Raw genomic sequence first — 56,593 nt, 5'->3', positions numbered from 1 at the left:
GGTGATCCGCGACAGCGGCTGCGTCTCGACCTCGCCGAACACCGAGAAGTCCTGCGCCGGGATCTCGGGGATGCCCGAGCCCTGCGCGGGAGCCGGCGCCGCGGCGGCCGGCGCCGAGGCACCGTCCCCACCGCGGACGAACGAGAGCAGGTCGTCCTTCGTGATCCGGCCCTTCGGCCCGCTCGCGCTGACCTGCGCGAGGTCGATCCCGAACTCCCGCGCCAGCTTGCGCACGCTCGGACCCGCGTGGGCGGGCAGCTCCGACGCCGCCGGGGTGGCGGTGACGGGGGCGGAGCTCCCGTTCGACGAGCCGTTCGAGCTGCCGTTCGACGACGGCGCCGACCGCTCGGTGTCCGGCTCCTGCGCGGTGGCCTCGGCGTCGGCCTGGGCCGCGGCGCCGGACGGGGTCGGGGCGTCCCCGCCGTCCTCGGTCGGCTCGCCCTCCCCGGCGTCGAGCACGACGACGGGGGTGCCCTCGCTGACGGAGTCGCCGACGGAGACGAGGACCTCGGCGACCCGACCGGCGTGCGAGGACGGCACGTCCATCGTCGCCTTGTCGGACTCGAGGGTGAGCAGCGGGTCGTCGACGGCGATGGTGTCACCGGGCGAGACGTGGACCTCGATGATCGGGACGTCGGAGAAGTCGCCGATGTTGGGGACGGTGACCTGGGTGGCGGCGGGGGCCGACATCGTGATGCCTCTCTGGCCGTACGGGCGGGGTCAGGCGTGCGCCGGGGCGGGGCGCTCGGGGTCGATCTCGTAGCGCGCGATCGCGTCCGCGACCACCGAGGCCTCGATCTTCCCGTCGCGGGCCAGCGCGGAGAGGGCCGCCACCGTGACGAAGCGCCGGTCGACCTCGAAGAAGTCACGCAGCGCCCTGCGGTAGTCCGAGCGACCGAACCCGTCGGTGCCCAGCACCTCGTAGCGGCGCCCGACGACGAACGCCCGGATCTGGTCGGGGAAGGCCCGCATGTAGTCGGTCGCGGCGACGACCGGGCCCTCGGGCCGGGTCTCGAGCTGCTGCTCGACCCAGGACTTCCGCGGTGTCTCGGTGGGGTGGAGCAGGTTCCAGCGCTCGACGTCGATCCCGTCGCGGCGCAGCTCGGTGAAGCTCGGCGCACTCCACACGTCGGCGACGACGCCCCAGTCCGACTCCAGCATCTCGGCCGCGGCCAGCACCTCGTTGAGGATCGTCCCCGAGCCCAGCAGCTGCACCCGCGGCTTCTGCGCGGCCTTCGACCGGGACCGCTTCGCCGGGACCGGCGCCCCCTCCTGCAGCAGGTAGAGCCCCTTGATGATCCCCTCGCGGGTCGCCGCCTCCGCGGCGTCGTCGCCGAGGCCCGGCAGCGCCGGGTGGTGGTAGTTCTCGTTCATCAGGGTCAGGTAGTAGAAGACGTCCTCCTGCTCGGCGTACATCCGCCGCAGGCCGTCCTGCACGATCACCGCGACCTCGTGGGCGAAGGTCGGGTCGTAGGACACGCAGTTCGGGATCACCGACGAGAACAGGTGCGAGTGCCCGTCCTCGTGCTGCAGACCCTCACCGTTCAGCGTGGTCCGCCCCGCCGTGCCGCCGAGCAGGAACCCGCGGGCCCGCAGATCCCCGGCCGCCCACGCGAGGTCACCGACGCGCTGGAACCCGAACATCGAGTAGTAGATGTAGAACGGGATCATCGGGACGTCGCTGGTCGAGTACGCCGTCGCCGCCGCGATCCAGGACGACATCGCGCCCAGCTCGTTGATGCCCTCCTGGAGCAGCTGGCCGTTCTCGGCCTCCTTGTAGCTCATCAGCTGCCCCTCGTCCTCGGGCGTGTAGAGCTGACCGACCCGGGAGAAGATCCCGAACTGCCGGAACATGCCCTCCATGCCGAAGGTGCGGGACTCGTCGGGAACGATCGGGACGACCCGGTTGCCGATCTTCTTGTCCCGCAGCAGCGTGTTGAGCACCCGGACGAACGCCATCGTCGTGGAAATCTTCCGGTCGCCGGAGTCGGCGAGCTGCGCCCCGAAGGCCGAGAGCTCCGGGACCTCCAGCGCCTCCGACCGCGCCCGCCGCGCCGGCAGCGACCCGCCGAGCGCCTCGCGGTGCTCGCGCAGGTACACGGCCTCCTCGGAGTCCGGCGCGAAGCTCAGGTAGGGCAGCGAGTCGATCTCCTCGTCGGAGATCGGCAGGTCGAACCGGTCGCGGAAGATCGTGAGCTGCTCGCCCGCCATCTTCTTCTGCTGGTGGGAGATGTTCTGGCCCTCGCCGGCCTCGCCCATCCCGTAGCCCTTGACCGTCTTGGCCAGGATCACCGTCGGGCGCTCGGTCTGCGTGGTCGCCGCCGAGTAGGCCGCGTAGATCTTCGACGGGTCGTGCCCGCCGCGGGTCAGGCCCCAGATCTCCTCGTCCGACCAGTCGGCGACCAGCTCCGCGGTCTCCGGGTAGCGCCCGAAGAAGTGCTCGCGGACGTAGGCGCCGTCCTTGGACTTGAACGTCTGGTAGTCGCCGTCGACGCACTCCTCCATGAGCTGGTGGAGACGGCCCGTGGTGTCGCGCTTGAGCAGCTCGTCCCAGCGGCTGCCCCAGATCACCTTGATGACGTTCCAGCCTGCGCCCCGGAACAGACCCTCCAGCTCCTGGATGATCTTGCCGTTGCCGCGCACCGGCCCGTCGAGGCGCTGCAGGTTGCAGTTCACGACGAAGACCAGGTTGTCCAGGCGCTCGCGCCCGGCCAGCGAGATCGCGCCCAGCGACTCCGGCTCGTCCATCTCGCCGTCGCCCAGGAACGCCCACACGTGCCGGTTCGCGGTCTCCGCGAGCCCGCGGCCCTCCAGGTACTTCAGGAACCGCGCCTGGTAGATCGCCATCAGCGGGCCGAGCCCCATCGACACCGTGGGGAACTGCCAGAACTCCGGCATCAACCACGGGTGCGGGTACGACGACAGGCCGTTGCCCCCGGTCTCCTGCCGGAAGGCGTCCATCTGCTCCTCGGTCAGCCGACCCTCGAGGAACGCACGCGCGTAGATGCCGGGCGAGGAGTGCCCCTGCATCATCACCAGGTCGCCGCCGTGGGACTCCGAGGGCGCGTGCCAGAAGTGCTGGAAGCCGGTGTCGTAGAGCGTCGCCGCCGACTGGAAGCTCGCGATGTGTCCGCCGAGCTCCGAGGACTCCTTGTTCGCGCGCAGCACCGTCGCGACCGCGTTCCAGCGGATCGCCGAGCGGATGCGGTGCTCCACCGCCCGGTCACCCGGGTGCGGCGGCTCGTCGGAGACCGGGATCGTGTTCACGTACGGCGTCGTCGCCGAGTACGGGACCGGCGCGCCGGCCCGCCGGGCCTGGCCGATCAGCTCGTCGAGCAGGTCGTGGGCGCGCTGCGGGCCCTCCACCGCCAGGACCGACTCGAGGGCCTCGCGCCACTCGTCGGTGCCCTCGGGGTCGGGGTCACGCTGGCTGTCGTCGAGCATGCGGAGCAGTCCTCGTTGATCGCTGTGGGCCGGAGCACCCACCCTGCCGTGCGGGGAGTCACGACGGAAGGTGGAGGGCGTTTCGCCTGAGCCATCGTTGAGCTTTCCCCTGTTACCGGCCGGTTGGAGGGCACGGATCGGACCGGGGTGTGGGCTGGATCTACTGGATCGAGCGAGTAGCCCACCCGGGTCGGCGGGGCATGGCCCTCCTCCCCCGGACGTGCCACCTTCTCCCCGGGTGTGTCGGTGGACCGGAGGGGTGGGCGATGACCAAGTACGTGTACGACTTCGCCGAGGGCGACAGGGACCAGCGCGACCTGCTCGGCGGCAAGGGGGCGAACCTCGCCGAGATGACCAACCTCGGCCTGCCGGTCCCCCCGGGCTTCGTCATCACCACCGACGCCTGCCGGGCCTACCTCGCGGGCGGCGCCGAGCCCGAGGGCATGGCCGCCGAGGTGACCGAACATTTGACCGCGCTCGAGGCGACGATGGGCAAGCACCTCGGCCAGGCCGACGACCCGCTGCTCGTCTCGGTGCGCTCCGGCGCGAAGTTCTCGATGCCCGGGATGATGGAGACCGTCCTCAACGTCGGGCTCAACGACGCCTCGGTGCACGGCCTCGCCACCCAGGCCGGCGACGACCGCTTCGCCTGGGACTCCTACCGCCGCCTCGTGCAGATGTTCGGCGCCACGGTCCTCGGGATCGACGCCGAGCACTTCCACGACGCGCTCGAGGCGGCGAAGGCGGCCAAGGGCTCGAAGAACGACCTCGACCTCGACGCCGGCGACCTCGCCACCCTGGTCGAGACCTACAAGGGCCTCGTCCGCGAGCACGCCGGGCGGGACTTCCCGCAGGACCCGCGCGAGCAGCTCGACCTCGCGGTGCGCGCCGTGTTCGACTCGTGGAACTCCGAGCGCGCCCACATCTACCGCCGCCAGGAGCGCATCCCGGCCGACCTCGGCACCGCCGTCTCGGTGTGCTCGATGGTGTTCGGCAACCTCGGGATGGACTCCGGCACCGGCGTCGCCTTCACGCGCGACCCGTCGTCGGGGGCCCGCGGGGTGTACGGCGACTACCTGCAGAACGCCCAGGGCGAGGACGTCGTCGCGGGCATCCGCAACACGCTGCCGCTGACCGACCTCGAGGGCCTGGACAAGAGCTCCTACGACGAGCTCATGGGCATCATGACGACGCTCGAGCAGCACTACCGCGACCTCTGCGACATCGAGTTCACCATCGAGCGCGGCAAGCTGTGGATGCTGCAGACGCGCGTCGGCAAACGCACCGCCGCCGCCGCGTTCACCATCGCGACCCAGCTGGTCGACGAGGGCCTGATCGACCTCGACGAGGCGCTGCTCCGGGTCACCGGCCACCAGCTCGCGCAGCTGATGTTCCCCCGCTTCGACCCGGACGCGGAGAAGGAGCTCCTGACGACGGGGATGAACGCCTCCCCCGGCGCGGCCGGTGGGAAGGCGGTCTTCGACTCGGAGACCGCGATCGCGTGGGCGAAGCGCGGCGAGAAGGTCATCCTCGTGCGCCGCGAGACCAATCCCGACGACCTGGGCGGCATGATCGCCGCGGAGGGCGTCCTGACGAGCCGCGGCGGGCGGACCTCGCACGCGGCGGTCGTCGCGCGCGGCATGGGCAAGACCGCGGTGTGCGGCGCCGAGGAGCTCGAGGTCGACGTCCGCGCGAAGAAGTTCACGACGGCGCGCGGCGTCGAGGTGGTCGAAGGGGACGTCATCGCCATCGACGGCACCTCGGGCGAGGTCTACCGCGGCGAGATCCCGGTGTCGGCGAGCCCCGTGGTGTCCTACCTCGAGACCGGGGAGATCGATCCCGACGACGAGCTCGTCGTCGCCGTCGACCGGATCATGGGCCACGCCGACGCGCGCCGGCGGATGAAGGTCCGAGCGAACGCCGACACGGGCGAGGACGCGGCCCTGGCTCGCCGGTTCGGCGCCGAGGGCATCGGGCTGTGCCGCACCGAGCACATGTTCCTCGGCGAGCGCCGCTCGCTGGTCGAGGACCTCGTCCTGGCGGAGACCGCCGAGGAGCGCGAGAAGGCGCTCGCGGCGCTGCTGCCGATGCAGATCGAGGACTTCACCGCGCTCTACCGGGCGATGGCGGGCCTGCCGGTGACGATCCGCCTCCTCGACCCGCCGCTGCACGAGTTCCTGCCCGACCTCACCGAGCTGTCGGTCGAGGTCGCGGTGGCCCGCGAGCGCGGCGAGCTCACCGACAAGCAGGAGGCGCTGCTGGAGAACGTGCGCCGCCTGCACGAGCAGAACCCGATGCTCGGCCTGCGCGGGGTCCGGCTCGGCATCCAGGTGCCGGGGCTGTTCGCGATGCAGATCCGGGCGATCACCCGGGCCGCCGCGACCCTGGCCGCGGAGGGCGTGTCGGTCCTGCCCGAGATCATGGTGCCGCTGGTCGGCACCGTGCAGGAGCTGCAGGCCGTCGCGGCGGAGATCGCGGAGGTCGTCCAGGAGCCGGAGTCGCTGGTCGACGGGAAGCCGGTGGAGCACCAGGTCGGCACGATGATCGAGCTGCCCCGCGCCGCCCTGGTGGCCGCGCAGATCGCGGAGGTCGCGCAGTTCTTCTCGTTCGGCACCAACGACCTCACGCAGACGACGTGGGGGTTCTCCCGCGACGACGTCGAGAGCTCGTTCTTCTCCGCCTACCTCGACCACGGCATCTTCGGCGTCTCGCCGTTCGAGTCGCTGGACACCGTCGGGGTGGGCGAGCTCGTCGAGATCGCGTCGTGGCGCGGTCGAGAGGTGCGCCAGGACCTCAAGCTCGGCATCTGCGGCGAGCACGGCGGCGACCCGGACTCGGTGCACTTCTTCCACCGCTCGGGCCTGGACTACGTGTCCTGCTCGCCGTTCCGGGTGCCGGTCGCCCGGCTGGAGGCCGGTCGCGCGGCGGTGCAGCACGGGTAGCTGGGCGCCCCTGGGTGCAAGCAATGCGTCACTGCTTGCACCCAGTGCCAGCAACGCCACATCGTCGGCGGGCCGTCAGCGGCCCGCCGGCGCACCTGTCGCGGTCTGCCGACAGGACCGCGCCACCTCGTCGTCGTGATTCAGAACGACGAGGTGGCCGGCGGTGGTGGGCAGCCCGCGACGAGGTGAGCCTGCGCCGGCGGACGTGGGCCCGGGCCGGAGACCGTCGCCACAGGGCTCGCGCCGCCTGTTGACCCGGCGTCGAGGAGCCGGTGAGGATCATCGTCGATGCGCAGGCCGGGGAGGACCGAGATGGGCGTGCTGGTGGGCCGCCGCTATCTCGATCTGATGCTCCTCTGCAGCTGCGCCTGTCGGCCCTTCTGATCGATCCGGTCCGCCGCCCGGGTCCGTGCCCGTGGCGTGCGTCCTCGCGCGCCCCGCGACGTCCGTCGCCGCGCGCTCCGCCGATCCGAAGGACTCTCCCCGTGACCCGTCAGCTCCACCTCGGTGGCTTCCAGATCGCCTCCCACGTCCCGCACTCGCACGCCGCGTGGCGCCACCCGGCGTCCGACCTCGACGTCTTCGCTCCCGACTACTGGCACCGCGTCGGGCGCACGCTGGAGCGCGGGCTCTTCGACTTCGTGTTCTTCGCCGACCTGCTCGCCGTGCCCACCAACTTCGGCGGTGACGAGGCCGAGGCGCTCCGGCGCGGGACGCAGGCCAGCGCGACGATCGACCCGTCGCTCGTCGTCGCGAGCATCGCCGCCGTGACCCGGAACCTCGGCGTCGCCGTCACGAAGAGCACGACCTACTTCCACCCCTTCGAGGTCGCCCGCGTCTTCGCGAGTCTCGACCACCTCAGCCGGGGTCGGGCGGGCTGGAACATCGTCACCTCGCTCTCCAGCGCCGAGGCCCGCAACTTCGGGCTGGACAAGGCCCTCGACCACGACCTGCGCTACGACCGCGCGCAGGAGTTCGTCGAGGCCGCCGTCGCACTGTGGGAGAGCTGGGAGCCCGACGCGCTCGTCGGCGACAAGACGTCCGGCTTCTTCGCCGACCCCGACAAGGTGCACCGGGTCGACCACGACGGTGCCTTCTACCGGACCCGCGGACCGTTGCCGACCCCGCGCTCGCCGCAGGGACGGCCGGTGCTGTTCCAGGCCGGCTCGTCACCCAAGGGCAAGGCCTTCGCCGCCCGCTGGGCCGACGCGATCTTCGAGATCGACCCGACGCCGGAGGGTCGTCGGGCCTACTACGACGACGTCAAGGGCCTCGCCTCGAACGCGGGGCGCAACCCCGACCACGTGAACGTCCTGCCCTCGTTCATCCCCTTCGTCGGGGAGACCAACTCGATCGCGCGGGAGAAGCAGGCGTTCCACAACGAGCTCGCCGACCCCGTGTCGGGACTGATCACGCTCTCCGTGCACACCGACCACGACTTCTCGGCCTACGACCTCGACGCCCCGGTCGAGCAGGTCGAGGTCCCCGGTTCGCAGGGGCTCTTCGACGTCGCCCGCCGTCTGTCCGAGCGCGACAGCCTGACCCTGCGCGACATCGGCCGGCTCTACGCGCAGGGCATCCTGCTGCCGCAGTTCGTCGGTACGGCGAGCGAGGTCGCCGACCAGATCGAGGTGTCGTTCACCGGCGGCGAGGCGGACGGCTTCATCCTCTCGGCCGCCCAGCTCCCGGGGACGTTCGACGACTTCGTCGACCAGGTGGTCCCCGAACTGCAGCGCCGCAAGCTCTACCGCGAGGAGTACGCGGGCACGACGTTGCGCTCCCACCTGGGCCTCGACGACTGACCCACCGCTGGGTGCAAGCAATGCGTCGTTGCTTGCACCCAGTGACAGCAACGCCACATCGTCACGACCGGCGCGACACCGCCACGCCGACCAGGCACAGCGCGCCGCCGACGAACGCCAGCGGCGCCGGGACCTCGGCGAGCAGCAACCACGACAGGGCGACGACGAGGGCCGGCACGGCGTAGGTGGTCGACGCCAGCCGACCGGCGCTCGTCCGGGACAGCGCGTACCCCCAGGCCAGGAAGGCGACCGCGGTGGGGAACAGCCCCAGGTAGACCACGGTGAGGGCCGTCCCCGACGGTGCGACGGCGAGGTCGGTCACGAGCGACGGCGCCCACGGCAGCAGCACGGCCGTGCCGGCGAGGGAGCCCAGCCACGTCATCGTCAGCGCGTCGGTCCCCGCCAGCAGTCGCTTCTGCACCACGGCCGCCCCGGCATAGAGCACCGCCGCCGCGAGCCCGAGCAGGACGCCGACGCCGTCGGCCCGGCCTCCCGAGGTCGCCACGGCGATGAGCACCACCCCGCCGAACGCGATCGCGAGCCCCACCAGCAGTCGCCGCGGGAACCCCTCGCCGAGGAACGTCCCGGCGAGGAGCGCGATCAGCACCGGCGCCAGGTTGACCAGCAGCGCCGTGGTCCCCGCGTCGAGGTGGGTCTCGGCGGCGTTGAGGGCGAGGTTGTAGGCACCGAACCAGGCGACGCCCCACGCGGCCACCGCTGCCAGCCGTCGTCCGCGCGGCAGCGCGGGCACGCCGCGGACCAGCACGACGACGGTGAGGGCGACGCTCGCGACGAGCATGCGCCCGACGGCGAGCGCACCCGGCTCGAGGTGGTGCCCGGCGCTGCGCACGCCGACGAACGCGGACGCCCACAGCAGCACGGTGACGCCCGCGGCGAGCGCGGGGAGGAGGTCGTCCCGACGACGGGTCGGGGCGTCGGGTGCGGGAGAGGTGAGCACGACTCCGAGCCTCCGCCGCTCGATCCGGGAGCACCAGCGAAGAATCCTGCACGACGATTCAGTGTGACTGTACGGTTCGAGGATGCTCGACACCCAGCGGCTGCGCGTGTTCCGCTCCGTCGTGGCCAGCGGCACCGTCGCCGCCGCGGCCGACAACCTCGGCTACACCCCGTCCGCGGTGAGCCAGCACATCACCGCACTGGCCCGCGAGACCGGGCTGAACCTGTTCGAGCGGGTCGGGCGCGGTCTGCGCCCGACGGCGGCCGGGCTCGCGCTCGCCGACCAGGCCGACGGAGTGCTCGCCCGGCTCGGGGAGGCCGAGGCCGCGGTCGCCGACCTGCGCGCCGGGCGGACCGGCACCGTCTCCGTCGGCTACTTCGCCTCCGCGGGCGCGGCCTGGCTCCCGCACGTGGTGTCCCGGCTGACCCGGGAGTTCCCCCACGTCCGCCTCGACCTCTCGCTGCTGGAGTGGATTCCCGACGATCCGGCGCAGCGGCCCGACGTCCAGGTCGCGGTCGCGCGGCCGGGCTGGGCCCCGCGGGCCGGCTTCACCACCCACCACCTGCTCGACGACCCGTACGTCGCGGTGGTGCCGCGGACCCACCGCCTCGCGGGCGCGGCGGAGGTCGAGCTGGCCGACCTGGCCGGCGAGCAGTGGGTGGACAACGACGCCGCCCGCGGCGCATGCCGGGAGGTGCTGCTCGAAGCGTGCACGGCGGCCGGGTTCGCGCCGACGTTCCACGTCGAGGCGGCCGACTACCCCACCGCGATCGCGTTCGTGGCCGCCGGCATCGGTCTGACCGTGCTGCCCGTGCTCGGGACGCGAGGTCTCCCGCCGGAGCTCTGCACCGTCCGGGTGGTGCGCCCGACCCCCGTGCGGACCATCATGGCCGTCGTCCGGGACGCCGCCGCGCACACACCGCCGGTGATCGCCGCCCTGGAGACGCTGGAGGGGGTGTCGGCGACGTGCGCGTGACCACCGACGACGGGGTGGGCCTGGCGGTCTACGACACGCACGACGAGGCGCCGCCGATCCTGTTCCTCCACGAGTTCGGCGGCGACCACCGCTCCTGGGCGCCCCAGTTCGGTCACCTCGCCGGCCGGTACCGCTGCGTCACCTACGACGCGCGCGGCTACCCGCACTCCGACGTCCCGACCGACCCGTCCGCGTACTCCCAGGAGCGGGCGGTCGCGGACGCGGTGGCCGTGCTGGACGCCCTCGGGATCGAGCGGGCGCTCGTCGTCGGGAACTCGATGGGCGGGTTCGCGACGCTGCACCTGGGCCTGACCCACCCCGACCGCTGTACCGGCCTCGTCGTCGCCGGCTGCGGCTACGGGGCGGCCCCCGATCGTGCCGAGGCCTTCCGCGCCGACGCGCTCGCCCTCGCCGAGGCCTACGAGACGCGCGGCAGCGCCGCGGTCGCCACCGAGTACGGCAACCGCCCGGCGCGGCTGTCGCTGCGGGAGCGCGACGAGCACGCCCACGACGAGCACCTGCGCATCCTCGCCGAGCACGACCCGGTGGGCGCGGCCCTGACGATGCGTGGGGTCCAGGCGTCGCGGCCCTCGCTCTACGACCTCACCGAGCGGCTGGTCTCGATGACCGTGCCCACGCTGCTCGTGGTGGGTGACCGCGACGACGAGGCGATCGACGCGACCCTCATGCTGCGCCGCACGCTCCCGGTGGCCGACCTGGCGGTCCTCCCCCGCGCCGGCCACCTGACGAACCTGGAGTACCCGGAGATCTTCACGCGGCTCGTCGAGCTGCACGCGGCGCGCGCGCTCTGATCACACCCCTGCGACCACGCCGTGGACGACGACGTGCCATCTCAGATCACTCCGTCTGCGCGCAGGGAGCTCAGGTCGGCGTCGTCGATCCCGAGCAGATCGGTCAGCACCTCGTCGGTGTGCTGCCCGAGCGGCGGTCCGAGGTGGTCGACCCGGCCGGGGGTCGCGGTCATCACGGGCACCGGGCCCTGCACCGTCATCCGGCCCAGTTCGGGGTCTTCGACGCTGCGGTAGACGTTGCGCGCCTTCAGCTGCGGGTCGGCGAGCAGCTGCTCGGCGTCGTAGACCGGGGCGGCGGCGACATGGGCCTCCTCGAAGACGGCCATGGCCTCGTCGAGGGTGTGCTGCGCGACCCAGTCCGCGATCACCGTGTCGATCTCGGCGGCGTTCTCCAGCCGTCGCTGGGCCTCGGCGAAGCGCGGGTCGGTGGTCAGGTCCTCCCGACCCACGGCCCGCAGGGCCCGCATCGCGATCGACGGCGCGCTGCCGGACATGGCCAGCCACCGGTCGTCGGAGGTCCGGTAGGTGTTGCGGGGCGCCGAGATGTCCCAGCGGTTCCCGCTGCGGGTCGGGATCGCGCCGAGCTGGTCGTAGGTCAGCACCGGCTGCTCGAGCAGCCGTGCGAGGGGCTCGACGAGGTTGAGGTCGATCAGCTGCCCGCCGCCGCCGTGCACGTCGCGGTGGTACAGCGCCGCCAGCACGGCGTAGGTGGCGTTGAGCGCGGCGACGCCGTCCCCGAGCATGAACGACGGGAGCGTGGGTGGCCCGTCCGGGTGGCCCGTCATGTGGGCGAACCCGCTCATCGCCTCGCCGAGGGTGCCGAAGCCCGGGTGGTCGGACTTCGGGCCGCCGGCGCCGAACCCGGTGATGTGGACCATCACGAGACCGGGGTTCTCGGTGGACATCGACGCGTAGTCGATCCCCCACCGCGTCATGGTCGACGGACGCAGGTTCATGACGAGGACGTCGGCACCGCGGGCGAGCCGGCGCAGGATGTCGCGGCCCCGCTCCTCCCGGAGGTTCAGCGTCACGGACTTCTTGTTCCGGCTGATGCTCTTCCACATCAGCCCGACGCCGTCCTTCTGCGCCCCCCACTGGCGCACCGCGTCGCCACCCGCGGGCTGCTCGATCTTGATCACCTCGGCCCCGAGCTCGCCCAGCCAGGTCGCGACGAGCGGGCCCGCGGCGAGGGAGGCGGCGTCGATGACGCGCAGACCCTCCAGGGAGTGTGGGGTCGTCGGGGTGGACACGTCGTTCTCCTCCTGGTTCCGGAGACGATCTCCTCGGCCGGGGCGTGCGGACCGGCGCGCGCCGCCTGCTCCACCATCGCACCGTTGATCACGTCAATCCGGTGTGCCGCTCGGGCCCGGCGAGCCGACCACCCCGCTGATGACCGCCCTGGCGAGCGCGGGTGGACGCGCGTCGGGCTGAGCGTCAGCCCGACGACCGCACGCCGGCGGCCGCCGCGTGGAACCGTTCCAGTTCCGAGCGCGTGTCCGGACCGCACGGCTGGTAGACGATCTCGGTGACGCCGCGGGCGCCGAGGGCGTCGAGGTGGCGCCGGACCTCGCCGGGGGTCCCGGTGAGCGTCGCGTCGCGCACCATCACGTGGCCACCCGCGTCCCACGCGGCCTGATCCGCCTCGTTGAGCTCCACGCAGTGCCCGGCGTGCACCGCGAGGTGCCGTTCGTCGGCCGGGGTCCGCTCCACGACGTCCATCCACGCCGCGCCGCCCGGGAGCTCGCGGACCGCCTCGGCGCCCGCGAACTCGTAGGCGCCGTGGTACGCGAGCGCCCAGCCCGGTCCGGCGGCCACCCGCGCGTGCGCGGAGTCCTGGGGCTCGTCGTCGTCGAGCACCGTGCCCCACGCCAGGTAGGGCACCCACGAGTACTCGGTCATGAAGTCGGGCTGCTGCAACGTCACGAACAGGCCGTCACCGAGCTCGTTGGCCACCTTGTTGCCCTTCGGCCCGAGGGCGCCGACGAGGACCGGCACGTCGACCGGGCGGGCCGGGGCGTGCCCGTCGGGGTGCAGCATCCGCATGCGGGCGCCCTCCCACTCGATCACCTCGCCGCGCAGCAGCGCGCGGTAGGCCCGGATGTAGGCGTCCATGAACGACCAGGTGATGGCGCGGTGCCCCATGGCGCGCCGCCCGGTGAAGCCGGTGCCGAACGCGACGGCGACCCGGCCCGGCGCGAGCGCGGCCAGGGTCGCGGTGGCGGCGGCGTTGACCATCGGGTGGCGCAGGCTGGGGACGAGGACACCCGGTCCGAGCCCGATCCGCTCGGTGCGCTGCGCGGCCAGCGCCAGGGTCATCCACACGTCGGGGCTCTGCTGGGGCGTGTCGTAGATCCAGGCGCGGTCGTAGCCGATCTCCTCGGCCACGGCGATGTCGTCCGGCGTGCTCAGGGCGGTCGGGAAGGCGCAGGACACCTGCATGGGACTCCTCCTCGTCGTCGAGGTCGGGTCCGGCGACGGGTGGGCCGCGCCGCCGTCGCCCGAGCGTGCCACGGTGCGGGGGCGCGGACGAGGGGTCAGGTCCAGACGACGTTGCGGCGGACGACCTTCGCGGGGCAGCCGGCGAGCACGGTGCCGGGCTCGGTGAACACCCCCGCGACCACCGCGCCCGAGGCGACCGACGTGTCGTCGGGAAGGACCGATCCCTTGAGCACGGTCGCGCGGGAGCCGATCCAGACGTGGTTGCCGATCGAGATCGGCGCGCCCGTCGCCCGGACGTCCCCGTCGACGATCACCTCGTGGAAGTCCTCGTCGAGCAGCTGCACGTCCCACGAGATCGCACAGTCGGTGCCGATGGCGATCCCGTTCATGGCGACGATGCGGGTGTTCGGCGAAAAGTAGGTCCGGGCGCCGATCACGAGTCGGGCCCCCTCCCCCACCGTCCACGCCGCACCGACCCCGACCTGCACGTTGCCGCGCAGCTCGAGGTCGCCGTCGAGCCGCAGCAGGCCCCCTTCGTCGCCGCGGGCGAAGCCGAACGGGTGCGTGCCGAGGCGGAGCCGGGCGTCCGGCGTGGCGAGGCGGATGTGGTCGCGGTGGCGGACCCGGAAGTGACGGGACGCCGTCATCCGACTCGGATGGCCGAGCGCGAGCGTGCGCCACGGGGACACCCGGAACTCGCCGACGACCTTCTCCGCCCAGCTCATGACTCGATCGTCGGTCGAGACTGGTGAGGTGTTACACAGCGTGACGATTCGCGAGGTTCGTCCGGATCGCTCCGAGCCCGAAGCCCGGGTAGCCCGCCGCAGCCTCGTCGTCGCAGGTGGCGCGGTAGCGCGCGTAGCCGCCTGCGTACGGCAGGAACACCCGCGCCTTGCCCGGCACGTTCGCCCCCAGGTACCAGGAGCTGGCGGCCTGCGGCAGCAACGTCGCGTCCGCGGCGCGCGCCACCTCGGCCGCCCACGCCGCCTCGGCCTCCGGCGTCGGCTCGGCGACCTCGCCGGTCGTCCGCAGCCGTTCGAGCAGGTCGGCGATCCAGTCGACGTGCTGCTCGATCGCGGTCGGCATGTTGGTCAGCACCGACGGGCTCCCGGGCCCGGTGATCGTGAACAGGTCGGGGAAGCCCGCGACGCCGAGCCCGAGGTGGGTGTGCGGGCCGTCGTGCCACGTCTCGCGGAGCGACACCCCGTCGCGCCCGACGATGTCGAACGAGAGCAACGGGCCGGTGAGGGCGTCGAACCCGGTGGCGAAGACCAGCACGTCGAGCGGGTGCTCGGCGCCGGACTCCAGCCGCAGACCGCTCGCCGTCACGGCCGCGATCGGATCGGCCTTCACGTCGACCAGCGAGACGTTCGGCCGGTTGTAGGTCTCGAAGTAGTGCGTGTCGATCGGCGGCCGCTTGGTGGCGAACGGGTGGTCCCGGGGTGTCAGGAGCTCGGCCGTCGCCGGGTCGTGCACCGTCTCCCGGATCTTCGCGCGGATGAACTCGCTGGTGTCGGCGTTGACCTCCGGATCGGTGAGGACGTCCTTCACCGCGGCCCGGAACCGCAGCCCGCCGCGCTCCCACGCCTGCTCGTACAGCGCGCGCCGCCGGTCGGCGGGCAGGTCCAGCACGTCGACGTCGGACAGGACGAACGGGTGGCCGTTCGTCGACCCCTGCTGGACCCGGCGGATCGCCGGGTAGTCGGCCTTCGTCGCGGCCATCTCCTCCTCGGACAGCGGTGCGTTGCGGGCCGGGATGGAGTAGTTCGCGGTCCGCTGGAACACCGTGAGGTGCCCGGCGGCCGCGGCCAGGACCGGGATCGCCTGGATGCCGGTGGATCCGGTGCCCACGACCCCGACCCGCCGGCCGCGCACGTCCACCCCGTCGTGCGGCCAGTGCCCGGTGTGGTGCCACTCCCCCGCGAAGTCCTCGAGCCCCGGGATGTCGGGCACGTTCGCCGTCGACAGGCAGCCGACCGCCGTGACGAGCCACCGGCATCGTCGGGACGACCCGTCCGCGGCGGTCACGGTCCATCCCTCGCCGTCCCGCTCCGCGCGCTCCACCCGGACCCCGAAGGCGATGTCGCGGCGCAGGTCGTAGCGATCGGCGACGTGCTCGAGGTAGCCGCGGATCTCCTCCTGCCCGGGGTAGCGCTCCGACCAGCGCCACTCCTGCTCGAGCTCGGGGTCGAACGAGTAGCAGTAGTAGTAGCTCTCTGAGTCGCAGCGGGCGCCCGGGTAGCGGTTCCAGTACCAGGTCCCGCCGACGCCGTCGGCCTGCTCGAGCACCTGGACCGAGAAGCCCCGCGAACGCAGCCGGTGCAGCGCGTAGAGGCCGGAGAACCCGGCGCCGATCACGATCACATCGGTGTGCCCGCCATCACCCATGTCCTCGAGGGTGCCCGAGGAACGCGTCCCCGGCATGCTGTCGGCCGTGCGCCTGTCCCACCGCGTCGCCGCCGGGGTCGACTCGCCGATGGCGGCCGCCTACGACGCGGTGGGCGCCGCGGGTGGCCGTCGTCCCCTGCTCGACCTCGCCCGCGCCGCGCCCGCCTACCCGCCCGCCGCGGAGGTCGTCGAGCACGCGGCGGGCGTCGCGGCCGACGCCCGCTACGCCGCCCAGGCCGGGCTGCCGCACCTGCGCGAGGCGTTCGCCGAGGCCCTGCGCGCCGAGCACGGCGGCGACGTCGGCGCCGAGGACATGGTCGTGACGGCGGGTTGCAACCAGGCGTTCTGTCTGGCCGCCGACGCCCTGTGCGCTCCGGGCGACGAGGTGATCACCCCGCGCCCGACCTACTTCAACCACACGATGTGGCTGCACATGCGCGGGGTCGAGCCGGTGATCGTCGAGCCCGACGCGGACCTCGTCCCCCGCGCCGCCGACGCCGAGGCGCTCGTCTCCCCGCGGACCCGCGCGATCGTGCTCGTGACGCCCGGCAACCCGAGCGGCGTCGAGATCCCCGCCGACGAGCTCGCGGCCTTCGCCGACCTCGCCCGCCGGCACGACCTCGCGCTCGTCCTCGACGAGACCTACCGCGCCTTCCGCGCCGGACCGGCGCACTCGCTCTACTCCGACCCGGGGTGGCGCGACACCGTCGTCGGCCTGCACAGCTTCTCCAAGGACCTCGCGCTCGCCGGCTACCGCGTCGGGATGCTCGTCGCGGGCGGGGCGCTGCGCCGGCAGGCCCTCAAGCTCTTCGACTGCGTGGCCATCGGCGCCCCGCGGATCGGGCAGGAGGCCGCGTGGGCCGGTCTGGTGAAGGCGCAGGGCTGGCGGGCGGAGCGCGCGGCCGAGGTCGCGGCCCGGCGGGCGGCGTTCGCCGAGGCGATGCGGACCCGACCCGGCGGCTTCGAGGTCGTCGCGCTCGGCGGGTTCTTCGCCTGGGTCCGGCACCCGCGCCCGACGATGCCCACCCCGGCCGTCGTGCGGGCCCTCCTGGCCGAGCAGGACGTGCTGGTCATGTCGGGCACCGACTTCCAGGCGGTCGACGACGGCACGATGCGGGTCAGCGTCGGGAACCTCACGGACGTCGACGACCTGGTGGCGCGGCTGCGGGAGTTCGGCACGTGAGCCTCGCGGCGAACGTCTCCATCCGCTATTCCGACGTCCCGGTGCTCGAGCGCCCGGCCCGCGCCCGCGCGGACGGCTTCGACGTCGTCGAGTCCTGGTGGCCCTTCGCCGCCGCCGATCCGGACGACGCGGAGGTCGACGCCTTCTGCGCCTCGATCACCGACGCCGGCGTGCGGCTGGTCGCGATGAACCTCTACGGCGGTGACATGGCGGCGGGCGAGCGCGGGGTGGTGGGCACCCGGCCGGCCGAGTTCGCCGACTCGCTGGCGATCGGCCTGGAGATCGGTCGGCGGCTCGGCTGCCGGATGCACAACACGCTCGTCGGGCGGGGGCCGGTGTCGGAGCCCGCCGTCGAACGGCTGGCGGACGCCTGCGCGACCGCCGCGGCGCAGGGGTCGACGCTGCTGATCGAGCCGCTGTCGGCGGTCGACGACTACCCGGTCCGGACGACGGTGGACGCGTTCGCCCTGGTCTCCCGCCTCGGCGCGGGCTCGGGCGTGCTGGCCGACCTGTACCACCTGGCGGTCAACGGCGAGGACGTCGACGCGGCGATCGCGGCCCGCGGCGCGGAGTTCACGCACGTGCAGATCGCCGACGCGCCCGGTCGTGGGGAACCTGGGACCGGGTCGTTGCCGCTCGCGCGCTGGCTGCGGGCGCTCCGGGCGGTGGGCTACGCGGGGTGGGTGGCGTTGGAGAACGTGCCGTAGCCCCGTCTCACGTGAAGCCGCCCTCGAGCACGATCCGCAGCAGCACCACGACCAGGCCGACGGCGAAGGCGCCCACCGCACCGAGCACGGCGCCCCACCAGCGGCGCAGCGCCCGCCACCCGCCGACCGCGCCGAGCACGATCAGCGCGATCCAGCTCAGATCGATCGTGATGTGCGCCGACTCCTCCGGGCCCAGCGGGCCCATGAACCCGGTCGCGGCGACGACGGCGACCACCACCAGTGGCGCGACCGCGGGCAGCAGGTACTGCGCCGCGTGCCCGGTCAGGGCGAGCAGGCGCCGACCCGAGGGCAGGGCGTGCTCGGCGTGGACCGCCTTGAGCGTCGTCGCGAAGAGATGGGCGGCGAACGTGGCGAGCAGCGGGCCGAGCGTCAGCTCGAGGACGTCACCGAAGTCGGTCAGCCCCCGGTCGATGGCGACCGCGAGCACGGTCATCATCACGACCGTGCTGTTGACCGCCGGCTCCACGTCGAGCGCGACCCGCCGCTCCGTCGTCGTCATGCACCGACGCTAGCCAGCGCGGGGGCTCACTCCCAGCGGTGAAAGCCCTGCCCGCTCTTGCGGCCCAGCTCCCCGCGCTCCACCTTGTCGCGCAGCAGCTGCGGGGGCGCGAACCGGTCGCCGAGCTCGGTCGCGAGGTGCTCGGCGATGGCGAGCCGGACGTCGAGACCCACCACGTCGGTGAGCTTCAGCGGCCCCATCGGCCAGCGGTAGCCCAGCTCCATGCCGGTGTCGATGTCCTCGGCGGTCGCCACGCCCTCCTCCACCATGCGGATCGCCTCGAGCCCGACGACGAGTCCGAGTCGGGAGGTCGCGAAGCCCGGGGAGTCGTCGACGACGATCGGGGTCTTGCCGAGGTCGCCCACCCATGTCCGGGCCTGCTCGACGACGCCGTCGGCCGTCTGCGGGGTGCGGATCAACTCGACGAGCTTCTGCGCGGGCACGGGGTTGAAGAAGTGCATCCCGATGACGCGGTCGGCGGGCAGCTCGGCGCCGATCGCGGCGACCGAGAGCGACGACGTGTTCGACGCCAGGACGGCATCCGGGCACCGCTGCGCGACCTCGCCGAGGATCCGCTGCTTGAGGTCGATCTTCTCGGGGACCGCCTCGACGACGAGGCCGGCGTCCTCCGGCAGCTCCCCCGCGCCGACGACGAAGCGCGCCCGGTCGAGCAGCTCGTCCACGGTGGTCCCCTCGGGCAGCTTCCCGCGGTCCGCCGCCCCCTGCAGGCTCGTCCCGACGGCGGATCGCGCGGCCTCCGCCCGCTCCGCGTCGCTCTCCACCACGGCCACCCGCGCCGCCCCTGCCGTCAGGAGCACGTGGGCGATGCCGGCGCCCATCGTGCCGCCGCCGATCACACCGACGCTCTCGGGAATCGTCATGGCGAGCACCCTGGCGCAGATTGCTCCGGACGTCAGGACGGAGGATGCCGTTCGCTGTTCGAACATGCGTTCGAACAGCGGATGTTCGTGCAGGTCGAGCGTCTCTAGACTGATCGCGACCCCGACAACCTCGTCCTGCTCTGCCGCTACCACCACCACCTCGTCCACCACGGCGGCTGGGAGATCCACATGATCGACGGCCGCCCGTGGTTCACCCCACCCCGCTGGATCGACGCCGAACGACAACCCGTCCCCGACGGCGGCAGCCCACCCGGCACCGTCGCCGCGTGACCGTCAGCGGGGCCCGACGAGCAGATCCCGCAGCACGGCCGGGCGGTCCGTGATGACGCGGTCGACCCCGAGGTCGAGCATCCGCCGCATCTGCGCCCCCTCGTTGACGGTGTAGACGCCCGGCGACATCCCGCGCTCGCGCACCGCGGCCACGAGGTCGGCCGTCATCGCCCGGTGGTCGACGGTGACGAGGCGGGCGTAGGTCGCGATGTCGTCGAGCAGTGCCGCGTCCGGGGCGGCGGCGAGGAGCTGCCCCACGGTGACCCCGGGGGCGTCGAGATCCCGCACCGCGGTCGCGTCGAAGGACATCACGACGGCCGGCCGCCCGGCCAGCGCCGCCACCACCTCGCCGCCGATCCCCGGGTAGTGCCAGGGGTCTTTGAGCTCGAGGAACAGGTCGAGGTCACCGGCGACCCCGAGGAGCTCGCCGAGCGTCGGGATGCGCTCCCCCGCCCCGGCGTCCAAGGTCCGGAGATCGGCCAGGCTGAGGGCGCCCAGGGGCTGGTCGGCGAGCGCCGCCCCGGCGTCCGTGGTGCGCCGCGGCGTGGCGTCGTGATGGATGACGAGCGCGCCGTCGGCGGTGCGCTGCACGTCGACCTCGACGCCGTCGGCGCGCTGCCGGCGGGCCTCCGCGACGGCGGCGAGCGTGTTCTCGGGGGCGTCGGCGGACGCTCCCCGGTGGGCGACGACCTCGGGCATGCTCACATCCGATCAGAGCGGTGTGACCGGGAGACGAACGGCTTGCGTCGGGACCCCCCGTCGGGCACCATCGGTAACCGAACGAACATTCGGGAGGGCTTGTGGACCGAGACGAGCAGCAGCTGGCCGAGGCGTTCGACGCCACCGTGGCCGCCGAGGGCCGGATCGAGCCGCGCGACTGGATGCCCGAGGGCTACCGGAAGACCCTGATCCGGCAGATCGCGCAGCACGCGCACTCCGAGATCATCGGCATGCAGCCCGAGGGCAACTGGATCCTGCGCGCCCCGAGCCTGCGGCGGAAGGCGATCCTGCTCGCCAAGGTGCAGGACGAGGCCGGTCACGGTCTGTACCTGTACTCGGCCACCGAGACCCTCGGCGTCGACCGCACCGAGCTCACCGAGAAGCTGATCGACTCGAGGCAGAAGTACTCGTCGATCTTCAACTACCCCACGCTGACCTACGCCGACATCGGGGTCATCGGCTGGCTGGTCGACGGTGCCGCGATCTGCAACCAGGTCCCACTGTGCCGCTCCAGCTACGGCCCCTATGCACGGGCCATGGTGCGCATCTGCAAGGAGGAGTCCTTCCACCAGCGGCAGGGCTTCGAGCTGCTCATGACGCTGATGAACGGCACGGATGCCCAGCGCGAGATGGTGCAGGACGCCGTGAACCGCTGGTGGTGGCCGTCGCTGATGATGTTCGGCCCGGCCGACGGCGACTCCCCCAACACCCAGCAGTCGATGGCCTGGCGGATCAAGCGCCACACCAACGACGAGCTGCGCCAGCGGTACGTCGACATGACCGTCCCGCAGGCCGCGGCCCTCGGCGTCACGCTGCCCGACCCCGACCTGCGCTGGAACGACGAGCGCCAGGCGCACGACTTCGGTGCCATCGACTGGGACGAGTTCACCGCCGTGGTCAAGGGCGCCGGCCCCTGCAACGCCCAGCGCCTGGCCCACCGCCGCGCCGCCCACGAGGGCGGGCAGTGGGTCCGCGACGCGGCCTCCGCGTACGCCGCGAAGCAGGAGACCCGTCGTCAGGAAGGGAAGGTGGCCGTCGCATGAGCATGGCCGACGACGTCACCGCGCACCCCGAGGGCGAGCCGCAGATCCGGGAGGGCGTGACGCCCGACCGCACCTGGCCGCTCTACGAGGTGTTCGTCCGCGGCAAGCGCGGGCTGAACCACGTGCACGTCGGGTCGCTGCACGCCCCCGACGACCACATGGCCCTGCACAACGCCCGCAACCTCTACACGCGCCGCAACGAGGGCGTGTCGATCTGGGTGGTGCGCGCCGACGCGATCACCGCGTCGAGCCCCGACGAGAAGGACCCGTTCTTCGCGCCGTCGGGCGACAAGGTCTACCGCCACCCCACGTTCTACGAGATCCCCGAGGACGTGCCGCACCTGTGAACGCCTCTCACGACAACGTCTACGACGCCCTCGGCGAGGCCGACCACGAGGGCCGCTGGGCCTACGGCGCCGGGTTCGACGAGACGGTCGTCGAGGTCACCGCGCCCGCCCCGGACGGCGTCGATCGCGACGACCTCGCCGCCTACTGCCTCATGCTCGCCGACGACGCCCTCGTCGCGAGCCAGCGCCTCTCCGAGTGGGCGACGCACGCCCCGGAGCTGGAGGAGGAGGTCGCCCTCGCGAACATCGCGCTCGACCTGCTCGGCCAGGCCCGGGTGCTGCTCTCCCGCGCCGGGCACCTGGGGGCGGCGGAGCGCTTCCGGACGCCGGGTCTCGCCGCCGGCCTGTCCGACGAGGACGTCCTCGCCTACTTCCGCGACGACCGGTCCTTCCGCAACGTCACGCTCGCCGAGATGGACCTCGGCGACTTCGGCCGGACGATGGCCTGGATCCTCGTCTACTCCTCGTGGCGCCTCGCGCTCATGACGACGCTGCGAGGGTCGGCCGACCCGGTGCTCGCGGCCGTCGCGGGCAAGGCCGTGCCGGAGCTGGCCTACCAGCGCGAGTACGCGGCCGGCTGGGTCGTCCGTCTCGGCGACGGCACGGCGGAGTCCCACGCGCGGATGCAGGCCGGGCTCGACGACGTCTGGCCCTTCGTCACCGAGCTGTTCCTCGCCCACCCCGTGGAGACGCGGCTGGTCGAGGCGGGCGTGGCGGTGGACCCGGCGTCGCTGCGGGCGTCGGTGGACGCCGACCTCGCCCAGGTGCTCCCGGTGGCCACGCTGACCGAGCCGACCCGACCCGCCGTCGGACTGGTGGGTGGCCGCGGCGGCCGCGACGGCGTGCACACCGAGGCGCTCGGCAAGGTCCTCGCCGTGATGCAGTCGCTGGCCCGCGCCCACCCGGACGCGACGTGGTGAGCGCCGTGACCATCGTCAACACCGAGCTGTGGAACGCGGCCGCGGAGGTGACCGACCCCGAGATGCCGATGCTGACGCTCGCCGACCTCGGCGTGCTGCGCTCGGTCTCCGAGCGGGACGGACACGTCGTCGCCACCATCACCCCCACCTACGCCGGGTGCCCCGCCCTCGACGCGATGGCGGCCGACCTGCGCGAGCGCCTGAGTGCCTACGGCGAGGTCGAGGTGAAGGTGACGCTCACCCCGCCGTGGACCACCGACCTCATCTCCGACGAGGGCCGGCGCAAGCTCGCCGAGGCCGGCGTCGCACCGCCGGACCACATCGGGCCGCGCTCGACCGGCCCGGTGCCGCTGACCCTGGCCGCGCCGCCGAAGCGGGTCGCCTGCCCGCGCTGCGGGAGCGCCGACACCGACGAGCTCTCGCGCTTCGGGCCGACCGCCTGCACCGCGCTGCGGCGCTGCCGGAGCTGCTCCGAGCCGTTCGAGCACATGAAGGACATCTGATGACGACGACGGTGGACACCGGCTTCCACGCCCTGCGCGTCGCCGCCGTCGAGCACCTCACCGACGACGCCGTCGCGGTGACGTTCGACGTGCCCGAGGAGCTGCGCGAGCACTACGCCTTCCGCGCGGGGCAGTACCTGACGCTCTCCCACGACGGCGAGCGCCGCTCCTACTCGATCTGCGCGCCCGAGGGTGCGGCGCCGCGGATCGGCGTGCGGCGGGTCGAGACCGGCCTGTTCTCGGAGATGCTGGTCGACCGGCTCGCGGTCGGCGACACGCTCGAGGTGGGCCCGCCGGACGGGCGCTTCTCCCCCGATCCGAAGCCCGGCGAGCACCACACGCTGATCGCCGCCGGCTCGGGCATCACGCCGGTGCTCTCGATCGCCGCCACCGTGCTGGGCGCGCACCCCGACACCCACGTCACGCTGCTCTACGGCAACCGCCGCGCCGACACGGTGATGTTCGCCGAGGAGCTCGCCGACCTGAAGGACCGCTACCGCGCGCGGTTCCAGCTCGACCACGTGCTCTCCCGCGAGCCCGTCGAGGCCGAGATCTTCGCCGGCCGCCTGGACCGGGAGAAGCTGCGGACGCTGCTGACCCACCTCGTGCCCACCCCGCAGGTCGACCACTGGTGGCTGTGCGGCCCGCTGGAGATGGTGACCGGGGCGCGCGAGGAGCTCGCCGACCTCGGCGTCCCGCGGGAGCGGGTGCACGCGGAGCTGTTCTACGTCGACACCCCGCCGCCGCAGCCGCGTCGGCACGAGGACGCCCCCGCCGAGGGCGCGACGGCCCGGATCATCCTGCACGGCCGCGAGGTCACGGCGACGATCCCGTCGGACTCCTTCGTCCTGGACGCCGCGCAGAAGGTGCGCTCCGACCTGCCGTTCGCCTGCAAGGGTGGGGTGTGCGGGACCTGCCGCGCGAAGGTCGTCACCGGCGAGGTGGCGATGCAGCGCAACTTCGCGCTGGAGACCGAGGAGGTCGAGGCCGGGTTCGTGCTGACGTGCCAGTCGGTCCCGGTCTCCGACGAGCTGACCATCGACTACGACGTCTAGGGGTTCACACGTGACCGTCGAGAGCTTCCTGCAGGGCCGCTGGCAGGCCGGGTCCGGCGAGGGCCGGCCGATGTTCGACGCCGTCACCGGCGAGGAGATCGACCGCCTCTCCACCGACGGCCTCGACCTCGCGGGCGCCGCCGCGTACGCCCGCCGCACCGGCGGCCCGGCGCTGCGCGAGCTGTCGTTCCACCAGCGCGCCTCCCTGCTCAAGGCGCTCGCCGGGCACCTGCGCGAGCACCGCGAGGAGCTCTACGCCCTCTCCGCGCGCACCGGCGCGACCCTCGGCGACTCGAAGTTCGACGTCGACGGCGGCATCGGCGTGCTCCAGGCCTACGCCTCGAAGGGCAAGCGCGAGCTCCCGGCCGGGACGGTCCTCGTCGAGGGCGACGTCGAGCCGCTGTCGAAGGACGGGTCGTTCCTCGCCCAGCACGTGCTCACCCCGCTGCAGGGCGTCGCCGTCCAGGTCAACGCCTACAACTTCCCCTGCTGGGGCCCGCTGGAGAAGCTCGCGCCCGCCTTCCTCGCCGGGGTCCCGTCGATCATCAAGCCCGCCACCCCCACCGCCTTCCTGACGGCGGGCCTGGTCCGGTTGATCGCCGACTCCGGCCTCCTGCCCGACGGCGCCGTGCAGTTCGTCGCCGGCGGCGTCGGCGACCTGTTCGACCACCTCACCGAGCAGGACCTCGTCTCCTTCACCGGGTCGGCGTCGACCGCCCGCCAGCTGCGCACGCACCCGAACCTCTCGGCCCGCGCCGTCCGGTTCACCGCGGAGGCCGACTCGCTGAACTGCTCGATCCTCGGGCCGGACGCGACCCCGGGAACCCCCGAGTTCGACCTGTACGTCAAGCAGCTCGTCACCGAGATGACGGTCAAGGCCGGCCAGAAGTGCACCGCGATCCGGCGCGCGTTCGTGCCCGGCGAGCACCTCGACGCCGTGGCCGACGCCGTGCGCGGGCGGCTCGAGCGGGTCGTCGTCGGGAACCCCGCGAACCCCGACGTGCGGATGGGCGCGCTCGCGGGCCTGGAGCAGCGCGAGGAGGTCCGGCGGTCGCTGAAGGCGCTGCTGGACGGCTCGCGGGTGCTCTTCGGGTCGCCGGACAGCGTGGAGGTGACCGACGCCGACGCCGAGCGGGGTGCGTTCCTCTCCCCCGTGCTGCTCGCCGCCGACCCCGGCTCCGCGGCCGTGCACGAGGTCGAGGCGTTCGGCCCCGTGTCCTCGCTCGTGCCCTACACCTCGACCGAGCAGGTGATCGAGCTGGCCGCCCGCGGCCAGGGGTCGCTCGCCGGGTCGGTCGTCACGGGCGACCGCGACTTCGCCCGCGAGGTCGTGCTCGGCGTCGCGCCGTGGCACGGACGGCTGCTGGTGCTGGACCAGACGGATGCGAAGAGCTCGACCGGGCACGGCTCCCCCATGCCGCAGCTCGTCCACGGCGGGCCCGGCCGCGCCGGCGGCGGCGAGGAGATGGGCGGCGTCCGCGGCGTGAAGCACCACATGCAGCGCACCGCCGTGCAGGGCTCGCCGGAGATGCTCACGGCGATCACCGGGCAGTGGGTGCCGGGCACGGAGCGCCGGGTGACCGACGTCCACCCGTTCCGCAAGCACCTCGAGGAGCTGCGGATCGGCGACACCGTCGTGGGCGGCCCGCGGCGGGTGACGCTGGAGGACGTCGAGCACTTCGCCGAGTTCACCGGCGACACCTTCTACGCGCACATGGACGCCGACGCCGCCGCGCAGAACCCGTTCTTCGGGGAGCGCGTGGCGCACGGGTACCTGGTCGTCTCCTTCGCGGCCGGGCTGTTCGTCGACCCGGCGCCCGGACCCGTGCTGGCCAACTTCGGCGTCGACTCCCTGCGGTTCCTCACGCCGGTGACGTTCGACGACGAGCTGACGATCACGCTGACCGCCAAGCAGATCACCCCGCGCGACACCGCCGCGTACGGCGAGGTGCGGTGGGACGCCGACGTCACGAACCAGAACGGCGACTCGGTGGCGCGCTACGACGTGCTGACGCTGGTGGCGAAGCAGTCGTGATCGCCTCCTCCGTCAAGCGCATGTGGGACGACGACGCCGCGTCCCGCAAGCTCGGCATGGAACTGCACGCCGCGGCCGACGGCGAGGCCCGGCTGACCATGCGGGTCACCTCCGACATGGTCAACGGACACGGCATTTGCCACGGCGGCTACCTGTTCCTGCTCGCCGACTCGGCCTTCGCGTGTGCGTGCAACTCCCCCGGGCCGGTCACCGTGGCCGCTGGCGGCGACATCGTCTTCGTCGCCTCGGCGCGGGAGAACGACGTGCTCGAGGCGGTGGCTGTCGAGCGCACCCGCTACGGCCGGTCCGGGGTCTACGACGTCACGATCACGCGCCCCACCGACGGGCTCGTGATCGCCGAGTTCCGCGGACGGAGCCGCACGATCCAGCGCAGCTGACACGATCGTCCTCGTGACTCTCACCGAGATCCGCTACGAGGTGGCCGACGGGATCGCGACGATCACCCTCGACCGCCCGGACCGGATGAACGCGTTCACCCCGACCATGGCGACGGAGATCGTCGCCGCGTTCGACGAGGCCGACGCCGACGACGCCGTGCGCGTCGTCGTCCTCACCGGCGCCGGGCGGGCGTTCTGCGCGGGGGCCGACCTCGGCCGGGGCGGCTCGACCTTCGACTACGAGGCCGTCCGGGACGCGCGGCTGCGCGCCGGCGGCACGATCGACGGGATGCCGCGGGACCTCGGCGGGGTCGCCGTCCTGCGGATCGCCGCCAGCGTGAAGCCGGTGATCGCGGCGGTGAACGGGCCCGCCGTCGGGATCGGGGCGTCGATGCTGCTCCCGGCGGACATCCGGATCGCAGCGGAGTCGGCGCGGTTCGGCTACGTCTTCACGCGCCGCGGGATCGCGCCGGACGGCGCGTCGAGCTGGTTCCTCCCGCGGGTCGTCGGCATCTCGCAGGCGATGGAGTGGGTCGCGACGGGGCGGGTGTTCCCGGCCGCGGAGGCGCTGGCCGGGCGGCTCGTCTCGCGGGTCGTTCCCGACGACGAGCTGGGCGCGGCCGGGCAGGAGCTGGCGGCGGAGATCGCGTCGAACACGTCCGGCGTCTCGGTGGCACTGACCCGCCGGATGATGTGGTCGATGCTCGGCGCCGACTCGCCCTGGGACGCCCACCGGATGGACACGCGGGTGATCGCGGCGCTCGGGGCGGGGCCGGACGCCGCCGAGGGCGTGACGTCGTTCCTGGAGAAGCGGCCGCCGTCGTTCACGGCCTCGCCGGGTGACTACCTCGACCTCGTCGACCCCTGGCCCGGTGTCCCGGACGACCTGGAGCCGCCGGCGTAGGGCACAGTGAGAGTCCGACCGAACGGCACTGTCGCAGCATCTATGTGCGCGAGAGTGCCGCTCGCGCAGAACGTCACTCCGCCGCGCGCACGTCGTCGAGGTCGACACGCCGCTGCACGACGGCGGCGATGATCACGGCGACGGCCGCGACGGCGATCAGGACGACGAAGCCGGGGTGCATCGCCTTCGTGAGGCTGGCCGGGCGGTCGGGGTCGAGCACGTACAGCGCGAACGGGACGGCGTAGGCGGCGGCGAGCCCGGCCGCCCACCACCGCAGCGCCCGGAGGCGGGCCTCCTGCAGCGTCCCGATCAGGGTGAGGGCCACGGGGACGATCGCGAGCATCGCGAACCCCCCGACGACCATCAGGGCGGCGAGACCGGCCGAGACGACGACCAGGCGCGGGAGTCGGGGGGCGGGACGAGAGGACGGGGCGGCGGCGTGCGTCGGAGCGGACACGGTGGTTCTCCTGGGCGGTGCGGAGGTCACGACCCGACTTCATGTGTGAGCAGTGCTCTCACTCTGACAGCAGCAGAGCAGAGACACAAGAGCAGTGCTCTCGCCATCGCTCCGCTAAAGACCGGCCGGGCGGGAGTCCGTGAGGTCGAACGGCCGCCCACCGAGGCGGCGCAGCCGGATACGCAGACCGCGCTTCGGGGCGCACACGGTGAATGCGACGCCCCGGGCGTGGGCGTCACCGGCGACGGCCGGGATCACCCAGAGGCCGAGGTCGTCCTCCGCGACGACGTCGGTCAGGTCGAGCACGATCGCCGTCGACCCGCCGTCGAGCGCACCCTCGACGGCCTCCCGCAGCACCCGGGCGGTGCCCGCCCGCAGTCCGCCCGACAGCCGGATCACGGCGCCGATCGGATGGTCGACGACGGTCGACGTCAGCCCGTCCACACCCCCGGACCGCGCGTGGTGCCCCGGAGGCGGTGCGGCCGGCCGGCCTCATCACCATCACAGCTCCCCCTCGTCCCCGCGCAGGCGGCATCGTCGCGTCGCCCGGGGGCGATGACGTGGTCGCGGCACCCGGATCGCCCGGCGGCGGGGCGGAGCCCGGCGGCGTCGGTGCGGCGATCGGTGTCGCTGGACCATAGGCGGCCACGGGTTCGTCCGGAAGGGCCGCACGACGGTGCAGGTGCCCGGGAAACGAAGCGGCGCAAGCGATTCACCCGCACGCCCTGTGCCGATCGGCTCGCTTCAGCGCCGTTCACCAGCGCTGATTGACCCACATGACCTAGCCGACCGTGTGCACACGTGCACGTGTGCAGGAGTGCTTGTGAGCACGCGTGCGTGGGTGTCACTGTGCATCGTCGGCACCGCTGCTCCGCGCAGGCGCGCCGGTCGGGGAGCTCGGGGAACGCGCGGAGCGGGGGTGGAGCGCGATGCGGGTGGCGGTGGCCAACAACAAGGGCGGCGCGGGCAAGACGACCGCCATCGCCCACCTCGCGGAGGCCCTCGCCGGCCGGGGCCGCCGGGTGCTGGCCGTCGACCTCGACCCGCAGGCCAACCTGTCCCGCCGCCTGGGCTACGGCGAGGCCGACCTCGCCGACATGGTGACCGCGGCCGAGGTGGTCGCGGCGAACCAGAAGGGCTGCGCCGCGGACGCCCTGGTCGGCTGCCGGTGGGAGCCGGCCGACCTCGCCGGACGCATCGATCTCGTGCCCGCCCGCTACGACCTCGAGGCGCGGGTCGCCGAGGCGGGCCAGCTCGGCTCGCACGAGCGCCTCGACGTCGCCCTCACCGGCGTCGCCGAGGACTACGACGTGACCCTCCTGGACTGCCCGCCGTCCCTCGGGCACCTCACCCAGCTCGGGCTGGCCGCGGCCGACACCGTGGTGCTCGTGCTGCGTCCGGAGTTCGACCACCTGCAGGGCGCCATCCGCGTCCGGGACTTCGTCGCCGCCTACCGCCGCCACCTCGGACGCCCCGAGCTCGCGGTGTCGGGCGTGATCGTCAACGAGCACGACCGGCGACGCGGCCTGCACGCCTGGCACACCGATTCGGTGGCCGACACCTTCGGCGACCTGGTCTGGTCGCCGCCCGTCCCGTCCCGTGCGGTGCTCGCCGAGGCCATCGACGCCGCCCAGCCCCTGCGGGCCCGCGGCGCCCCGGCCCGGCCGCTCGTCGAGATCTTCTCCACCCTCGCCGACCAGCTGGAGGTCCGGCTCGATGCCGCCGTCTGAGCCCCGCGCGACGCCGCCGTCCGGCCGGACCGCGCCCGACCCGGGCCAGGCCCGTCGTCGGGGGCCGACCGAGCGCCGTCGTCCCGAGCCGAACTCGATGCTGGCCCCCTCCCCCAGCCCGCTGATGCCCACCGCGGGCCGACGGCAGCACCAGGGCTCCGGACGCACCCGCCAGGAGCTGGTCTACCTCTCCGGGCGCGTGCCCCGGGCGCTGCGCGACGAGCTGCACATCCGGGCGATCGAGGAGGGCCGGCCCGTCGTCGACCTCCTGCGCGACGCGATCCGCGGCTATCTGGACGTGGACCCGCCCCGGTCGTGAGCCACCCTCACCCCGGACGACGCCAAGCTCCTCGTTCCTGCATCAGCTCGACCTGCCGGGCGAGGATCTCGCGGCGGTACTCCTCGTGGTGCGGGGGCGTGCGGTCGAGGTAGAGGTTCTTCGGGTAGATCGGCTGCTCGTAGACGATCTGCGCGAGCTCGGCGCGGATGTCCTTGGCCCAGCTGCTGATCTGCGCGGACGCCCGGTGGTGGCGCAGCGCCTCGATGTCGACGACGCCGCTGACGAAGGTCGAGCCGTTGGTGTCGAACTGCTTCCCGACGATCTGCCCGCGGTGGTTCACGATCATCGAGGCCCCGCCGCCGGCGTCGATCGGGGTCGGGCTCTCCCGGTGCAGGTGGTAGCCGCCGATGTTGGGCGCGACGACGTAGAAGTTGTTCTCCAGCGCCCGTGCGCGGTTGGTGATCTCGAAGACGTCGTTCTCGGTGAACGGCACCGGCAGCGAGGCGCGGTAGACCACCTCGGCCCCGTTGAGCGCGAGGCCGCGCCCGTTCTCCGGGTAGCAGCCCTCCATCGCCATCATGACGCCGAGCCGCCCGATCGGGGTGTCGGCCACCGGCCAGAAGGCGTCGAGGGTCCGGCCGTACCGGTCGACCCACCAGTCGAAGAGGTCGTGCGGCGAGACCGACCGCTCCACCGGCAGCAGCGCGTTGAGCTTGTAGTGGACGAGCACGAGCTCCTCGTCGGGCGAGAGCACGAAGCCCGCGTTGAAGAACAGGTCGGGCCACTCGGGGTGCCGCACCTTCGCCTGCGCCATGATCCACACGCCCCAGCGCGACGCCAGCCGCCCGAGCCGCTCGGTCTCCGGGCCCGGCAGGTCGATGGCGCAGTGGTGGGCGAAGTCGACGTGGTCGACGTCGAGGATCTCGTCGTTGAACCCCTGCAGGGCGCCCTCCGGGATCACCAGCAGCTTCACCGGGACGTCGAGGTTCGACAGCCAGAAGGCGGCCGTCGTCAGGCTCTCCAGGTGCTCCAGGTTGTGCGCGATGTCGGCGCGCTCGCGGATGCCCCAGAACGTCGGGATCAGCCCGACCGCGGTGTACGGCTCGATCACGAGGTGGCTCCGCCCTGTGAGTACAAATCCGTGTCCTGACACGGAAAAGTACTCACGGGGCCGCAGGCCACCTGCCAGGGTGTCGACCGTGCCGATCTTCCCGCCGGGGTTCCACTGGGGCAGCGCGACCGCCAGCCACCAGGTCGAGGGCAACAACACGAACAACGACTGGTGGGACTGGGAGCACGACCCGTCGTCCCCCTGCGTCGAGCCCTCGGGCGATGCGGTCGACCACTACCACCGCTACGACGACGACTTCGCCCTGCTGGCGTCCCTCGGCCAGAACGCCCACCGGTTCTCGCTCGAGTGGTCGCGCATCGAGCCGGCCGAGGGCGAGTTCTCGGCGGCGGCCCTGGACCACTACGCCCGCGTGCTCGACTCCCTCGCCCGGCACGGCCTCACGGCCTTCGTGACGCTGCACCACTTCACGCTGCCGCGCTGGTTCGCCGCCCGGGGCGGCTGGCTCGCACTGGACGCCCTCGACGTGTTCGCGCGCTACGTCCAGCGGGTGGCGGCGGCGCTCGGGGACCGCATGCCGTACGTCTGCACGGTCAACGAGCCGCAGATCGTCGCGCGGGAGTGCTACCTGTCGGGGCAGTTCCCGCCCGGGCACCGCGACCTCACCGAGGCCGTCACCGTCAACGGCGTGCTCGCGCAGGCCCACCGGCGCGCGGTCGAGGTGCTGCGGGCCGGGCCGGGCTCGGCGCAGCTCGGGACGTGCCTGCACCTGCCGCACCTCGAGCCGCTGCGCCCGGGCGACGAGGCCGACGAAGGCGCCACGGCGGCGGCCCGCATGGTCATGGTCGACACCCACCTCGACGACCTGCGGGCCGGCGGGGACGTCGGGGACTTCGTCGGGCTGCAGTACTACTCGCGCGCCCTGATCGACGCGACGTCGCCGGACCTCACCGCCGGCCCGCCCGAGGGGGCGGAGACCACGCTGATGGGCTGGGAGGTGTACCCGGCGGGCTTCGGGGCGGTGCTGCGCCGGATCGCCGAGGCCGGGCTGCCCGTCGTCGTGACCGAGAACGGGATCGCGACCACGGACGACGACCAGCGGGTGCGATATCTCGCCTCCCACCTCGCCGAGGTGGGACAGGCGCTCGCCGACGGCGTCGACGTGCGCGGCTACCTGTACTGGTCCTCGTTCGACAACTTCGAGTGGGCCGTCGGCTACCGGCCGACCTTCGGCCTCGTCGGGATCGACCGGGCCGACGGGCTGCGCCGCGTGCCCCGGCGCAGCGCGGAGCTCTTCGGGGAGCTCGCCCGCACCGGGGACCTGACGGTGCTGTCCTGACCGCTCAGCCCCGGCTCATCGGCACGCCCTGACCCGGGTCGATCCGCGTCGGTCCGTTCGCCCCGGGCTTCACGTCGAAGTCGAAGATCCCGGTCGGCAGGTAGACCGTCGAGCACGAGTTCGGGATGTCGACGACGCCCGAGAGCCGGCCCTCGATGGGGGCCGCCCCGAGGATCATGTACGCCTGGATCGGCGAGTACCCGAACGTCGTCAGGTAGTCGATCGCGTGCAGGCACGCCCGCTGGTAGGACAGGTGCGAGTCGAGGTAGCGCTGCTCGCCGTCGAGGGTCACCGACGTGCCGGAGAAGGCGATCCACTCGCTGTACTGCGGGTCGGTGTTGCCCGGGATGAAGATCGCGTTCTCGGAGACGCCGTAGGTCTCCATGCCGCCCTTGATCAGGTCGACGTGCAGGTCGATGAACCCGCCCATCTCGATCGCGCCGCAGAAGGTGATCTCGCCGTCGCCCTGGGAGAAGTGCAGGTCGCCCATCGAGAGGTTCGCGCCGTCGACGAACACCGGGTAGAACACCCGGCTGCCCTTCGTGAAGTTCTTGATGTCCTGGTTGCCGCCGTTCTCGCGGGGCGGCGCGGTGCGGGCGGCCTCGTTGCGTGTGCGCTCGTAGTCGGCGCCGGTCAGCGACCCGAGGATGGCCGAGTCGGGCTGCGGCGGCAGGGCCAGCGGCGGCACGGCGCCCGGGTTCGTGTCGATCAGCGCCTGCTCGCGGGCGTTCCAGCGCCGCAGCAGGTCGTGCGACGGGGCGGTGCCCATGAGGCCGGGGTGGACGATGCCGGTGAACTCGACGTGCGGGACGTGGCGCGAGGTGGCCTTGCCGCCCCGGAAGTCCCAGATCACCTTGTAGGCGTCCGGGAACTGGTCGGTGAGGAAGCCGCCGCCGTTGGACTTCGCGAACACCCCCGTGTAGCCCCAGCCCTGGCCGGCGAGCGGGCCGGAGTCCTCCTGCGGGATCGGCCCGACGTCGAGGATGTCGACGATCAGCAGGTCGCCCGGCTGCGCCCCCTCGACGGCGATCGGGCCGGACAGGACGTGCACGCCGTTGAGCGGGGCGTTCAGGATGTCGTCGGCCGAGTCGTCGTTGTGGATCGCGCCGTCGAACCACTCCCGGCAGTCCACCCGGAACGAGTCGCCCGGCTTGACGTGCACCTGCGCGGGGATGTCGGGGTGCCAGCGGTTGTGGCCGACCTTCTGCTGGTCGGTGAAGGCCTTCGTGCTGTCGAGCGGGAACACCTGCTGGGGCATCGGGTCTCTCCCTCGGAGCGGGGTCGTGCGGGGGTACGGGGGCCGCTCAGGGCCGGGGCAGCTTCGCGGTGCGCGGGTCGAGGCGCGGCGCCGGGCGACCGGCCGGACGCGGGGGTGGCGACGAGACCACCGTCGGCTCGGTCCGCGACGCCTCGGCCCGGTCGATCGCGGCCCGCTCGGCCCGCCGGGTGCCGCCGAGCCGCGGCGCCGTCATGACGCGGACGGCCGCCGTGCCGCAGGCCGGGCAGGCGGTCGTCGCCGGCGCGCTGCCCATCGGGGCCGTCACCTCGACGGCGCCGTCCGTCTCGCACCGGTAGGCGTAGAGGGGCATCGGCTCGCTCCCGTCCGTCGCGATCCGCATCCATGCGCAGGAGCTGATCTCTCGGGGAACCTGCCAGTCGGCGCGGCCGCTGTCGAGGTCCGCCCCTGACGCGTCAGGCCGGCGGGACCGTGCCCCGCAGGAAGACGAAGTGGTCGTCGAAGCGCAGCACCGGGTCCTCCCGGTAGGCGTGGCGGAACTGGGCGATCCCCTCGGCGAGCTCCTCCTCGGAGAACTCGCCGAGCACGGACATGTAGCGCGATTCCAGCATCCGCACGTACCGCTCGCGGTCGATCGCCACGTGGAAGGTCCGGTGGGTCAGCGTCGTCCGCAGGCCCGCGGCGACGAGGGCCTCCTCGATCTCCGCGGGATCGGGCTGGAGCTGCTCGAAGCGCTCGTGCGCGGCCGCGAACAGCGGGTGCGGGATCGTCGTCGGGAGCATGACCACCAGGAGCCGGCCGTGATCGGAGAGCAGCCCGGCCAGGCCGCGCAGGGTGCCCGCGCGGTCGGACACGTGGTGGATCGCCTCCTTGACCAGCACGGCGTCGACCGGGCCCGGGACGGGCAGCGACACCCGGCCCGAGGCGACGTCCTCGGCACTCGCGAGCACGGGGCGCAGCGACCGCGAGGACGGCACCTGGTCGAGCATGGCGGCGCTCGGGTCGACGCAGACGATCGGACGCAACGGCGCCACGTCGTCGGCGAGCTGGCGGGTGTAGAGCCCGGTCCCGCACCCGACGTCGACGATCGCGTCCCCCGGGTGCAGCCGCAGGGCCCCGGACATGGCACGCGTGAAGGCCCGGACGTACTCCGGATCGTAGGTCCAGTGGTCGTCGTAGGTCGCCGCGAGCCGGCCGTAGTGGTCGGCGATCTTCTCGCTCACCCGGCGCAGCGTGACAGGTCGGCGGCCTCTCGGGGGACGCCTGATCGGGTCAGGTCGCCGGCCGCATCCGCAGCACCGAGCCCGCCGTGCCGGCCCCGACCAGCACGACGACGACGCCGCAGAGCACCGAGGCGACCGCGGCCAGCCCCCAGACCTCCACCGCCACCCCGGCCAACAGGCTCGAGACGGCCGCGGCGAGGTAGCAGAACAGGTAGATGGCCGAGAGGGTCCCGGCGTGGGCCCCGGCCGGGCTGCGGTCGAGCAGCACCCGCATCGCGCCGGCGAACGCGATCCCGAACCCGGCACCGGCCACGACCGCCGCCGCCAGGTAGGCGCCGAAGCTGCCCACCGCGATCGCGACGACGAAGCCGGCCGTCCCGGTCGCCAGGACCGCGGCGCCGCCGACCAGGGCGTGGGTGGCGCGCAGCCGGTTGGCCGCGAGGCCCGCCGTCGGGCCGGCGAGGTGGTAGACGGCCACCGCGAGGGCACCGCTGAACAGGTCCTCCCGCCCGAGCACCGACACGGCCAGCGAGGGCGCCAGGGCCTGCTGGAAGCCGCCGAGCACGTAGGTCGCGGCCACGAGCAGGCAGACCGCCCCGAAGACGGGGCGCACGCTGCGTGGGACCCGGACGACGGGGCGCAGCGAGCGCCCGGCGCCCGGGCGCCGGGCGACCGTCTCGGGCAGCAGCGCGACGGTCACCGCCGCCGCAGCGAGCAGGGCGGCCGTCCCGACGAACGCCCCGACGGGCGCCGACGCGGGCGCGAGCTGGACCGCCGTGCCGGAGGCGAGCGCCCCGAGCGCGATGCCGCCGGGCGGTGCCCCGCTCGTCACCGCGCCCGCGAGCCCGGGGCGGGACGGGGGCACCAGGTCCACGACGAAGGCCCCGAGGGCACTCAGCGCGAGCCCCACCGAGAGCCCCTGGATCGCCCGACCGAGGATGAGCGGCGCCGCCGAGTCGACCGTCGTCAGGACGAGGGCCGCGACCGCGCCGATGAGGATCGCGGGAACGGCGACCCGTTTGCGCCCGAGGTGGTCGGAGAGGCTGCCGCAGCAGAGCAGCGCGACGAGCAGCGGGACGATGTAGATCGCGAAGGCGCCGGTCAGTGCCACCGGCGGCAGGCCGTAGGTCTGCTCGTAGACGACGTAGAGCGGGGCCGGCACACCGGCGGCGCCACAGACCGCCACGAGGCTCACGGACGCCGCGGTGAAGACGGCGCCACCACCGGTGCTCGGTCGCGACACTCAGGACGTCCCGGCGGGTGGCACGTCGTCGAGCCTACGCGGACGCCCGCTCCGTGCGCTCAGCGTGACGATCCGACGACCTCTGACTGTCCGTTCGTCACGGTTCCGTCTCAGACCTGTCGTCGTCGTCACGCTGAGTGGCAGAGTCGGCGGACGGGTCCGGCCTCGGCGGCCCGATCGGCACAGCGAGGAGTTCCGGTGCAGAAGATGTCGATCGTCCTCGGGTTCGTCCCGTGGATCGCGTTCAGCGCGCTCTCCGGACCCTCCACGTGGCAGTGGGCGGCACCGACGGCGCTGGTCATCACCCTCGTCCTCGCCGTCCCCGACTGGCGGCGCAGCGGCGAGGTCGGCGTGCTCGACGCGGGTGGGGCGGCCTTCTTCGGCGCCCTGTCGGTCCTCGCCCTGGTCCTCGAGCGTGGTCGGCTCCAGTGGCTCGAGGACCACGCGTCGCTGATCTCGGGCGTGGCCATCACGCTGCTCGCCACCGGCTCGCTGCTCGTCCGGCGGCCGTTCACCGAGCACTACGCCCGGCAGAGCACGCCGCGCGAACACTGGTCCAGTCCGCTGTTCCGGCGGATCAACGTCATGATCACCGCCGTCTGGGCCGTCACGTTCGCGCTGCAGGTGCTGTGCGCGCTGGTCGTGGTGTGGGCGCCGGGGACGGTCGACGCGTTCGGTTGGGTCGTGCCGACGTTGCTGCTGGTCGCGGCCGTGAAGTTCACGATGTGGTACCCCGACCACGCCACGGCCGAGGTCCGGGCAGGCGCGCACGAGGCGCCCCGGGTCGCGTCGTGACCACGGTCGACGTCGCCGCCGACGCGGACCCGGCGTCGGGCCCCGTGGCGCGGGTGCACATCCCGACCCGGGTGCCGCTCGGGCTGCACGGCGCCTGGCGGCCGACGCAGGAGTGAGTGTCGGGGGGCGTCGCTAGTCTCCCGTCACGTTCCGGGAGCGGGCCGGGTCGAGTCGTCGGACGGACCGCGAGCGAGGGAGACGACGATGAGCACGGACAGCCGGCACGCCGCCGACGCGCACGAGCGGATCCGCGTGCTCGGCGCGCGGGAGAACAACCTGCGCGACGTCGACGTCGACCTGCCCAAGCGCCGCCTCACCGTGTTCACGGGGGTGTCGGGCTCCGGCAAGAGCTCGCTCGTGTTCGCCACGGTCGCCGCCGAGTCCCAGCGGCTCATCAACGAGACCTACTCGACGTTCGTGCAGGGCTTCATGCCTACGCTCGCGCGTCCCGACGTCGACGTCCTCGACGGGCTGACCACGGCGATCATCGTCGACCAGCAGCGATTGGGGGCCGACCCGCGCTCCACGGTGGGCACCGCCACCGATGCGGGCGCGATGCTGCGCATCCTGTTCAGCCGCCTCGGCGAGCCGCACATCGGGTCGGCGCAGGCGTTCTCGTTCAACGTCGCCTCGGTCAGCGGTGCCGGCGCGGTGACCACCACGAAGAACGGGCAGCAGGTCAAGGAGCGCCGCGAGTTCTCGATCACCGGTGGCATGTGCCCGCGGTGCGAGGGCCGCGGCGCGGTGTCCGACTTCGACCTGGGCGCACTCTACGACGCCACGAAGTCGCTGGACGAGGGCCCGTTCACCATCCCCGGCTACAGCATGGACGGCTGGTTCGGCCGCATCTTCAAGGGCAGCGGCTTCTTCGACACCGCGAAGCCGATCGCGCAGTACACGCAGCGGGAGCTGCACGACCTCCTGTACCGGGAGCCGACGAAGATCCAGGTCGAGGGCATCAACCTCACCTACGAGGGGATCATCCCGAAGATCCAGAAGTCGATGCTGTCGAAGGACCGGGAGGCGATGCAGCCGCACATCCGGGCCTTCGTCGACCGCGCCGTCGTCTTCACCACCTGCCCGGAGTGCGAGGGCACGCGGCTCACCGCGGCGGCCCGGTCGTCCCGCATCCGCGGGGTGAACATCGCCGAGGCCGGCGCGATGCAGATCAGCGACCTGGCCGCATGGGTGCGCGGGATCGACGAACCCTCGGTGAAGCCGCTGGTCGAATCGCTCTCGCACACGCTCGACTCGTTCGTCCGCATCGGGCTCGGCTACCTGAGCCTGGAGCGCCCGTCCGGCACGCTCTCCGGCGGCGAGGCGCAGCGGACGAAGATGATCCGCCACCTCGGCTCCGCCCTGACCGACGTCACCTACGTGTTCGACGAGCCGACGATCGGGCTGCACCCGCACGACATCGCGCGGATGAACGAGCTGCTGCTCGCGCTGCGCGACAAGGGCAACACCGTCCTCGTGGTGGAGCACAAGCCGGAGACCATCGCGATCGCCGACCACGTGGTCGACCTCGGGCCCGGTGCCGGCACCGACGGCGGGACGATCCAGTTCGAGGGCACGGTGGAGGGGCTGCGCGCGAGCGGCACGGTCACCGGGCGGCACCTCGACGACCGGGCGGCCCTGAAGGACACGGTGCGCACGCCGACCGGCCGGCTGGAGATCCGCGGGGCGGACACGCACAACCTGCGCGACGTGGACGTCGACGTCCCGCTCGGCGTGCTCGTGGCGCTCACGGGGGTCGCGGGGTCGGGCAAGAGTTCGCTGGTCACCGGGTCGATCGCGGGGCGCGACGGCGTCGAGGTCGTCGACCAGACGCCGATTCGGGGCTCACGGCGCAGCAACCCCGCCACCTACACCGGGCTGCTGGAGCCGATCCGCAAGGCGTTCGCGAAGGCCAACGGCGTCAAGCCCGCCCTGTTCAGCGCGAACTCCGAGGGGGCGTGCCCGAACTGCAACGGAGCCGGCGTGATCGACACCGATCTCGGCCCGATCGCCTCCGTCGCCGTCACCTGCGAGGTGTGCGAGGGCAGGCGGTTCTCGGCCGACGTCCTGGAGTACCGGTTCGGCGGGCACGACATCAGCGAGGTCCTCGCGATGTCGGTGGCGGAGGCGGAGGCGTTCTTCGCCTCCGGGGACGGGAAGTTGCCGGCGGCGCACAAGGTGCTGGCCCGCCTCGTCGACGTCGGGCTCGGGTACCTGCGGCTCGGGCAGCCGTTGAACACGCTCTCCGGCGGCGAGCGGCAGCGGTTGAAGCTCGCGGACCACCTCGGGACCAAGGGCGGGATCTTCGTCCTCGACGAGCCGACGACGGGTCTGCACCTCGCCGACGTCGAGGCGCTGCTCGGGTTGCTCGACCGGCTGGTCGACGGCGGGACGTCGGTGATCGTGATCGAGCACCACCAGGCCGTCATGGCGCACGCCGACTGGATCATCGACCTCGGGCCGGGCGCCGGGCACGACGGCGGGCAGATCGTCTTCACCGGGCCCCCCGCCGAGCTCGTCGCGGCCCGCTCCACGCTGACCGGAGAGCACCTGGCCGACTACGTGCGCTCCCCCGCGACGTAACCGGGGGCGATCCAGGGCGGGAGCCGGTCGGGCACCTCGACCACCACGCGGTGCTCGCGGAAGACGACCTCCGCGAGCCGCCCGTCGAGGGTGACCTCGACGGGCTCGAGGTTCTCCGGCTCGCCGGGGTCGCGGCCGATGGCGGCCGCGACGAACGCCCGCATGGGCCCGGAGTGCGTGCTGACCAGCGCGACCTCGCCGGGGGCCGCGAGCGCGGTGACCCCGGCCCAGAGGCGGTAGACCGCGATCTGCGGCGGTTCGAAGCGCAAGGTGGTGGAGGTCAGCCAGCGGTCGATCGGGCCGCCGGACTTCGAGAGCTCGCCGTAGTCGGAGTCGAAGCGGTCGAACTCGAGCGCCCAGTCGGGGTCGGCGCCGCTGCCCGGATCGAGGGCGCGGCGCTCCTTCGCGACGCCGGACGACTCCCGCGCCGCCCCGTCGTGGAAGAACTGCAGGCTGTCGAAGTGCGCGTCGGGCTCCAGCTCGCCGAGCTCCAGGCCGTGTCCGTCGGACAGGGTCTCGACGAGCGTGGCCCGCAGGGTCACCGCGGTCGCCGTGCCGCGGGCGGTCGGGGCGTGCGGGAAGCGGACGCGGGTCCCGGCCGGCGCCGCCGTCAGCTCCTTCGCGAGCAGCCGCGCCCGCTCGCGGGCCTGGGACTCGCCGAGCTCGGTCAGCCCGAGGTCGCCGAGGTAGCCGTGGGTCTCGCCGTGGCGCAGGAGGACGACGCGGTACACGGCGCCCACCGTGCCCGACGCGGCACGGGGTGTTCCACCCGGCGGTTGCGGGGGCGCGAACGCGAGGGGCACACCACGCAGCTCCGGCCGCCACGGGACCTGCCCCATGTACTCCTCGTGGAGGAGATCGACATCCCCTTCGAGGGAGCGGCGCCCGGGATCTCAGGGGTTCCTCAGTCCGCCCGTCGACGATCGGGATACAACGGACAGAACGGTCGGAACCGTTCACCTCGAGACGGGACTCCTCGTGGACACACTCTGGCTCATGTGCGGGATCGCCGTGGTCGCCGTCGGGCTGATCATGATGATCGGCGGCTCGAAGGGCCGGTCGCTCGACGACGTGTACGCCCGCCGGGCCGAGGCGAAGGCGCAGGCCCCGACCCAGGCGCAGGCCCCGACCCAGGCCCCGGCCGAGGCCACCACCGTCGTCACCGCCACCCCCGCGGCCCCGGCGGGCCGGCACCGGGTGGTGACCTGAGGGTGGGCGCAGCAGGATTCGAACCTGCGACCGACGGCTTGTAAGGCCGGCGCTCTACCGCTGAGCTATGCGCCCCGTGCGGGCCCCGGGAACGCTACCCGGGGCCCGTCGTCGGGAACGGGGAATATCAGGCGGACGCCTTGAGCTGCTCGATCGCGTCCTTCCAGCCCTGCTGGTCACGGGCCTCGCCGGGACCGTTCTGCTCGGCGAAGCGCACGACGCCGTCCCGGTCGATGAGGAACGTGCCGCGGAACGAGAAGCCCAGGTCGGCGGAGAACACGCCGTAGCTCGCGCCGACCGCGCCGTGCGGCCAGAAGTCCGAGAGCAGCGGGAAGCGGTAGCCCTCCTGGTCGGCCCAGGCCTTCAGGGTCGGCGCCGGGTCGCACGAGACCCCGATGAGCTGGACGTCGTCGTTCACGTACGAGGCGAGGTCGTCGCGGGCCTCGCAGAACTCCCCGGTGCAGATCCCGGAGAACGCGAACGGGTAGAAGACCAGGAGGACGGCCTTCTTCCCGCGGTAGTCCGCGAGCGAGACCTCCTCGCGGTCCTGGTTCGGGAGCGTGAACTCGGGGGCCTGGGATCCGACCTCGACCGTCATGGCGCGTGCGTCTCCTCGTGAGGGTGTTCCGGCTGGTGCCGGCGCCACCCTAGCGAGTTCAGCGGCGTCCCTTGCTCCCCGACTTGGGCGCGACCAGACGCGTCCCGACCCAGCCGTCGGAGATGTTGACGTTCGAGGTCTGGGAGAGCCCAGCGGTCGGGGCGGCCTCGGCGATCTCGGAGGGCTCGACGTGCCCCTCGTGACCGGTCTTGGGCGTGAGGACCCAGACCACGCCGTTGTCGGCGAGGGGTGAACGGGCGTCCATGAGGGCGTCGACGAGATCGCCGTCGTCGTCGCGCCACCACATCAGCACCACGTCCACGACCTCCTGGGCGTCCTCGTCGAGGAGGTCCTCGCCGCAGCGTTCCTCGATCGCGGACCGGACGTCCTCGTCGACGTCGGAGCCCCAGCCCACTTCCTGGACGATCATCCCCGGCTCGACCCCGAGCTTGCTGGCCAGATCACTCCGGCTGCCGTCGGAGTCCCCCGCGGCCGCGACCACGTCTCCCGTCCCTCCTCCGTGTCGTGGGCGCACCCCGGTGGATCCGCCTCGCGAGCGCCCCGCCGGGGCCTCGTGACGCACAGCGAACACGGCCGGGGTGCCGGACGCAACCAGCCACGCGGCCGGGGCCCACGACGACGGCGGGTCGTCGCCGTTCTCGACACGCCACCGCTACCCACCGGTAGAGATGACGCTGCGGCGACACGGGGTGACCATGGAGGGGCCGAGTGGTGAACCCACGGGCAGAATCGGTTCCGATCGTCCGCGTCACACCGGATCGGCGGCGGGCCCACGAGTACGAGGAGTGGCAGCAGTTGTCAGCGCAGAACGGCTCCCGGTCCGACAACCGCGTGCACGTCATCCGTGACGGGCTCTCCACGCACCTGCCCGACATCGATCCCGACGAGACCGCCGAGTGGATCGAGTCCTTCGACGGCGTGCTCGACTCCGCCGGCCAGCAGCGGGCGCGGTTCCTGATCCTGCAGCTGCTCCAGCGCGCCCGCGAACGTCGCGTGGCCGTGCCGTCGCTGTTCTCCACCGACTACGTCAACACGATCCCCACCGACCAGGAGCCGTGGTTCCCGGGCGACGAGGAGACCGAGCGGCGCTACCGCGCCTGGATCCGGTGGAACGCCGCGGCGATGGTGCACCGGGCCCAGCGACCCGGCGTCGGGGTCGGCGGGCACATCTCGACCTACGCCTCCGCGGCGTCGCTCTACGAGGTCGGGTTCAACTGGTTCTTCCGCGGCAAGGACCACCCGGGCGGCGGCGACCACGTCTACATCCAGGGCCACGCCTCCCCCGGCATCTACGCCCGCGCGTTCCTCGAGGGCCGCCTCGGCGCCGAGCACCTCGACGGCTTCCGCCAGGAGCTCTCGCACGCCGGTCCCGGCGGCGGCCTGCCGTCCTACCCGCACCCCCGGCTCATGCCGTGGTTCTGGGAGCACCCGACGGTCTCGATGGGCCTCGGCCCGATCAACGCGATCTTCCAGGCGCGCTTCGACAAGTACCTGCACAACCGCGGCCTCAAGGACACCTCCCAGCAGCACACCTGGGCGTTCCTCGGCGACGGCGAGATGGACGAGCCGGAGTCGCGCGGCGCGATCCACGTCGCGGCGGCCGAGGGCCTGGACAACCTCACCTTCGTCGTCAACTGCAACCTCCAGCGCCTCGACGGGCCGGTGCACGGCAACGGCAAGGTCATCCAGGAGCTGGAGTCGTTCTTCCGCGGCGCGGGCTGGAACGTCGTCAAGGTGATCTGGGGCCGGGAGTGGGACCGGCTGCTGCACGCCGACCGCGACGGCGCCCTGATCAACCTGATGAACACCACGCCGGACGGCGACTTCCAGACCTACAAGGCCAACGACGGCGCCTACGTCCGCGAGCACTTCTTCGGGCGCGACCCGCGGACCAAGGAGCTGGTCGCCGACCTCTCCGACGACGACGTCTGGAACCTCAAGCGCGGGGCGCACGACTACCGCAAGGTCTACGCCGCCTACCAGGCCGCGATGGAGCACGAGGGCCGCCCGACGGTCATCCTGGCGAAGTCGATCAAGGGTTACACGCTCGGCCCGACGTTCGAGGGCCGCAACGCGACCCACCAGATGAAGAAGCTGACCCTGCAGGACCTCAAGACCTTCCGCGACGAGGTCCGCGTCCCGATCAGCGACGCCGAGCTCGAGCGCGACCCCTACCTGCCGCCCTACTACCACCCCGGCAAGGAGGCGCCCGAGATCCAGTACATGCTCGAGCGGCGCCGCCAGCTCGGTGGCCCGGCCCCGGAGCGCCGCCTGCGCCACCAGCCGCTCGTGCTGCCCGGCGACAAGGCCTACGACGTGGTGAAGCGCGGCTCGGGCAAGCAGGAGATCGCCACGACGATGGCGTTCGTCCGGCTCGTCAAGGAGCTCACCCGGGACGAGGGCATCGGGAAGCGGGTCGTCCCGATCATTCCCGACGAGGCCCGCACGTTCGGCATGGACTCGTTCTTCTCGAACCTCAAGATCTACAACCCGCTCGGCCAGCTCTACACCTCGGTCGACGCCGACCAGCTGCTCGCCTACCGCGAGTCCGAGACCGGGCAGCTGCTGCACGAGGGCATCAACGAGGCCGGGTCGGTCGCCTCGTTCACCGCGGTGGGCACGTCGTACGCCACCCACGGCGAGCCGATGATCCCGATCTACATCTTCTACTCGATGTTCGGCTTCCAGCGCACCGGCGACGGGATCTGGGCCGCCGCGGACCAGATGGCCCGCGGCTTCCTGCTCGGTGCGACGGCGGGTCGGACCACGCTGGTCGGCGAGGGCCTGCAGCACAACGACGGGCACTCGCACCTGCTCGCGGCGACGAACCCCGCCGTCGTGGCGTACGACCCGGCGTTCGCGTTCGAGATCGGGCACATCGTGCGCGACGGGCTCGCGCGGATGTTCGGCCAGGACGAGCAGGAGCACCCGGAGGCGGAGCCGGACCACGAGGCCTCGGCGTCGACCCGCCGGGACCCGAACGTCCTCTACTACCTCACCGTCTACAACGAGCCCTACCGCCAGCCCGCCGAGCCGGACGGCGTCGACGTCGACGGGCTCCTGCGCGGGCTCTACCGCTACGCCCAGGCCCCCGGCGGGCCCGGGCCGCGGGCGCAGATCCTCGCCTCGGGGGTCGCGATGAGCTGGGCGCAGCGGGCCCAGGAGATGCTCGCGACCGAGTGGGGCGTGCAGGCCGACCTGTGGTCGGCGACCTCCTACGGCGAGCTGCGCCGCGACGGCGTGGCCTGCGAGCAGCACAACCAGGCCCACCCCGAGGCCGAACCGCTCACGCCGTACGTGACCACCGCGCTCGCCGAGGCGGCCGGACCGGTCGTCGCGGTGTCCGACTGGATGCGCGCCGTCCCCGACCTCATCCGCCCCTGGGTGCCGGGTGACTACACGACGCTCGGCACCGACGGCTTCGGCCTGTCCGACACCCGGCCGGCCACCCGCCGGCACTTCGGGGTGGACGCCGAGAACGTCGTCGTGGCGGTCCTGGCGGCGCTGGCCCGGCGCGGCGAGGTCGACCAGTCCACGGTGCGCGACGCGGCGGCGCGCTACCAGATCCACGACCCGCAGGCCGCCGGGCCGCAGACCTCCGACAGCGGGGTGGCGTGATCGGCCGCCGGCGGGGAGCCGCCCCGTGACCGGGCGGTGACTTTTCGGGGCTCGGGGCTGGATTCCTCCCCCGGGGATCCCGCTAGGCTGTCGCCGACCGCCCGGTCCACCTCGTAGCCAACGGGGCCACCGGCGGGTCCGGCGGTTGGAGTACATCGCTCCGGCGGCGGCTCGAAGGCCGGGGGAGGAACGAACCCCCGGGACATCGGTATGAGGAGCAGGAATGGCAGAAGGCACCGTCAAGTGGTTCAACAGCGAGAAGGGCTTCGGCTTCCTCGCTCCCGACGGTGGTGGCGCTGACGTCTTCGTCCACTACTCGGCGATCCAGTCTCGCGGGTTCCGGACCCTGGACGAGGGGCAGCGCGTCTCGTTCGACGTCGAGCAGGGCCAGAAGGGCCTGCAGGCCGTTCAGGTCACGCCGCTGTAAGTAGCGCGCAGACGCGTCTACCCGAACGGGGCTCCGCCCGGCACGCGATGCCGGTCGGGGCCCCGTTCGTCGTTCGTCGACCACGAGGGTGTGGTGAGAGATGGCCCGGGTCTCCCCCGACACCTTCCGGCGCCTCGAACTCGCCACGGGCGGCGTCGCGGGCGCCGGTGTGGCCGAGATGTCGGCCCGCCTGCCGTGGTTCGACCGGCTCACCGCCCAGCAGCGCGCCGGGGTCCTCATGGTCACCCAGCTCGGCGCCGCGAACTTCGTCGCCTGGCTCCGCGACCCGGACGCCACCCCCCGCCTGACCGCCGAGGCGTTCCGCAGCGCCCCGCCCGACCTCGCCCGGCAGATGACGCTGCGCCAGACCGTCGAGCTGGTCCGCATCGCCACCGAGGTCTTCGAGGAGCGCATCCCGGCGCTGGCCGGCAGTCGCTCCGAGCGCGCCACCCTGGTCGCCGCCGTCCTGCGCTTCGGCCGCGAGGTGGCCTTCGCGGCCGCCACCGTCTACGCCTCGGCCGCCGAGGCCCGCGGCGCCTGGGACGCCCGCCTCGAGGCCCTCGTGGTCGACGCCGTGATCCGTGGTGATCACGACTCCGCCGGCGCCGTCCTCTCCCGGGCCGCCGCCCTCGGCTGGGACCCGGCCGCGCGCGCCCGCGTGCTGGTCGGCAACCCGCCCGCCACGGACCCCGACCCGCGCCGTCCCTCCGGCCCCGACCCGCTGCACGGGGTGCGTCGGGCCGCGTACCGCGCGGGAGCCGCGGTGCTGCTCGGAGCCCACGGCCGGCACCTGCTGATGATCATGTCCGCGGACGAGGCTCCCGACGACGACGCCGGCCTCAGCGGGGAGTCGAAGGCCGTCCTGACGCTGACCGACGCGTTCGGCCCCGGCGCGGTCGTCGCGGGACCGGTGGTGCCCGGCCTGCTCGAGGCCCACGAGTCCGCCGCCCGCGCGCTCGCCGGGCACCGCGCGGTCGCCGCCCGGCCCGGCGCGCCCCGCCCGGTCGACGCCGACGACCTGCTGCCCGAGCGGGTCCTCGCCGGCGACCGCACCGCCGCCACCACCCTCGTCGAGGAGGTCGCCCGCCCCCTGCGGGAGGCCGGTGGCTCGCTCACCGAGACCGTCGAGTCCTACCTCGACCACGCGGGCGTGCTCGAGGCGTGTGCCCGCACGCTCTACGTGCACCCCAACACCGTGCGCTACCGGCTGCGGCGAGTGGCCGACCTCACCGGCTCCCATCCCGGCGACGCGCGCGGTGCGGCGTTGTTGCGAATGGCCATCGCGCTCGACCGCCTCCGTGCGAGCGGCGCCACACCGGAACCCGACACGACGCCGTGAGCAGCGACGACGCGCGATGCTCACGAGCCGGAGCCGCCGCCCCGGCGCTCTTGGCCGGCCGCGCGGGCCGTCGTCGGGAAGCGTCGTTGTGGGAACCCGACAACGAACCCGGGAGAGGATTCGTGGCCCGAGGAGCTGCTTCCGGACACCCGGGCGTGATGGAGTACGTGCCGTGATCGCGATCCTCGCGCCCGGCCAGGGCGCCCAGAAGCCGGGCATGCTCGCGCGGTGGCTCGAGCGCCCCGGCGCCCGTGAGCGGCTGGCCGAGTTCTCCACGGCCGCGGGGCTCGACCTGGAGCACCTCGGCACCGAGGCCGACGCGGACGCGATCGCCGACACCGCCGTGACGCAGCCGCTGCTCGTCGCGAGCGCCCTGCTCTCCTGGGAGGCGCTGCACGCCGAGGCGGGCGACCTGCCGGAGGGCACCGTCGTCGCCGGGCACTCCGTCGGCGAGCTCGCCGCCGCCGCGATCGCCGGGGTGCTGCACGCCGACCGTGCCGTGGCGCTCGCCGCGGTCCGCGGCCGGGAGATGGCCGCCGCGTGCGCGGTGGAGCCGACGAGCATGGCGGCGGTCCTCGGTGGGGACTCCGACGACGTGCTGCGCGTGCTCGCCTCCCGCGACCTCGAGCCGGCCAACCGCAACGGGGCCGGTCAGGTCGTCGCGGCCGGCCGCACCGCCGACATCGAGGCGCTCGTCGCCGAGCCGCCGGAAGGCGCGCGGGTCCGCCCGCTCGCCGTCGCCGGCGCGTTCCACACCCGCTTCATGGAGCCGGCCGAGAAGGCGCTGGGCTCCTGGGTCGCCGAGCACCGGGGCGAGCTGGCCCCGGCGGACCCGACGACGCCCCTGCTCTCCGACGCCGACGGCGCCGTCGTCACCTCCGGGGACGACATGCTCGACCGGCTCGTCGCGCAGGTGACGCTGTCGGTGCGGTGGGACGCCTGCATGGACACCCTGCGCGAGCGCGGCATCACCGCTGCGATCGAGCTCACCCCCGCCGGCACGCTGACCGGGATGGTCAAGCGCCAGATCAAGGGCACCGCCACCGTGAACGTCTCCACCCCCGAGCACCTCGCGTCCGCCGTCGAGACCCTGCGGGGGATCTCGTGACCTCGCTGCGCACCGCTCCCCCGGTCGCCGGGGCCCGCATCATCGGGCTGGGCAGCTCCCAGCCCGACCGCGTCGTCACCAACGACGAGCTCGCCCGACGCGTCGAGACGAACGACGCCTGGATCCGCAGCCGCGTCGGTATCGCCGAGCGCCGCTTCGCCGCCGACACCGACTCGGTGGTCTCGATGGGCGCCGACGCCGGGTCCAAGGCCCTGGCCGACGCCGGCCTCGCGCCCACCGACCTCGACGCCGTCATCGTCGCGACCTGCACCATGCCCACCCCGATCCCGAACGCGGCGGCGCAGCTCTCCGACCGCGTCGGGGTGAACGGGATCGCGGCGTTCGACCTCAACGCCGCGTGCGCCGGCTTCTGCTACGGCGTGGGTGTCGGGTCCGACATGATCCGCGCCGGCAGTGCCCGCAACGTGCTCGTCGTCGGGTCGGAGAAGCTCACCGACTGGCTCGACATGGACGACCGCAGCGTCTGCATCATCTTCGCCGACGCCGCGGGGGCCGCGGTGCTGACGGCGGCCGAGACGCCCGAGGAGGTCGGGGTCGGGCCGGTCGTGCTCGGTGCCGCCGGCGACCTCGTCAGGACGATCGGTATCGACGAGCAGAACTACCTGCGCCAGGAAGGCCAGGCGGTCTTCCGCTGGGCCACCACCAAGATCGCGCCGGTCGCCCTGCAGGCGATCGAGCGGGCCGGGCTGACCCCGGCCGACATCGACGTCCTCGTGCCGCACCAGGCCAACCTGCGGATCGTCGAGGCGATCGCGAAGAAGCTGCGCTCCGAGGGCGCGCGGGAGGACATGGTCGTCGCGGACGACATCGTGCACTCCGGCAACACCAGCTCCGCGTCGATCCCGATGGCGATCGACCACATGCGCGCCGCGGGGCGCGTGAAGTCGGGCGACGTCGCCCTGCTGGTCGGGTTCGGAGCCGGCCTGTCGTACGGCGGCCAGGTCGTCGTCCTCCCCTAGCCTCGCTCCCGACACACCACCCAAGGAAAGGAGCCTCGTGGCTTCCAAGGAAGAGATCCTGCCCGACCTCGCGAGCATCGTGGAGGAGGTGGCCGGCGTCGACGCCTCCGAGGTCACCCCGGAGAAGTCGTTCGTCGACGACCTCGACATCGACTCGCTGTCGATGGTGGAGATCGCCGTGCAGGCCGAGGACAAGTTCGGGGTGAAGATTCCCGACGACGAGCTCGCGAAGCTCACCACGGTGTCCGACGCCGTCGACTACATCTCCTCCCACTCGTGAGCGCCGCCGGCCAGGGGGTCGTCGTCACCGGGATGGGAGCGACGACCCCGCTCGGCGGAGACGTGCAGTCCACCTGGGACGGTCTCCTGGCCGGTGCCAGCGGGACGCGGGCGCTCCCCGAGGGATACGAGCGCTTCGAGCTGCCGGTGGACTTCGCCTCGCAGCTCGCCGTCGAGCCGTCCGAGGTCCTCAAGCGTGTCGAGCTCCGGCGGCTCGACCGGTCCGAGCAGGTCGCGATCATCGCGGCCCGCCAGGCCTGGGAGCACGCCGACCTCGGCGACTACCCCTCGACCGACGGCGGCTCGCCGAAGGTCGACGGGCTCCGGCTCGCGGTCATCATCGGCACCGGCATCGGCGGGGCGACCACCCTGCTCGACCAGGACGACCTGCTCGAGCAGCAGGGCCTGCGCAAGGTCGCCGTCCTGACGATCCCGATGCTCATGCCCAACGGGCCCGCCGCGCACGTCGGGCTCGAGTTCGGGGCGGCCGCGGGCATCCACGCGCCGGTGTCGGCCTGCGCCTCCGGCGCCGAGGCGATCGCCTGGGCGTGGCGGATGCTGCAGGCGGACGAGGTCGACGTCGTCGTCGCGGGTGGGGCCGAGGCCTGCATCGCCCCGATCACGCTCGCCGGGTTCTGCCAGGCCCGCACCATGGCCCACGACTGGGACGACCCCACGCAGGCCTCCCGCCCGTTCGACGCGAAGCGCAACGGCTTCGTGCTCGGCGAGGGCGCGGGCATGGTCGTGCTGGAGCGCGCCGAGTTCGCGCAGGCCCGCGGCGCGACCATCCACGGCCGGCTCGCCGGCATCGGCACCAGCGCCGACGCGTACCACATCACGGCGCCCGACCCCGAGGGCACGGGCCAATCCCGCGCCATCGCGGCGGCCCTGCGGACGGCGGGTCTCGACCCGTCCGACGTCGGCCACGTCAACTGCCACGCGACGTCGACCCCGGTCGGCGACGTGGCCGAGACGGTCGCGGTGCGCAAGGCGATCGGCGACCACCCGGTGCTCACCGCGCCCAAGGGCTCGCTCGGTCACCTGCTCGGCGCCGCCGGTGCCGTGGAGGCGATCGCGACGATCCTCGCGGTGAAGGAGGGCCAGATCCCGCCGACCGCGAACCTCACCGACCTCGACGGCGACGTCGAGCTCGACGTGGTCTCCGGCGAGGCGCGGAAGGTCTCCCTGGACGCCGCCGTGAACGACTCGTTCGGCTTCGGTGGGCACAACGTCAGTCTGTGCTTCGCACGTGAGCACTAAGTGGGGTCATAGGCCCTCGTAGTGCTCACGAGCGCATCGCGCACATTCCACGAAGTCCTCCTCCCAGCCGAGCTGGCGCAGCCGTGTCCAGACGGTCCGCGCGGTCTGGCAGGCCGCCCCGTGCACCTCCTCGAACCCGAAGGTGAGTCGGGCGCGGCCTTCCAGTTCCGCAGCGTTGTCCCGGGCGCGGTCCCCCAGGGCCGTCCGGCGGTTGGCGTGGAAGATCCAGCCGTCGAGACGGACGGTGAGGACGCCGAGCCGCATCACGTACTCGACGTCCTCGTACCGGTTGGTGTCGCCGACGCGACGTCGTACCTGACGGATCCCGACCGGCAGTCCGTGCGCGAGCTCGACGTCGGTGGCGTAGTCACCCTCCAGCACCGATCCGACTCCCTCGACGAGGAGCTTGGCCGCTGCGAGGAGCGCCTTGACGTACCGGCGGGGGCGACGGAGCTCGAGGCACTCGGTGATGGCCAGCGGATCGACCCGCGCCGCGGCCGCACCCGCAACGAGAACCCTCATGCTCTCCTTCGCGGACAACGCCTCGACGGCGAGGTCGATGAGCGTCACGACCTTCGACGTGACCGCGAAGCCCTGGTGTTCGACCCCTAGGTGCGCGAAGGCGCGGCTCCGATGCACGACGAGGCCCTCGCAGCCGCGTGCCGACGATCCATAGGGCACGGTCACGTGGATGGGCAGACCGTCCCTGCCGCCCCGCAGCCCGAGCACCGCAGCCGCTGACTCGTGGCTGAGCAGTGCCGGGCCGCGAATGAACAGCAACGCGGCCCAGCACCACATCTCCGAGGTGGGCTCACCCGTGACCAGAGCGTAGGTGCCGTGGAACAACGGCAACCATCGCCGGGCCGCGAGATTGGCCCGGACGACATCCTTCGTCAGCTGTTGGTCGAGAACCTGTTTGAGGCTCACGACATTCTTCTGGGTGTTCCGCAGGACCTGCCACGCGTCGAATTCGTCCACGTGGGCTTGGAGTGACGATCATGCGATCCGGTTCCATGCGCTTCGCATGTGAGCACTAAGTGGGGCGATAGCCCCACTTAGTGCTCACATGGCGTCAGCCACACGGAGTCCGCAGGCTGCTCCCCGCCAACGGGTCGACGATCTTCAGCTGACCCCGCTCGGTCACGACGGTCAGCGACACCTGCCAGCACAACCGCGCCGCGGGCACGTCCGGCGGAGCCGCGGCCGGGTCCTGGGTGGTGATCCATCCCGTGGGCACCACGTACTCCCCGCCGCCCACCGGGTCGATGCGCCGCAGGATCGGCGACCCCACCTTCACGGTCCGGTTCTGCTCGGCGAACTGCGCCGCCGACACCGAGGCCACGGACGTCGCCGACGAGGTGGACACCCAGCCCACGAAGTCACCGGCGTTGCGGGCGTCGATCTGGCGCTGGACGAGGTCGCGGATCTCGGCGGCGCGGGGGAAGGCGGCGGCCGAGGGCGTGAGGACGACGGTCGAGGGGCCGGCGGACCCGTCGTCGGGGAGGGCGACCCCGGCCAGCGCGGGCCCGGTGTCGCCGAGGGCGTCCCGCGCGGTCCCGGCGGCCCGGGCGGAGAGCAGCGCCGCGACCGTCCCCAGGGCCGCGAGCACGAGCACCAGGGCGATCGGCACGGTCACGGCGGGCCGCAGGAGGCGCATGGGACCCATCGAACCAGCCCGGATCACCCGACCTGGTGCAGCCACCCCACGGCGGCCCCCTCGCCGGCGAAGCGGTAGGGCTCGAGCGCGTCGTCCCAGCGGCGGCCGAGCAGCTCGTCGAGGCGGTGGTGCAGGGCGTCGGGCCCGGAGCGCCGCGCGGCGGCCATCGCCGAGCGCAGCTGGTCCTCGCCGATGACGACGTCGCCGTTGGCGCTCGTGCGGCCGTGCCAGAGGCCCAGGCCGGGGACGTGCGAGTACCGCTCACCGTCGGTGCCCGGGCTCGGGTCCTCGGTCACCTCGAACCGGAGCATGCCCCAGGCCCGCAGCGCGCTCACGAGACGCGCGGCGGTCCCGACCGGCCCCGTCCAGGAGCACTCGGCCCGCATCTGGCCCGGAGCGGCCTCCTGCTTGCTCCAGTCCAGCTGAACACGGGCGTCCAGGACGCCCGAGATGGCCCACTCGACGTGCGGATTGACCGCAGGCGGCGACGAGTGGACGTAGACCACGCCACGGGTGCTCACTGCTGACCTCCGAACGAGACGAGAAGCGTCTTCCCCAACGTCCTCGAACTCGGTCCGCGGCTCGCGATGACCAACCGGTGCAGCAGTGTGCCCTGTGGTGCCCCTGGTACGCCAGTGCACCGCGCGCCTCGGCGTGTCGCGGCCCGCAGCGGGCGTCCGGGCCGTGGATCTCGACCGGCCCTTCGCCTAGCGTGCACGGACGATGACGGGGGGCGACGAGGGCGAGGGCGACCGCCCGGCGCGGTTCCGCGACGCGCTCGCGGTCCCGGCCTTCCGCCACCTCTGGCTCGGGCAGCTGCTGTCGATCCTCGGCGACCAGGTCGCCCGCGTCGCGCTGTCCGTCCTCGTCTACCAGCGCACCGCGTCCGCGGCACTGACGGCGCTGACCTACGCGCTCACGTTCCTCCCCGACCTCGTCGCCGGCCCGCTGCTCTCCGGCCTCGCCGACCGGTACCCGCGGCGCCGGGTCATGGTCGTCACCGACGTCGCGCGCGCCGTGCTCGTCGCGGCCATGGCGGTTCCCGGCACCCCGTTGCCGGCCCTGGTCGTCCTGCTCGTGGCGGGCCAGCTGCTCGCCGCCCCGTTCCTCGCCGCGCGCTCGGCGATCCTGCCCCACCTGCTGCGCGGCGACCGGTACGTCGCCGGCAACGCCGTGATCAGCACGACCTACCAGCTCGCCCAGGTCCTCGGTTTCGCCCTCGGCGGCCCGCTGGTCGCGCTCCTCGGGGTCTCCCCCGCGCTCGCCGTCAACGCGGCGACGTTCGTCGTCTCCGCCCTCGTCCTCCGGTTCGGGGTGCCCGAGCAGCAGGCCCGTCCCGACGAGGGGTCGGCGCGGGTCGGGCTGCGCGGCGAGGCCGCACGGGTGGTGGCCGGGGCGCGGATCGTCGGGTCGGACCCGCGCCTGCGCTCGCTCATCGGGCTGGCCTGCATCTCGGCGTTCGTCGTGACCGTGGAGGGCCTCGCCGCGCCCTACGCCGCGGAGCTCGGGGCGGGCACCGTCGCGGTGGGCCTCCTGCTCGCGGCCAACCCGCTGGGCCAGGTGCTCGGCATCCTGCTCCTGACGCGGCTCGTCGCGCCCCACCGGCGGCCGAGGCTGATCGGGCCGCTCGCGGTCGCGTCGTGCGTCCCGCTCGTGGTGTCGGCCCTCGACCCCCCGCTCTGGGTGCTGCTGGTCGCGTGGGTGATCTCCGGGATGGCGTGCGCCTACCAGGTCCCGGCCAACGCGACGTTCGTGGTGAGCGTCGACGACGCGCGGCGGGGGCAGGCGTTCGGACTGGCCGTCACGGCCCTACGGGTCACCCAGGGCGTCGGCGTGCTGCTCGCCGGGCTGCTCGCGCAGCGCACGGCGCCGTCGACGGCGGTGGCGGTCGGCGGAGTCGTCGGGATCGTGGTCGCGCTGCTCGCGGCGCGGGCGTGGTCGCGGGCGTCGAGCGCACCCCGGGTCGGGACGAGGGACCCCGAGGCGGACGTGGCGGACGAGGCCGACGAGGTGGCGTGACCGGTCGGGACGCGTCCGGCCGGGACGCACGAGAGCCGGCCGGTCGCCCGTGGGGGCGGCCGGCCGGCGGCTCGGGTCGTGCGGCGTGCGCTCAGCGCCAGTGGGCGTCGCGGCTCCAGTTCGAGTCGGCGAAGCTCCAGTTCGAGTCCCGGCTCCAGTTCGAGTCGAAGCTCCAGTTCGAGTCGCGGCGGGACCAGTTCGAGTCGGACGAGATGCGCATCCGTATGCCTCCGGCAGTCGCAGTGCGTTGTCGTGTGCCCTGTCACATGACGGGTCGGAACGACTCCATCGCGTGACGCTGTCACCTTGCGTGACAGATCCTGGATCCCTCGGCCGAGCGGGCCGCGGGCGGGGCGTGCGGTCGGACGCTCTCAGCCTGAACGTTGTGGCTATCGGTCACCAGACGGCGACTGGGCGTCAACCATCCAGGTGAGATGCCACCAAAGGGTGATCCACTGACCCCCTCCGAGGTGTCGCGCGGTACCGTTCTCGGGGTCGGAGGGGGGCTCCGGGATCACCGTGGGACCACGCGTCGCATGCCTCCCGGACCCGCCGGAGCACGATGCGCACATCGTCGGAGGCTGCAGAACGTGACCACGCCGCGTGCCCGGCCTGACGACGCGGGCACTCCGCAGCGTCACCGCGGGGCCGCCGGGCGGCGTCCCGACCGCTGGGCCCTGTGGGGTCTGCCGCGGGCCGCCCTGGTGTACGTCCTGCTCATCGACCTCGCGGCCGTGGGCGCGATCGTCGCGACGGTGACCCTCACGCCGCCGGCTCCGCAGGCGTGGCTGATCTGCGGTCTGCTGTTCCTCGGCTCGGCGCTGCACGCGGAGGCCGCCCGGCACATCGAGCGGGTCCGCATCAGCCCCGGCGACAAGCCGTTCATCGACCTCAAGTCGATGTGGACCTTCGCGGGCCTGCTCCTCACCCAGATCGGGCCCTCGCTGGTCCTCGTCACCGCGGTGTTCGCCTACTGGTGGGCCCGCAACGAACGGCGCCCTCCGCCGCACCGCTGGATCTTCTCCTGGGCCACCGTCGTCCTCGGGACCACCGCCGCGGGGCTCCTCCTCGACGGAGTCCAGCGCGACACCCTCCTGCGCGTGGCCGCCGGGCCCACCGGGCTCGCGCTGATCGCCGTGGCCGCCCTGGTGCGCTGGACGGTGAACCACGGCCTCGTCGTCGGGATCATCCGCCTGGTGTCGCCGCGCACCTCGCTGCGCCGGCACTTCGCGAGTCCCGCCGACACCCTCCTCGGACTCGGGGCGCTCGCCCTCGGGGCCGCGCTCGCCGTCCTCGCGGCCGCGTCGCCCTGGCTCGTCCCGATCCTGCTCGTGCCGGTGATCATGCTGCACCGCGGCGTCCTGGTGGACCAGTTCCGGCACGCGGCCCGCACCGACCCGAAGACGGGGCTCGCCAACGGCGCCGCGTGGGCCGAGGTCGCCGCGAAGGAGATCGCCCGCACCCGACGACACGACGGCGGGCTCGCCGTGCTCATGGTCGACCTCGACGAGTTCAAGGCCGTGAACGACCGCCACGGGCACCTCGTCGGCGACGAGGTGCTCCGCGCCGTCGCCGCGTCGCTGTCCGCGGAGGTCCGCGCCTACGACGCGGTCGGCCGCTTCGGCGGCGAGGAGTTCGTGGTGCTGCTCTCCGGGGTCGACCCGGAGGCGGCGACGCTGACCGCGGAGCGCCTGCGCGACCGCATCGCCGCCATCGACCTCCACGTGCCGACCGCGACCGGCGGGCAGGCGCACGTCCACGGCCTCACCGCGTCGGTCGGCTGCGCCCCGTGCCCGGACGGCGACCGCTCGGTCGACGACCTGCTCGCCGCCGCCGACGAGGCGCTCTACCGCGCGAAGCGCGCGGGCCGGGACCGGACCGTCACTGCCGACCCGACCCGACCCGACGTCGGGAGCTGAGCTACCGGAACGCGGCGAGGCCGGTGAGCGCCTGACCGATGGACAGGGCGTGCATCTCCTCGGTGCCCTCGTAGGTCAGCACGGTCTCGAGGTTCGTCATGTGCCGGAACACCGGGTACTCGAGCGTGATGCCGTTGCCGCCGAGCACGGTGCGGGCGGTGCGGGCGACGTCGAGGGCCGCGTGGACGTTGGCCATCTTCCCGAAGCTCACCTGCGCCGGGTGCAGTTCGTGCGCGTCCTTGAGCCGGCCGATCCGCGCCGCGGCGAGCGACGCCTGGTTCACCGCGACGACCATCTCGGCGAGCTTGCGCTGGGTGAGCTGGAAGCCCGCGATCGGCTTCCCGAACTGCTCGCGGTCCAGCGCGTAGGCCAGCGCGGCCTCGTAGCAGGACCGGGCCGCGCCCACCGCGCCCCAGAGGATGCCGTAGCGCGCCTCGTTGAGGCACGACAGCGGGCCCTTCAGCCCGGTCACCTCGGGGAACATCGCGTCGGCCGGCAGCCGCACGCCCTCGAGCACCAGCTCGGCGGTCAGCGAGGCCCGCAGCGAGAGCTTGTGCTTGACCTCGTTCGCGGTGAACCCGGGGGTGTCGGTGGGCACGACGAAGCCGCGGATGCCCTTGCTGCCCTGCTCCGGGTCGGTCTGGGCCCACACGACGGCGACGTCGGCCAGCGTCCCGTTGGTGATCCACATCTTGGAGCCGTCGAGCACCCAGTCGTCGCCGTCGCGGCGGGCGCGGGTGCGCATGGAACCCGGGTCGGAGCCGGCGTCGGCCTCGGTCAGCCCGAAGCAGCCGAGCGCCTCACCGGTGGCCATCCGCGGCAGCCACTGCTGCTTGTGCTCCTCGGAGCCCCAGCGGTGGATCGCGAACATCGCGAGCGAGCCCTGGACCGACACGAAGGAGCGCAGCCCCGAGTCGACCGCCTCCAGCTCGCGGCAG

General features: G+C 73.0%; 54 protein-coding genes and 1 tRNA gene (2 of these 55 cut by a window edge). 29 read left to right on the top strand and 26 right to left on the bottom strand.

Annotation, left to right across the window (positions count from 1 at the left end; all coding sequences use genetic code 11):
• Both ACQPYX_RS12895 and aceE (ACQPYX_RS12890) read right to left on the bottom strand, forming a co-directional pair.
• A protein-coding gene (locus ACQPYX_RS12895) for a 2-oxo acid dehydrogenase subunit E2 (protein ID WP_433803309.1) crosses the window boundary here: on the bottom strand, positions 1–690 show its 5' portion. 660 nt of this gene lie to the left of the window's left edge; 690 of the gene's 1,350 nt are visible here — the first part of the coding sequence; it begins with the start codon at positions 688–690; its stop codon lies off the left edge, out of view.
• Positions 691–720: 30 nt separating this feature from the next.
• Positions 721–3,444 (bottom strand): pyruvate dehydrogenase (acetyl-transferring), homodimeric type, encoded by a 2,724-nt coding sequence (gene aceE / locus ACQPYX_RS12890; RefSeq protein WP_433803308.1) that lies wholly within the window; start codon positions 3,442–3,444, stop codon positions 721–723.
• A gap of 266 nt (positions 3,445–3,710) precedes the next feature.
• On the opposite strand from aceE (ACQPYX_RS12890), the gene ppdK reads away from it, so the two are divergent.
• Positions 3,711–6,386: a pyruvate, phosphate dikinase gene (gene ppdK, locus ACQPYX_RS12885; RefSeq protein WP_433803307.1), complete on the top strand. Its 2,676-nt coding sequence runs from the start codon at positions 3,711–3,713 to the stop codon at positions 6,384–6,386.
• A gap of 485 nt (positions 6,387–6,871) precedes the next feature.
• On the top strand, positions 6,872–8,188 hold the full coding sequence (locus ACQPYX_RS12880; RefSeq protein ID WP_433803306.1) for an LLM class flavin-dependent oxidoreductase: 1,317 nt from the start codon (positions 6,872–6,874) through the stop codon (positions 8,186–8,188).
• A 61-nt stretch (positions 8,189–8,249) separates the two neighbouring features.
• On the opposite strand, the gene ACQPYX_RS12875 is transcribed toward ACQPYX_RS12880, so the two are convergent.
• Positions 8,250–9,146 (bottom strand): DMT family transporter, encoded by an 897-nt coding sequence (locus ACQPYX_RS12875; RefSeq protein WP_433803305.1) that lies wholly within the window; start codon positions 9,144–9,146, stop codon positions 8,250–8,252.
• Positions 9,147–9,228: 82 nt separating this feature from the next.
• Here ACQPYX_RS12875 and ACQPYX_RS12870 point away from each other — a divergent pair, with 82 nt between their 5' ends.
• The gene (locus ACQPYX_RS12870) at positions 9,229–10,122 is read left to right on the top strand and encodes a LysR family transcriptional regulator (protein ID WP_433803304.1); all 894 of its coding nucleotides are present in this window, start codon (positions 9,229–9,231) and stop codon (positions 10,120–10,122) included.
• Positions 10,119–10,934: an alpha/beta fold hydrolase gene (locus tag ACQPYX_RS12865; protein WP_433803303.1), complete on the top strand. Its 816-nt coding sequence runs from the start codon at positions 10,119–10,121 to the stop codon at positions 10,932–10,934. Before ACQPYX_RS12870 ends, ACQPYX_RS12865 begins: the two co-directional genes overlap by 4 nt.
• 41 nt (positions 10,935–10,975) lie before the next feature.
• On the opposite strand, the gene ACQPYX_RS12860 is transcribed toward ACQPYX_RS12865, so the two are convergent.
• From ACQPYX_RS12860 to ACQPYX_RS12845, 4 genes are all read right to left on the bottom strand, one after another.
• Positions 10,976–12,184, bottom strand: a complete 1,209-nt coding sequence (locus ACQPYX_RS12860) for a CaiB/BaiF CoA transferase family protein (protein ID WP_433803302.1) — start codon at positions 12,182–12,184, stop codon at positions 10,976–10,978.
• Positions 12,185–12,368: 184 nt separating this feature from the next.
• A complete protein-coding gene (locus ACQPYX_RS12855) occupies positions 12,369–13,373 on the bottom strand; it encodes an LLM class flavin-dependent oxidoreductase (protein ID WP_433803301.1) in 1,005 nt (334 codons plus the stop codon).
• A 95-nt stretch (positions 13,374–13,468) separates the two neighbouring features.
• On the bottom strand, positions 13,469–14,098 hold the full coding sequence (locus tag ACQPYX_RS12850) for an acyltransferase (RefSeq protein WP_433803300.1): 630 nt from the start codon (positions 14,096–14,098) through the stop codon (positions 13,469–13,471).
• A gap of 31 nt (positions 14,099–14,129) precedes the next feature.
• On the bottom strand, positions 14,130–15,761 hold the full coding sequence (locus ACQPYX_RS12845; RefSeq protein ID WP_433803299.1) for a flavin-containing monooxygenase: 1,632 nt from the start codon (positions 15,759–15,761) through the stop codon (positions 14,130–14,132).
• A 46-nt stretch (positions 15,762–15,807) separates the two neighbouring features.
• Here ACQPYX_RS12845 and ACQPYX_RS12840 point away from each other — a divergent pair, with 46 nt between their 5' ends.
• Together ACQPYX_RS12840 and ACQPYX_RS12835 are read left to right on the top strand one after the other, a co-directional pair.
• The gene (locus tag ACQPYX_RS12840; protein WP_433803298.1) at positions 15,808–16,944 is read left to right on the top strand and encodes an aminotransferase; all 1,137 of its coding nucleotides are present in this window, start codon (positions 15,808–15,810) and stop codon (positions 16,942–16,944) included.
• Entirely contained in the window at positions 16,941–17,651 is a 711-nt protein-coding gene (locus ACQPYX_RS12835; RefSeq protein ID WP_433803297.1) for a TIM barrel protein, read from the top strand. The genes ACQPYX_RS12840 and ACQPYX_RS12835 overlap by 4 nt, the downstream gene beginning before the upstream one ends.
• Before the next feature lie 7 nt (positions 17,652–17,658).
• Here ACQPYX_RS12835 and ACQPYX_RS12830 read toward each other — a convergent pair whose 3' ends face one another.
• From ACQPYX_RS12830 to ACQPYX_RS12820, 3 genes are all read right to left on the bottom strand, one after another.
• Positions 17,659–18,171 carry a hypothetical protein gene (locus ACQPYX_RS12830; RefSeq protein WP_433803296.1) on the bottom strand — a complete coding sequence of 171 codons (513 nt, stop codon included), beginning with the start codon at positions 18,169–18,171 and terminating at the stop codon, positions 17,659–17,661.
• Between the two features lie 26 nt (positions 18,172–18,197).
• On the bottom strand, positions 18,198–19,052 hold the full coding sequence (locus tag ACQPYX_RS12825) for a 3-hydroxyacyl-CoA dehydrogenase family protein (protein ID WP_433803295.1): 855 nt from the start codon (positions 19,050–19,052) through the stop codon (positions 18,198–18,200).
• A gap of 294 nt (positions 19,053–19,346) precedes the next feature.
• Positions 19,347–20,042: a glycerophosphodiester phosphodiesterase gene (locus ACQPYX_RS12820; RefSeq protein WP_433803294.1), complete on the bottom strand. Its 696-nt coding sequence runs from the start codon at positions 20,040–20,042 to the stop codon at positions 19,347–19,349.
• A 101-nt stretch (positions 20,043–20,143) separates the two neighbouring features.
• Between ACQPYX_RS12820 and paaA the strand changes: the two genes are divergently transcribed.
• The 8 genes from paaA to ACQPYX_RS12780 are packed head-to-tail and all read left to right on the top strand — an operon-like array spanning position 20,144 to position 27,268.
• Complete coding sequence (gene paaA, locus ACQPYX_RS12815) at positions 20,144–21,106, top strand: 1,2-phenylacetyl-CoA epoxidase subunit PaaA (RefSeq protein ID WP_433803293.1); 963 nt, start codon at positions 20,144–20,146, stop codon at positions 21,104–21,106.
• 2 nt (positions 21,107–21,108) lie between these two features.
• A complete protein-coding gene (gene paaB, locus ACQPYX_RS12810; protein ID WP_433803712.1) occupies positions 21,109–21,453 on the top strand; it encodes a 1,2-phenylacetyl-CoA epoxidase subunit PaaB in 345 nt (114 codons plus the stop codon).
• Positions 21,450–22,373: a 1,2-phenylacetyl-CoA epoxidase subunit PaaC gene (gene paaC, locus ACQPYX_RS12805; RefSeq protein ID WP_433803292.1), complete on the top strand. Its 924-nt coding sequence runs from the start codon at positions 21,450–21,452 to the stop codon at positions 22,371–22,373. Before paaB ends, paaC begins: the two co-directional genes overlap by 4 nt.
• Positions 22,374–22,378: 5 nt before the next feature.
• Positions 22,379–22,876, top strand: coding sequence for a 1,2-phenylacetyl-CoA epoxidase subunit PaaD (paaD, locus tag ACQPYX_RS12800; RefSeq protein WP_433803291.1), 498 nt, complete (start codon positions 22,379–22,381; stop codon positions 22,874–22,876).
• On the top strand, positions 22,876–23,931 hold the full coding sequence (gene paaE / locus ACQPYX_RS12795; protein ID WP_433803290.1) for a 1,2-phenylacetyl-CoA epoxidase subunit PaaE: 1,056 nt from the start codon (positions 22,876–22,878) through the stop codon (positions 23,929–23,931). The genes paaD and paaE overlap by 1 nt, the downstream gene beginning before the upstream one ends.
• Before the next feature lie 10 nt (positions 23,932–23,941).
• Positions 23,942–25,966, top strand: coding sequence for a phenylacetic acid degradation bifunctional protein PaaZ (gene paaZ, locus ACQPYX_RS12790; protein WP_433803289.1), 2,025 nt, complete (start codon positions 23,942–23,944; stop codon positions 25,964–25,966).
• A gap of 20 nt (positions 25,967–25,986) precedes the next feature.
• Positions 25,987–26,364 (top strand): hydroxyphenylacetyl-CoA thioesterase PaaI, encoded by a 378-nt coding sequence (gene paaI / locus ACQPYX_RS12785; RefSeq protein ID WP_433803711.1) that lies wholly within the window; start codon positions 25,987–25,989, stop codon positions 26,362–26,364.
• Between the two features lie 13 nt (positions 26,365–26,377).
• Positions 26,378–27,268 carry an enoyl-CoA hydratase-related protein gene (locus tag ACQPYX_RS12780; protein ID WP_433803288.1) on the top strand — a complete coding sequence of 297 codons (891 nt, stop codon included), beginning with the start codon at positions 26,378–26,380 and terminating at the stop codon, positions 27,266–27,268.
• A 73-nt stretch (positions 27,269–27,341) separates the two neighbouring features.
• Here ACQPYX_RS12780 and ACQPYX_RS12775 read toward each other — a convergent pair whose 3' ends face one another.
• Both ACQPYX_RS12775 and ACQPYX_RS12770 read right to left on the bottom strand, forming a co-directional pair.
• Positions 27,342–27,725 carry a hypothetical protein gene (locus tag ACQPYX_RS12775; RefSeq protein ID WP_433803287.1) on the bottom strand — a complete coding sequence of 128 codons (384 nt, stop codon included), beginning with the start codon at positions 27,723–27,725 and terminating at the stop codon, positions 27,342–27,344.
• Between the two features lie 114 nt (positions 27,726–27,839).
• Positions 27,840–28,169: an STAS domain-containing protein gene (locus ACQPYX_RS12770; protein WP_433803286.1), complete on the bottom strand. Its 330-nt coding sequence runs from the start codon at positions 28,167–28,169 to the stop codon at positions 27,840–27,842.
• 485 nt (positions 28,170–28,654) lie between these two features.
• On the opposite strand from ACQPYX_RS12770, the gene ACQPYX_RS12765 reads away from it, so the two are divergent.
• Both ACQPYX_RS12765 and ACQPYX_RS12760 read left to right on the top strand, forming a co-directional pair.
• Positions 28,655–29,455: a ParA family protein gene (locus tag ACQPYX_RS12765; RefSeq protein ID WP_433803285.1), complete on the top strand. Its 801-nt coding sequence runs from the start codon at positions 28,655–28,657 to the stop codon at positions 29,453–29,455.
• Positions 29,442–29,774: a hypothetical protein gene (locus ACQPYX_RS12760; RefSeq protein WP_433803284.1), complete on the top strand. Its 333-nt coding sequence runs from the start codon at positions 29,442–29,444 to the stop codon at positions 29,772–29,774. The genes ACQPYX_RS12765 and ACQPYX_RS12760 overlap by 14 nt, the downstream gene beginning before the upstream one ends.
• A 7-nt stretch (positions 29,775–29,781) precedes the next feature.
• Here the strand turns inward: ACQPYX_RS12760 and ACQPYX_RS12755 are convergent, their stop codons facing one another.
• Complete coding sequence (locus tag ACQPYX_RS12755) at positions 29,782–30,846, bottom strand: nitrilase-related carbon-nitrogen hydrolase (RefSeq protein ID WP_433803283.1); 1,065 nt, start codon at positions 30,844–30,846, stop codon at positions 29,782–29,784.
• Between the two features lie 88 nt (positions 30,847–30,934).
• Between ACQPYX_RS12755 and ACQPYX_RS12750 the strand changes: the two genes are divergently transcribed.
• Positions 30,935–32,143 (top strand): glycoside hydrolase family 1 protein, encoded by a 1,209-nt coding sequence (locus ACQPYX_RS12750; protein WP_433803282.1) that lies wholly within the window; start codon positions 30,935–30,937, stop codon positions 32,141–32,143.
• 4 nt (positions 32,144–32,147) lie between these two features.
• Here ACQPYX_RS12750 and fmdA read toward each other — a convergent pair whose 3' ends face one another.
• The 4 genes from fmdA to ACQPYX_RS12730 form a co-directional block, all read right to left on the bottom strand.
• Complete coding sequence (gene fmdA, locus ACQPYX_RS12745; protein WP_433803281.1) at positions 32,148–33,401, bottom strand: formamidase; 1,254 nt, start codon at positions 33,399–33,401, stop codon at positions 32,148–32,150.
• A gap of 46 nt (positions 33,402–33,447) precedes the next feature.
• Positions 33,448–33,732 carry an FmdB family zinc ribbon protein gene (locus ACQPYX_RS12740; RefSeq protein ID WP_433803280.1) on the bottom strand — a complete coding sequence of 95 codons (285 nt, stop codon included), beginning with the start codon at positions 33,730–33,732 and terminating at the stop codon, positions 33,448–33,450.
• Positions 33,733–33,835: 103 nt separating this feature from the next.
• Positions 33,836–34,603, bottom strand: coding sequence for a class I SAM-dependent methyltransferase (locus ACQPYX_RS12735; protein WP_433803279.1), 768 nt, complete (start codon positions 34,601–34,603; stop codon positions 33,836–33,838).
• Positions 34,604–34,652: 49 nt separating this feature from the next.
• A complete protein-coding gene (locus tag ACQPYX_RS12730; RefSeq protein ID WP_433803278.1) occupies positions 34,653–35,846 on the bottom strand; it encodes an MFS transporter in 1,194 nt (397 codons plus the stop codon).
• Positions 35,847–36,044: 198 nt separating this feature from the next.
• Here ACQPYX_RS12730 and ACQPYX_RS12725 point away from each other — a divergent pair, with 198 nt between their 5' ends.
• Both ACQPYX_RS12725 and ACQPYX_RS12720 read left to right on the top strand, forming a co-directional pair.
• On the top strand, positions 36,045–36,641 hold the full coding sequence (locus ACQPYX_RS12725) for a hypothetical protein (protein WP_433803277.1): 597 nt from the start codon (positions 36,045–36,047) through the stop codon (positions 36,639–36,641).
• A 204-nt stretch (positions 36,642–36,845) separates the two neighbouring features.
• Positions 36,846–39,221, top strand: coding sequence for an ATP-binding cassette domain-containing protein (locus tag ACQPYX_RS12720; RefSeq protein WP_433803276.1), 2,376 nt, complete (start codon positions 36,846–36,848; stop codon positions 39,219–39,221).
• Here the strand turns inward: ACQPYX_RS12720 and ACQPYX_RS12715 are convergent.
• Positions 39,197–39,952: a histidine phosphatase family protein gene (locus ACQPYX_RS12715; protein ID WP_433803275.1), complete on the bottom strand. Its 756-nt coding sequence runs from the start codon at positions 39,950–39,952 to the stop codon at positions 39,197–39,199. The genes ACQPYX_RS12720 and ACQPYX_RS12715 overlap by 25 nt on opposite strands.
• Before the next feature lie 247 nt (positions 39,953–40,199).
• Here ACQPYX_RS12715 and ACQPYX_RS12710 point away from each other — a divergent pair, with 247 nt between their 5' ends.
• Positions 40,200–40,430: a hypothetical protein gene (locus ACQPYX_RS12710; RefSeq protein ID WP_433803274.1), complete on the top strand. Its 231-nt coding sequence runs from the start codon at positions 40,200–40,202 to the stop codon at positions 40,428–40,430.
• 3 nt (positions 40,431–40,433) lie between these two features.
• Here the strand turns inward: ACQPYX_RS12710 and ACQPYX_RS12705 are convergent.
• From ACQPYX_RS12705 to ACQPYX_RS12695, 3 genes are all read right to left on the bottom strand, one after another.
• Positions 40,434–40,505: transfer RNA gene (locus ACQPYX_RS12705), tRNA-Val, on the bottom strand.
• 52 nt (positions 40,506–40,557) lie between these two features.
• Positions 40,558–41,028, bottom strand: a complete 471-nt coding sequence (locus ACQPYX_RS12700; RefSeq protein ID WP_433803273.1) for a peroxiredoxin — start codon at positions 41,026–41,028, stop codon at positions 40,558–40,560.
• 58 nt (positions 41,029–41,086) lie between these two features.
• Positions 41,087–41,530 (bottom strand): DUF3052 domain-containing protein, encoded by a 444-nt coding sequence (locus ACQPYX_RS12695; protein WP_433803272.1) that lies wholly within the window; start codon positions 41,528–41,530, stop codon positions 41,087–41,089.
• Between the two features lie 314 nt (positions 41,531–41,844).
• On the opposite strand from ACQPYX_RS12695, the gene aceE (ACQPYX_RS12690) reads away from it, so the two are divergent.
• The 7 genes from aceE (ACQPYX_RS12690) to ACQPYX_RS12660 all read left to right on the top strand — a co-directional run bounded on the left by aceE (ACQPYX_RS12690) (position 41,845) and on the right by ACQPYX_RS12660 (position 50,060).
• The gene (gene aceE, locus ACQPYX_RS12690) at positions 41,845–44,667 is read left to right on the top strand and encodes a pyruvate dehydrogenase (acetyl-transferring), homodimeric type (protein WP_433803271.1); all 2,823 of its coding nucleotides are present in this window, start codon (positions 41,845–41,847) and stop codon (positions 44,665–44,667) included.
• Positions 44,668–44,890: 223 nt separating this feature from the next.
• The gene (locus ACQPYX_RS12685; protein ID WP_018331418.1) at positions 44,891–45,094 is read left to right on the top strand and encodes a cold-shock protein; all 204 of its coding nucleotides are present in this window, start codon (positions 44,891–44,893) and stop codon (positions 45,092–45,094) included.
• Between the two features lie 100 nt (positions 45,095–45,194).
• Positions 45,195–46,433, top strand: coding sequence for a PucR family transcriptional regulator (locus ACQPYX_RS12680; protein ID WP_433803270.1), 1,239 nt, complete (start codon positions 45,195–45,197; stop codon positions 46,431–46,433).
• Positions 46,434–46,605: 172 nt separating this feature from the next.
• Positions 46,606–47,541 (top strand): ACP S-malonyltransferase, encoded by a 936-nt coding sequence (locus tag ACQPYX_RS12675; RefSeq protein WP_433803269.1) that lies wholly within the window; start codon positions 46,606–46,608, stop codon positions 47,539–47,541.
• Positions 47,538–48,521, top strand: a complete 984-nt coding sequence (locus ACQPYX_RS12670) for a beta-ketoacyl-ACP synthase III (RefSeq protein WP_433803268.1) — start codon at positions 47,538–47,540, stop codon at positions 48,519–48,521. The genes ACQPYX_RS12675 and ACQPYX_RS12670 overlap by 4 nt, the downstream gene beginning before the upstream one ends.
• A 37-nt stretch (positions 48,522–48,558) precedes the next feature.
• Positions 48,559–48,801: an acyl carrier protein gene (locus ACQPYX_RS12665; RefSeq protein ID WP_018331414.1), complete on the top strand. Its 243-nt coding sequence runs from the start codon at positions 48,559–48,561 to the stop codon at positions 48,799–48,801.
• A complete protein-coding gene (locus tag ACQPYX_RS12660) occupies positions 48,798–50,060 on the top strand; it encodes a beta-ketoacyl-[acyl-carrier-protein] synthase family protein (RefSeq protein WP_433803267.1) in 1,263 nt (420 codons plus the stop codon). Before ACQPYX_RS12665 ends, ACQPYX_RS12660 begins: the two co-directional genes overlap by 4 nt.
• A gap of 6 nt (positions 50,061–50,066) precedes the next feature.
• Here the strand turns inward: ACQPYX_RS12660 and ACQPYX_RS12655 are convergent, their stop codons facing one another.
• The 3 genes from ACQPYX_RS12655 to ACQPYX_RS12645 all read right to left on the bottom strand — a co-directional run bounded on the left by ACQPYX_RS12655 (position 50,067) and on the right by ACQPYX_RS12645 (position 52,238).
• On the bottom strand, positions 50,067–50,987 hold the full coding sequence (locus ACQPYX_RS12655) for a hypothetical protein (protein WP_433803266.1): 921 nt from the start codon (positions 50,985–50,987) through the stop codon (positions 50,067–50,069).
• Between the two features lie 145 nt (positions 50,988–51,132).
• Positions 51,133–51,717, bottom strand: a complete 585-nt coding sequence (locus tag ACQPYX_RS12650) for a hypothetical protein (RefSeq protein WP_433803265.1) — start codon at positions 51,715–51,717, stop codon at positions 51,133–51,135.
• A 23-nt stretch (positions 51,718–51,740) separates the two neighbouring features.
• Positions 51,741–52,238, bottom strand: a complete 498-nt coding sequence (locus tag ACQPYX_RS12645; RefSeq protein WP_433803264.1) for a DUF3145 domain-containing protein — start codon at positions 52,236–52,238, stop codon at positions 51,741–51,743.
• A gap of 202 nt (positions 52,239–52,440) precedes the next feature.
• On the opposite strand from ACQPYX_RS12645, the gene ACQPYX_RS12640 reads away from it, so the two are divergent.
• The gene (locus tag ACQPYX_RS12640; protein WP_433803263.1) at positions 52,441–53,736 is read left to right on the top strand and encodes an MFS transporter; all 1,296 of its coding nucleotides are present in this window, start codon (positions 52,441–52,443) and stop codon (positions 53,734–53,736) included.
• 91 nt (positions 53,737–53,827) lie between these two features.
• On the opposite strand, the gene ACQPYX_RS12635 is transcribed toward ACQPYX_RS12640, so the two are convergent.
• On the bottom strand, positions 53,828–53,956 hold the full coding sequence (locus tag ACQPYX_RS12635) for a hypothetical protein (RefSeq protein WP_433803262.1): 129 nt from the start codon (positions 53,954–53,956) through the stop codon (positions 53,828–53,830).
• Between the two features lie 370 nt (positions 53,957–54,326).
• Between ACQPYX_RS12635 and ACQPYX_RS12630 the strand changes: the two genes are divergently transcribed.
• On the top strand, positions 54,327–55,655 hold the full coding sequence (locus ACQPYX_RS12630) for a GGDEF domain-containing protein (RefSeq protein WP_433803261.1): 1,329 nt from the start codon (positions 54,327–54,329) through the stop codon (positions 55,653–55,655).
• Position 55,656: 1 nt separating this feature from the next.
• On the opposite strand, the gene ACQPYX_RS12625 is transcribed toward ACQPYX_RS12630, so the two are convergent.
• Positions 55,657–56,593, bottom strand: the 3' portion of a protein-coding gene (locus tag ACQPYX_RS12625) for an acyl-CoA dehydrogenase family protein (protein ID WP_433803260.1). It continues 245 nt past the right edge of the window; 937 of the gene's 1,182 nt are visible here — the last part of the coding sequence; its start codon lies off the right edge, out of view; it ends in the stop codon at positions 55,657–55,659.

It is taken from the genome of Actinomycetospora sp. CA-084318 (assembly GCF_050955885.1).
Taxonomy (GTDB): domain Bacteria; phylum Actinomycetota; class Actinomycetes; order Mycobacteriales; family Pseudonocardiaceae; genus Actinomycetospora.
The sequence above is the reverse complement of the archived record's forward strand: the minus strand, read 5'-3'. Positions and strand labels throughout refer to the sequence as shown.

What these genes read in the sequence shown, in the direction of transcription:
- aceE (WP_433803308.1), bottom strand. Translation starts at nt 3,444, where the DNA reads ATGCTCGACGACAGCCAGCGTGACCCCGACCCCGAGGGCACCGACGAG.
- ppdK (WP_433803307.1), top strand. Translation starts at nt 3,711, where the DNA reads ATGACCAAGTACGTGTACGACTTCGCCGAGGGCGACAGGGACCAGCGC.
- ACQPYX_RS12870 (WP_433803304.1), top strand. Translation starts at nt 9,229, where the DNA reads ATGCTCGACACCCAGCGGCTGCGCGTGTTCCGCTCCGTCGTGGCCAGC.
- ACQPYX_RS12855 (WP_433803301.1), bottom strand. Translation starts at nt 13,373, where the DNA reads ATGCAGGTGTCCTGCGCCTTCCCGACCGCCCTGAGCACGCCGGACGAC.
- ACQPYX_RS12850 (WP_433803300.1), bottom strand. Translation starts at nt 14,098, where the DNA reads ATGAGCTGGGCGGAGAAGGTCGTCGGCGAGTTCCGGGTGTCCCCGTGG.
- ACQPYX_RS12845 (WP_433803299.1), bottom strand. Translation starts at nt 15,761, where the DNA reads ATGGGTGATGGCGGGCACACCGATGTGATCGTGATCGGCGCCGGGTTC.
- ACQPYX_RS12830 (WP_433803296.1), bottom strand. Translation starts at nt 18,171, where the DNA reads ATGACGACGACGGAGCGGCGGGTCGCGCTCGACGTGGAGCCGGCGGTC.
- ACQPYX_RS12825 (WP_433803295.1), bottom strand. Translation starts at nt 19,052, where the DNA reads ATGACGATTCCCGAGAGCGTCGGTGTGATCGGCGGCGGCACGATGGGC.
- ACQPYX_RS12820 (WP_433803294.1), bottom strand. Translation starts at nt 20,042, where the DNA reads ATGCCCGAGGTCGTCGCCCACCGGGGAGCGTCCGCCGACGCCCCCGAG.
- paaB (WP_433803712.1), top strand. Translation starts at nt 21,109, where the DNA reads ATGGCCGACGACGTCACCGCGCACCCCGAGGGCGAGCCGCAGATCCGG.
- paaE (WP_433803290.1), top strand. Translation starts at nt 22,876, where the DNA reads ATGACGACGACGGTGGACACCGGCTTCCACGCCCTGCGCGTCGCCGCC.
- paaI (WP_433803711.1), top strand. Translation starts at nt 25,987, where the DNA reads ATGTGGGACGACGACGCCGCGTCCCGCAAGCTCGGCATGGAACTGCAC.
- ACQPYX_RS12765 (WP_433803285.1), top strand. Translation starts at nt 28,655, where the DNA reads ATGCGGGTGGCGGTGGCCAACAACAAGGGCGGCGCGGGCAAGACGACC.
- ACQPYX_RS12760 (WP_433803284.1), top strand. Translation starts at nt 29,442, where the DNA reads ATGCCGCCGTCTGAGCCCCGCGCGACGCCGCCGTCCGGCCGGACCGCG.
- fmdA (WP_433803281.1), bottom strand. Translation starts at nt 33,401, where the DNA reads ATGCCCCAGCAGGTGTTCCCGCTCGACAGCACGAAGGCCTTCACCGAC.
- ACQPYX_RS12740 (WP_433803280.1), bottom strand. Translation starts at nt 33,732, where the DNA reads ATGCCCCTCTACGCCTACCGGTGCGAGACGGACGGCGCCGTCGAGGTG.
- ACQPYX_RS12720 (WP_433803276.1), top strand. Translation starts at nt 36,846, where the DNA reads ATGAGCACGGACAGCCGGCACGCCGCCGACGCGCACGAGCGGATCCGC.
- ACQPYX_RS12700 (WP_433803273.1), bottom strand. Translation starts at nt 41,028, where the DNA reads ATGACGGTCGAGGTCGGATCCCAGGCCCCCGAGTTCACGCTCCCGAAC.
- ACQPYX_RS12685 (WP_018331418.1), top strand. Translation starts at nt 44,891, where the DNA reads ATGGCAGAAGGCACCGTCAAGTGGTTCAACAGCGAGAAGGGCTTCGGC.
- ACQPYX_RS12680 (WP_433803270.1), top strand. Translation starts at nt 45,195, where the DNA reads ATGGCCCGGGTCTCCCCCGACACCTTCCGGCGCCTCGAACTCGCCACG.
- ACQPYX_RS12650 (WP_433803265.1), bottom strand. Translation starts at nt 51,717, where the DNA reads ATGCGCCTCCTGCGGCCCGCCGTGACCGTGCCGATCGCCCTGGTGCTC.
- ACQPYX_RS12640 (WP_433803263.1), top strand. Translation starts at nt 52,441, where the DNA reads ATGACGGGGGGCGACGAGGGCGAGGGCGACCGCCCGGCGCGGTTCCGC.
- ACQPYX_RS12635 (WP_433803262.1), bottom strand. Translation starts at nt 53,956, where the DNA reads ATGCGCATCTCGTCCGACTCGAACTGGTCCCGCCGCGACTCGAACTGG.